This is a genomic window from Methylomonas subterranea (genome assembly GCF_024505185.1).
Classification (GTDB): domain Bacteria; phylum Pseudomonadota; class Gammaproteobacteria; order Methylococcales; family Methylomonadaceae; genus Methylomonas; species Methylomonas subterranea.
The window spans coordinates 1-57,671 of the sequence record NZ_JANIBJ010000023.1 but is presented as its reverse complement, the minus strand read 5'-3'; the positions used below and the strand labels follow the sequence as shown (position 1 = coordinate 57,671).

At 55.6% G+C, this 57,671-nt stretch carries 52 protein-coding genes (1 of these 52 running past the window's edge); 20 read left to right on the top strand and 32 right to left on the bottom strand.

Annotated features, from left to right (window positions below):
* The 5 genes in view from cysK to rpoE are tightly spaced (at most 44 nt apart) and all read right to left on the bottom strand, a layout consistent with a single transcriptional unit that may run on beyond the window.
* On the bottom strand, nucleotides 1–181 hold the 5' portion of the coding sequence (gene cysK, locus NP590_RS13145; protein ID WP_256602936.1) for a cysteine synthase A. Its footprint begins 725 nt before the window's first position; the window shows 181 of its 906 coding nt (coding positions 1–181); it begins with the start codon at nucleotides 179–181; the stop codon falls past the left edge of the window.
* Between the two features lie 13 nt (nucleotides 182–194).
* Entirely contained in the window at nucleotides 195–1,592 is a 1,398-nt protein-coding gene (locus NP590_RS13140) for a DegQ family serine endoprotease (RefSeq protein ID WP_256602935.1), read from the bottom strand.
* A 44-nt stretch (nucleotides 1,593–1,636) separates the two neighbouring features.
* Nucleotides 1,637–2,581 carry a MucB/RseB C-terminal domain-containing protein gene (locus NP590_RS13135; RefSeq protein WP_256602934.1) on the bottom strand — a complete coding sequence of 315 codons (945 nt, stop codon included), beginning with the start codon at nucleotides 2,579–2,581 and terminating at the stop codon, nucleotides 1,637–1,639.
* An 8-nt stretch (nucleotides 2,582–2,589) separates the two neighbouring features.
* The gene (locus NP590_RS13130) at nucleotides 2,590–3,096 is read right to left on the bottom strand and encodes a sigma-E factor negative regulatory protein (RefSeq protein WP_256602932.1); all 507 of its coding nucleotides are present in this window, start codon (nucleotides 3,094–3,096) and stop codon (nucleotides 2,590–2,592) included.
* A 10-nt stretch (nucleotides 3,097–3,106) separates the two neighbouring features.
* Nucleotides 3,107–3,697: an RNA polymerase sigma factor RpoE gene (gene rpoE, locus NP590_RS13125; RefSeq protein WP_256602931.1), complete on the bottom strand. Its 591-nt coding sequence runs from the start codon at nucleotides 3,695–3,697 to the stop codon at nucleotides 3,107–3,109.
* Nucleotides 3,698–3,834: 137 nt separating this feature from the next.
* On the opposite strand from rpoE, the gene nadB reads away from it, so the two are divergent.
* A complete protein-coding gene (nadB, locus tag NP590_RS13120) occupies nucleotides 3,835–5,460 on the top strand; it encodes an L-aspartate oxidase (RefSeq protein WP_256602930.1) in 1,626 nt (541 codons plus the stop codon).
* 10 nt (nucleotides 5,461–5,470) lie between these two features.
* On the opposite strand, the gene NP590_RS13115 is transcribed toward nadB, so the two are convergent.
* The gene (locus tag NP590_RS13115; protein WP_256602929.1) at nucleotides 5,471–6,640 is read right to left on the bottom strand and encodes an ATP-grasp domain-containing protein; all 1,170 of its coding nucleotides are present in this window, start codon (nucleotides 6,638–6,640) and stop codon (nucleotides 5,471–5,473) included.
* On the bottom strand, nucleotides 6,637–8,397 hold the full coding sequence (locus NP590_RS13110) for an ABC transporter ATP-binding protein (protein WP_256602928.1): 1,761 nt from the start codon (nucleotides 8,395–8,397) through the stop codon (nucleotides 6,637–6,639). The genes NP590_RS13115 and NP590_RS13110 overlap by 4 nt, the downstream gene beginning before the upstream one ends.
* 62 nt (nucleotides 8,398–8,459) lie before the next feature.
* Here NP590_RS13110 and NP590_RS13105 point away from each other — a divergent pair, with 62 nt between their 5' ends.
* Complete coding sequence (locus NP590_RS13105; protein ID WP_256602927.1) at nucleotides 8,460–8,957, top strand: lasso peptide biosynthesis B2 protein; 498 nt, start codon at nucleotides 8,460–8,462, stop codon at nucleotides 8,955–8,957.
* Between the two features lie 18 nt (nucleotides 8,958–8,975).
* On the opposite strand, the gene NP590_RS13100 is transcribed toward NP590_RS13105, so the two are convergent.
* The 21 genes from NP590_RS13100 to NP590_RS13000 form a co-directional block, all read right to left on the bottom strand.
* On the bottom strand, nucleotides 8,976–9,266 hold the full coding sequence (locus NP590_RS13100; RefSeq protein WP_256602925.1) for a PqqD family protein: 291 nt from the start codon (nucleotides 9,264–9,266) through the stop codon (nucleotides 8,976–8,978).
* Nucleotides 9,267–9,376: 110 nt separating this feature from the next.
* The gene (locus NP590_RS13095; RefSeq protein ID WP_256602924.1) at nucleotides 9,377–10,324 is read right to left on the bottom strand and encodes a phosphoenolpyruvate carboxykinase (ATP); all 948 of its coding nucleotides are present in this window, start codon (nucleotides 10,322–10,324) and stop codon (nucleotides 9,377–9,379) included.
* Between the two features lie 85 nt (nucleotides 10,325–10,409).
* Nucleotides 10,410–10,565, bottom strand: coding sequence for a hypothetical protein (locus NP590_RS13090; RefSeq protein WP_256602923.1), 156 nt, complete (start codon nucleotides 10,563–10,565; stop codon nucleotides 10,410–10,412).
* Between the two features lie 522 nt (nucleotides 10,566–11,087).
* Complete coding sequence (locus NP590_RS13085) at nucleotides 11,088–11,252, bottom strand: hypothetical protein (RefSeq protein WP_256602922.1); 165 nt, start codon at nucleotides 11,250–11,252, stop codon at nucleotides 11,088–11,090.
* 15 nt (nucleotides 11,253–11,267) lie between these two features.
* Nucleotides 11,268–11,435 (bottom strand): hypothetical protein, encoded by a 168-nt coding sequence (locus tag NP590_RS13080; protein ID WP_256602921.1) that lies wholly within the window; start codon nucleotides 11,433–11,435, stop codon nucleotides 11,268–11,270.
* A 286-nt stretch (nucleotides 11,436–11,721) separates the two neighbouring features.
* A complete protein-coding gene (locus NP590_RS13075; RefSeq protein WP_256602920.1) occupies nucleotides 11,722–12,960 on the bottom strand; it encodes a nucleotidyltransferase domain-containing protein in 1,239 nt (412 codons plus the stop codon).
* A 63-nt stretch (nucleotides 12,961–13,023) separates the two neighbouring features.
* Nucleotides 13,024–15,270, bottom strand: coding sequence for a type II secretion system secretin GspD (gspD, locus tag NP590_RS13070; protein WP_256602918.1), 2,247 nt, complete (start codon nucleotides 15,268–15,270; stop codon nucleotides 13,024–13,026).
* Nucleotides 15,251–15,862: a hypothetical protein gene (locus NP590_RS13065; RefSeq protein WP_256602916.1), complete on the bottom strand. Its 612-nt coding sequence runs from the start codon at nucleotides 15,860–15,862 to the stop codon at nucleotides 15,251–15,253. Before NP590_RS13065 ends, gspD begins: the two co-directional genes overlap by 20 nt.
* Nucleotides 15,855–16,436, bottom strand: a complete 582-nt coding sequence (gene gspM / locus NP590_RS13060; RefSeq protein WP_256602915.1) for a type II secretion system protein GspM — start codon at nucleotides 16,434–16,436, stop codon at nucleotides 15,855–15,857. Before gspM ends, NP590_RS13065 begins: the two co-directional genes overlap by 8 nt.
* Complete coding sequence (locus NP590_RS13055) at nucleotides 16,429–17,628, bottom strand: PilN domain-containing protein (RefSeq protein WP_256602913.1); 1,200 nt, start codon at nucleotides 17,626–17,628, stop codon at nucleotides 16,429–16,431. The genes gspM and NP590_RS13055 overlap by 8 nt, the downstream gene beginning before the upstream one ends.
* Nucleotides 17,600–18,562 (bottom strand): type II secretion system minor pseudopilin, encoded by a 963-nt coding sequence (locus tag NP590_RS13050; protein ID WP_256602912.1) that lies wholly within the window; start codon nucleotides 18,560–18,562, stop codon nucleotides 17,600–17,602. Before NP590_RS13050 ends, NP590_RS13055 begins: the two co-directional genes overlap by 29 nt.
* Nucleotides 18,546–19,220, bottom strand: coding sequence for a prepilin-type N-terminal cleavage/methylation domain-containing protein (locus NP590_RS13045; RefSeq protein WP_256602911.1), 675 nt, complete (start codon nucleotides 19,218–19,220; stop codon nucleotides 18,546–18,548). The genes NP590_RS13050 and NP590_RS13045 overlap by 17 nt, the downstream gene beginning before the upstream one ends.
* The gene (locus tag NP590_RS13040) at nucleotides 19,217–19,645 is read right to left on the bottom strand and encodes a type IV pilus modification PilV family protein (RefSeq protein WP_371927304.1); all 429 of its coding nucleotides are present in this window, start codon (nucleotides 19,643–19,645) and stop codon (nucleotides 19,217–19,219) included. Before NP590_RS13040 ends, NP590_RS13045 begins: the two co-directional genes overlap by 4 nt.
* The gene (locus NP590_RS13035) at nucleotides 19,629–20,108 is read right to left on the bottom strand and encodes a GspH/FimT family protein (protein ID WP_256602907.1); all 480 of its coding nucleotides are present in this window, start codon (nucleotides 20,106–20,108) and stop codon (nucleotides 19,629–19,631) included. The genes NP590_RS13040 and NP590_RS13035 overlap by 17 nt, the downstream gene beginning before the upstream one ends.
* Nucleotides 20,109–20,114: 6 nt before the next feature.
* A complete protein-coding gene (gspG, locus tag NP590_RS13030) occupies nucleotides 20,115–20,540 on the bottom strand; it encodes a type II secretion system major pseudopilin GspG (protein WP_256602904.1) in 426 nt (141 codons plus the stop codon).
* A gap of 13 nt (nucleotides 20,541–20,553) precedes the next feature.
* Complete coding sequence (locus NP590_RS13025; RefSeq protein ID WP_256602903.1) at nucleotides 20,554–21,771, bottom strand: type II secretion system F family protein; 1,218 nt, start codon at nucleotides 21,769–21,771, stop codon at nucleotides 20,554–20,556.
* Between the two features lie 648 nt (nucleotides 21,772–22,419).
* The gene (locus NP590_RS13020; RefSeq protein ID WP_256602902.1) at nucleotides 22,420–23,076 is read right to left on the bottom strand and encodes a thiopurine S-methyltransferase; all 657 of its coding nucleotides are present in this window, start codon (nucleotides 23,074–23,076) and stop codon (nucleotides 22,420–22,422) included.
* Between the two features lie 41 nt (nucleotides 23,077–23,117).
* Nucleotides 23,118–23,324, bottom strand: a complete 207-nt coding sequence (locus NP590_RS13015) for a hypothetical protein (protein WP_256602898.1) — start codon at nucleotides 23,322–23,324, stop codon at nucleotides 23,118–23,120.
* A 218-nt stretch (nucleotides 23,325–23,542) separates the two neighbouring features.
* Nucleotides 23,543–25,234 carry an SPOR domain-containing protein gene (locus tag NP590_RS13010; protein ID WP_256602897.1) on the bottom strand — a complete coding sequence of 564 codons (1,692 nt, stop codon included), beginning with the start codon at nucleotides 25,232–25,234 and terminating at the stop codon, nucleotides 23,543–23,545.
* A 57-nt stretch (nucleotides 25,235–25,291) separates the two neighbouring features.
* The gene (locus NP590_RS13005) at nucleotides 25,292–25,942 is read right to left on the bottom strand and encodes a class I SAM-dependent methyltransferase (RefSeq protein ID WP_371927303.1); all 651 of its coding nucleotides are present in this window, start codon (nucleotides 25,940–25,942) and stop codon (nucleotides 25,292–25,294) included.
* Nucleotides 25,943–26,019: 77 nt separating this feature from the next.
* Nucleotides 26,020–26,322, bottom strand: coding sequence for a DUF1244 domain-containing protein (locus NP590_RS13000; RefSeq protein WP_256602892.1), 303 nt, complete (start codon nucleotides 26,320–26,322; stop codon nucleotides 26,020–26,022).
* A 111-nt stretch (nucleotides 26,323–26,433) separates the two neighbouring features.
* On the opposite strand from NP590_RS13000, the gene NP590_RS12995 reads away from it, so the two are divergent.
* From NP590_RS12995 to NP590_RS12975, 5 genes are read left to right on the top strand one after another with little or no spacing between them, the layout of a single operon-like run.
* Nucleotides 26,434–26,760: a hypothetical protein gene (locus NP590_RS12995; RefSeq protein WP_256602890.1), complete on the top strand. Its 327-nt coding sequence runs from the start codon at nucleotides 26,434–26,436 to the stop codon at nucleotides 26,758–26,760.
* Nucleotides 26,761–26,793: 33 nt separating this feature from the next.
* Complete coding sequence (locus NP590_RS12990; protein ID WP_256602889.1) at nucleotides 26,794–27,336, top strand: septation protein A; 543 nt, start codon at nucleotides 26,794–26,796, stop codon at nucleotides 27,334–27,336.
* Entirely contained in the window at nucleotides 27,336–27,638 is a 303-nt protein-coding gene (locus NP590_RS12985; RefSeq protein ID WP_256602888.1) for a YciI family protein, read from the top strand. The genes NP590_RS12990 and NP590_RS12985 overlap by 1 nt, the downstream gene beginning before the upstream one ends.
* Nucleotides 27,635–27,907 (top strand): BolA family protein, encoded by a 273-nt coding sequence (locus NP590_RS12980; RefSeq protein WP_256602887.1) that lies wholly within the window; start codon nucleotides 27,635–27,637, stop codon nucleotides 27,905–27,907. Before NP590_RS12985 ends, NP590_RS12980 begins: the two co-directional genes overlap by 4 nt.
* A 3-nt stretch (nucleotides 27,908–27,910) precedes the next feature.
* Nucleotides 27,911–28,924 (top strand): peptidylprolyl isomerase, encoded by a 1,014-nt coding sequence (locus tag NP590_RS12975; protein WP_256602886.1) that lies wholly within the window; start codon nucleotides 27,911–27,913, stop codon nucleotides 28,922–28,924.
* A gap of 85 nt (nucleotides 28,925–29,009) precedes the next feature.
* Here the strand turns inward: NP590_RS12975 and NP590_RS12970 are convergent, their stop codons facing one another.
* Complete coding sequence (locus NP590_RS12970) at nucleotides 29,010–29,198, bottom strand: (2Fe-2S)-binding protein (protein ID WP_256602884.1); 189 nt, start codon at nucleotides 29,196–29,198, stop codon at nucleotides 29,010–29,012.
* A 230-nt stretch (nucleotides 29,199–29,428) separates the two neighbouring features.
* Between NP590_RS12970 and NP590_RS12965 the strand changes: the two genes are divergently transcribed.
* From NP590_RS12965 to NP590_RS12940, 6 genes are all read left to right on the top strand, one after another.
* The gene (locus NP590_RS12965) at nucleotides 29,429–29,905 is read left to right on the top strand and encodes a formate dehydrogenase subunit gamma (protein WP_256602952.1); all 477 of its coding nucleotides are present in this window, start codon (nucleotides 29,429–29,431) and stop codon (nucleotides 29,903–29,905) included.
* Nucleotides 29,905–31,452, top strand: coding sequence for a formate dehydrogenase beta subunit (locus NP590_RS12960; RefSeq protein ID WP_256602883.1), 1,548 nt, complete (start codon nucleotides 29,905–29,907; stop codon nucleotides 31,450–31,452). Before NP590_RS12965 ends, NP590_RS12960 begins: the two co-directional genes overlap by 1 nt.
* Nucleotides 31,453–31,473: 21 nt before the next feature.
* On the top strand, nucleotides 31,474–34,326 hold the full coding sequence (fdhF, locus tag NP590_RS12955) for a formate dehydrogenase subunit alpha (protein ID WP_256602882.1): 2,853 nt from the start codon (nucleotides 31,474–31,476) through the stop codon (nucleotides 34,324–34,326).
* Between the two features lie 15 nt (nucleotides 34,327–34,341).
* Entirely contained in the window at nucleotides 34,342–35,178 is an 837-nt protein-coding gene (fdhD, locus tag NP590_RS12950) for a formate dehydrogenase accessory sulfurtransferase FdhD (RefSeq protein ID WP_256602951.1), read from the top strand.
* A gap of 1 nt (nucleotide 35,179) precedes the next feature.
* Nucleotides 35,180–35,392 (top strand): formate dehydrogenase subunit delta, encoded by a 213-nt coding sequence (locus NP590_RS12945; RefSeq protein ID WP_256602881.1) that lies wholly within the window; start codon nucleotides 35,180–35,182, stop codon nucleotides 35,390–35,392.
* Between the two features lie 572 nt (nucleotides 35,393–35,964).
* Entirely contained in the window at nucleotides 35,965–36,816 is an 852-nt protein-coding gene (locus NP590_RS12940) for an SIR2 family protein (protein WP_256602880.1), read from the top strand.
* Between the two features lie 148 nt (nucleotides 36,817–36,964).
* Here the strand turns inward: NP590_RS12940 and NP590_RS12935 are convergent, their stop codons facing one another.
* Entirely contained in the window at nucleotides 36,965–39,049 is a 2,085-nt protein-coding gene (locus NP590_RS12935; RefSeq protein WP_256602879.1) for a two-component system response regulator, read from the bottom strand.
* 294 nt (nucleotides 39,050–39,343) lie between these two features.
* Here NP590_RS12935 and recB point away from each other — a divergent pair, with 294 nt between their 5' ends.
* The 7 genes from recB to NP590_RS12900 all read left to right on the top strand — a co-directional run bounded on the left by recB (nucleotide 39,344) and on the right by NP590_RS12900 (nucleotide 56,676).
* On the top strand, nucleotides 39,344–43,000 hold the full coding sequence (gene recB / locus NP590_RS12930; protein WP_256602876.1) for an exodeoxyribonuclease V subunit beta: 3,657 nt from the start codon (nucleotides 39,344–39,346) through the stop codon (nucleotides 42,998–43,000).
* Complete coding sequence (gene recD / locus NP590_RS12925) at nucleotides 42,997–44,904, top strand: exodeoxyribonuclease V subunit alpha (RefSeq protein ID WP_256602875.1); 1,908 nt, start codon at nucleotides 42,997–42,999, stop codon at nucleotides 44,902–44,904. Before recB ends, recD begins: the two co-directional genes overlap by 4 nt.
* A gap of 577 nt (nucleotides 44,905–45,481) precedes the next feature.
* Entirely contained in the window at nucleotides 45,482–45,883 is a 402-nt protein-coding gene (locus NP590_RS12920) for a hypothetical protein (RefSeq protein ID WP_256602874.1), read from the top strand.
* Between the two features lie 137 nt (nucleotides 45,884–46,020).
* Complete coding sequence (locus tag NP590_RS12915) at nucleotides 46,021–47,700, top strand: putative Ig domain-containing protein (RefSeq protein WP_256602873.1); 1,680 nt, start codon at nucleotides 46,021–46,023, stop codon at nucleotides 47,698–47,700.
* 72 nt (nucleotides 47,701–47,772) lie between these two features.
* The gene (locus tag NP590_RS12910; RefSeq protein WP_256602872.1) at nucleotides 47,773–54,858 is read left to right on the top strand and encodes an RHS repeat-associated core domain-containing protein; all 7,086 of its coding nucleotides are present in this window, start codon (nucleotides 47,773–47,775) and stop codon (nucleotides 54,856–54,858) included.
* A gap of 13 nt (nucleotides 54,859–54,871) precedes the next feature.
* Nucleotides 54,872–55,342, top strand: coding sequence for a DUF2247 family protein (locus tag NP590_RS12905; protein ID WP_256602871.1), 471 nt, complete (start codon nucleotides 54,872–54,874; stop codon nucleotides 55,340–55,342).
* Nucleotides 55,343–56,154: 812 nt separating this feature from the next.
* On the top strand, nucleotides 56,155–56,676 hold the full coding sequence (locus tag NP590_RS12900; protein ID WP_256602870.1) for an REP-associated tyrosine transposase: 522 nt from the start codon (nucleotides 56,155–56,157) through the stop codon (nucleotides 56,674–56,676).
* Nucleotides 56,677–56,908: 232 nt separating this feature from the next.
* On the opposite strand, the gene NP590_RS12895 is transcribed toward NP590_RS12900, so the two are convergent.
* Both NP590_RS12895 and NP590_RS12890 read right to left on the bottom strand, forming a co-directional pair.
* On the bottom strand, nucleotides 56,909–57,202 hold the full coding sequence (locus NP590_RS12895) for a type II toxin-antitoxin system RelE/ParE family toxin (protein WP_256602869.1): 294 nt from the start codon (nucleotides 57,200–57,202) through the stop codon (nucleotides 56,909–56,911).
* Nucleotides 57,199–57,384: a hypothetical protein gene (locus tag NP590_RS12890; RefSeq protein ID WP_256602868.1), complete on the bottom strand. Its 186-nt coding sequence runs from the start codon at nucleotides 57,382–57,384 to the stop codon at nucleotides 57,199–57,201. The genes NP590_RS12895 and NP590_RS12890 overlap by 4 nt, the downstream gene beginning before the upstream one ends.
* Nucleotides 57,385–57,671 lie beyond the last annotated feature (287 nt).

Below are 57,671 nucleotides of genomic sequence, written 5' to 3'. Positions count from 1 at the left end.
ACAGGCCGGATTTTTCAGCCGCCTGAAGCATGGCTTGAGCAATGCGGTCCTTAACAGAACCGCCGGGATTTCTGGATTCCAGCTTAACCAGCACGGTGGCGGAATCGTCGGCCGGGAGTCTTTGCAGTTTGACTAAGGGGGTATTACCAATCAATTGTGTAATGTTGATTGCCTTAGTCATAGCAAGATACCTGTTATTTATCGATCTTAAACGCCAAAAAGACCGGGCTGCCGTTGCGTTGAATCAACATGGCAATCGATTTGTCCACCGGCAGTTTAGCAACGATTTTATTAAAATCGGCAACATCTTTTACCGGCGCATTTTGCACCCGCAAAATCACATCGCCCGGTTGAATGCCGGCATCCAACGCGATGCCCTTGCCGACTTTTTGCACCAGCACACCGTATTTTTCAACCTGTAGTTGCTGACGCTGATCTTCGGTCAAATCCGCCACCGCCAAGCCTAGCCTGTTTACCATGGTTTCCGGCATGGAACCCTGGCTTAACTGTACGGCCTGAGCCGGCAACAAACCGACTTTTACCGACAACTCTTCCTTGTCGCCCTGGCGGATGATCTTAAGCGCGGCTTTTTCATCGACGGGAGTCATGCCGACGATGGGCGGCAATTCGCCGGAGGTTTCTATGATGTGTCCGTCGAACTCCACGATGATGTCGCCAACCTGCAACCCGGCTTTCTCTGCAGGCCCGCCCGGTATGACTTTGGCGACCAAGGCGCCATGCGGTCTGTCCATGCCGAAGGATTCGGCCAACTGGCGCGTCACATCCTGAATTTGTACGCCCAGCCAACCCCGGGATACCTTACCCTTGAGCTTGATCTGTTCGGCGACGTTCATGGCCACATCGATGGGAATAGCAAAGGACAGGCCCATATAACCGCCGGAACGGCTGTAAATTTGCGAGTTGATGCCCACAACCTGGCCCCGCATGCTGAACAAGGGGCCGCCGGAATTGCCGGGATTGATCGCCACATCCGTTTGTATGAAGGGGACATAATTACCGTCCGGCAGGCTACGGCCCTTGGCGCTGACGATACCCGCGGTCACCGATTGTTCAAACCCGAACGGCGTGCCAATGGCAAGTACCCATTCGCCGACCTGTAATTGCTCCGGCGAGCCGATCTGTACCACCGGCAAATCCTTGGCATCCACTTTCAGCAGCGCCACATCGGTGCTTTCATCGGAACCCACCAGTTTCGCCAGCAGTTCGCGGCGGTCTTTCAACTTAACCACGATCTCCGAGGCGTTGTTCACCACGTGATGGTTGGTCAAGATATAACCGTCCTTGGAAATAATGAACCCAGAACCCAGGGAATTGGTTTCCTTGGGTACATAACCGCGGCCGGGGCCTTGAAAGAAATGCCTAAAAAAATCCTCCAGTTCGGGCGGTATATCCTGTGGAATCTGCTGCTGATCGGAATCCATCTGCATATCCGGCGCCTTTTGGGTAGTACTAATGTTGACCACCGCGTCGCCATTGTTTTTGACCATTTCGGTAAAATCCGGCAGTTGCGCGAAAGCCAGCGATGTCAGCAAAAGCCATAACCATACGCTATTTACAAATTTATTGACCATGAATTCTCCATTCATATATTTCATACTTAAAAGTGGATAATGTTTCAACGCAACGATACGCTTTTGGCAACCAGTTCCACGGTTTGCAGCGGGACTTCACCCAACGCGGTGACTTGCAGGTCGTCTATCACCCGGCTGTAGGAATTAACCGGTCCCAGTGTGCGCAAGCCTTCGATACTTTTTTCACCCTTGGCTTCAAAATAGATCGATACGCTGGAAAAACCGTCACTGATCAACAAATGATCCACGGTTTTTTTAGACTGCTGCATGGTATTGCGGATGAAAAAAATTTTTTCAAATCCCGCCGGCCATTTTTTTAACTCAAATGGGGATTTTTCGAAGGCTTCGGCTTGCGAAACATGTTGATGGGAATCGTCCTCCGCTTCGGCCGCCGTAAGAGCCGCATCGGATGGCGCGGCCGAATCTTCCAGATTCAACTCGGTAAACAGGACTTGCTCCAGCGTTTTACCATCCTGGCCGTAAACTTCCACTTTCAGCGGCAAAAGACTGGTGGTATCTATCCACAGTTTACGCGCATAGCGCAAATCGTCCTTGGGTAAAATCGCAATCACCTGCGCGGGGCGCATGGCGATCATTTCCTGGCCGGCCACGGCAAACAGATACTGATCGTGCAAACGTTCGGGCTTCAGCGGCAGGTTGACGATGAAGGATCGATCTATCGGATGATGAGTTTCGACTTTCTGTTGACTTTCCTTGTACAAACAACTGATCTCATTGGAATGGCGGGTCACTTCCCGTAGCGGGGAATTCAGCGAGCTCAAGCGTTCGGTTTCCACGCCGTTCTCGAATGTGTGCCGGTACTTCATGGTGTCGATCTGACCATGTTTCATGAATACCACGGTACCGTGGTAATTCATGTTCTTCATCGCATGGTTGACCTTTTGCAACCATTGCTGACCGTCTAAAGCCTGATCGTCATTTGCAAATGCGCGGGATATTAAAAGCAGGAAAACAAATAAAAATCGCATCGACAAACTTATCTGGATTGGTAACTGGCCAAGCGGGCGTAGGATTTGACTCCGGCATTATTGTTAACGTACCAAACATTGTCGTGAGCTTGTAAATATTCCTTGAACTGGGCATTCATTTGCTCCGCCGGGCTCTGCTCCGCCGCCGCGGTAGTAGTGGCTTGCGCCAGCGTCTGGACCTGATTGTGCATTTTTCCGGCATAAAAACCCACCACGGCCAACAGCAGTGACGCCGCCACCGCCAAGGAGGTCTTTTTAAACTGATCGTCGGATTTTTTCCGCTGCATCAAATAGACCGGTTCCGATTTCAATTGCTGTTTGACCTTATCGGCAAAATCCAAATCAGCGACCGCGGCTTGTTCGCCCTTCAAGGCCTGACTGATCAGGGCATAACGTTGCAGTTTGGCTTGCAGCGCGGGATCGTGCCTAACCGACTTTAACAACTGTACGGATTGCGGCTTGTCGAGTTGATCGTCAACCAGTAATGAGAGTTTTTCAAATTGTTGTGCTTGCATGGTAATACCTTTAACCGAGCAATGGGTTTAGTTTTTCGTCTATGGCCTCTCGGGCCCTGAATATCCGGGAGCGCACGGTGCCGATAGGGCAATCCATGGCTTCGGCAATCTCTTCGTAGCTCATGCCTTCGAACTCCCTCAGAGTAATGGCAATGCGCATTTCCTCCGGCAACTTTTCTATGGCCGACTTGATTACGCTGATAATCTGGTCGTTCATCAATTGATGCTCCGGGGTTTCAATGTCTTTCAACTGCGGCGCGTTCTCGATTTGTTCGGCATCCTGCATATCGACTTCGTAATCGGAATGCCGTCTGGAACGCGACAACAGGTAATTTTTGGCGGTATTGATCGCTATTCGATAAAGCCAGGTGTAAAAAGCGCTATCCCCCCTAAAATCGCCCAAGGCCTTGTATGCTTTGATAAAGGAATCCTGCGCCACATCCTGTGCTTCACTGGGATCTTTAACATACCGGTTTACCAGATGCACTATCCTGTGTTGATACTTGATAACGAGAAGATCGAAGGCCGCTTTATCGCCTTGCTGGACTCTTCGCACCAAGTCCTGATCTAAATCTTCGGAGAGCCTTGTTGATTCGTTCACTGAACTTTTACGGTTGTGGGATGGACAGAATTAAACATCATTAGTTCTGGCAATACAAAAAAAATTACCGCCGCTTTAAAACAAGTTATGATTTTCAGCCAGCGTCATAAAACCTTCACACTCCAAAACAGACCACCTTGACAGCGCATTCCAACCTACATTACGACATATTGATCGCCGGCAGCGGCGGCGCCGGTCTCAGTCTGGCATTGCATCTGGCCGACACTTACCGGATCGCGGTACTGGCCAAATTCGCACTGACCGAGTGCAGTACCTATTATGCCCAAGGCGGCATATCGGCGGTGTTCGACGATGAGTACGATTCCATAGAATCGCACATCGAAGACACCCTGATTGCCGGTGCCGGCCTTTGCGATCCGGAAATCGTGCAACTCACCGTCTCCAAGGGCCGCGAGAGCATAGAATGGCTGCGGGCCCAAGGCGTCAATTTTACCGAGGAAAAAAGCCTGGACGGCAGCCGACAATTGCATTTAAACCGCGAGGGCGGCCATTCCCATCGTCGCATCGTGCATACCGACGACGCCACCGGCAAAGCCGTTTCGCTGTCGCTGATCGAACGCGCCCAACGACACCCCAACATCGACTTGTTGGAACATCACAATGTGGTCGAACTGATAACCGCCGAGAAACTGGAGTTGTCCCCGCAACGCATCTGCGGCGCATACGTGTTGGACAGCAAGGCCGACACCATCAAAACCATTGCCGCCAAGGTGGTGGTACTGGCCACCGGCGGCGCCAACAAAGTCTACCTGTATTCCACCAACCCGCACATTTCCAGCGGCGACGGTATAGCATTGGCTTGGCGGGCCGGCTGCCGGGTAGGCAACATGGAATTCATGCAATTCCACCCCACCTGTCTTTACCATCCGTCGGCGCGCTCGTTTTTGATCAGCGAAGCGGTGCGCGGCGAAGGCGGCCATTTGATCCTGCCTAACGGCGAACGCTTCATGCGCCGCTATGACGAACGCATGGAACTGGCGCCGCGCGACATCGTCGCTCGCGCCATCGACAGCGAAATCAAGAAACACGGCATCGATTGCGTGTATCTGGATATCAGCCATAAACCCAAGGAATTCATCCAAAAACACTTCCCGACCATTTACAGCCAATGCCTGGAAGTGGACATAGACATCAGCAAGCAGCCGATTCCGGTGGTACCCGCCGCCCATTACACCTGCGGCGGCGTGATGACGGACCGGGACGCCAGGACAGACATCCCCGGCCTGTACGCCATCGGCGAAGTGGCCTGTACCGGCTTGCACGGCGCCAACCGCATGGCCAGCAACTCGCTGCTGGAGTGTCTGGTGTTCGCCGAACAGGCCAACCAGGACATCCGCCGCCGATTCGCGCATCTGCCGGAACCGCCATCGTTGCCGGCCTGGGATGAATCTCAGGTCAGCGATTCGGACGAAGAAGTGGTGATAGCCCACAACTGGGACGAACTGCGCCGCTTCATGTGGGACTACGTCGGCATCGTCCGCACCAATAAACGCCTGGAACGGGCAATGAACCGCCTGGTACTGCTGAAAGACGAAATCAGCGACTACTACGGCAAATTCCGTATCAGCAGCGATTTGCTGGAATTACGTAATCTGGTCATCGTTGCCGAATTGATCATCCGTAGCGCCCAGCAACGCAAGGAAAGCCGCGGCCTGCATTTCACCAAGGACTACCCCGCCTTGGACGACAGCCGGCCGCCGCAAAATACCGTGCTGGTGCCGGCACCCAGGTCGGCAAAATGACGCGACGCCTTCAAACCGTGCTTTTGCGGCCGAGTTGCCAAATTCGCTTCATATAGCCCCAAACGGGCGCTGACACATAAGGTTTGACAAACTGCACGCAGAACAGGCGCCATCGCTGTAAAAACATCCAGCGGTACAGCGGGAGCCCCGCATAATTGTCGAAACAGTTTATGCAAGCATATTGATTCGTCAGAATTTCAAGGTTATTCATCCTCGGCAGATAAGCCAAGACATTCCCGTCGGCCGAATCGTCCGCCACTTTGTCCGGATGTTGGTAATATTGCCCATGCAGAAAATAACCGCGAATTTTATCCGCCGGATCGTCGCCGATAAATTTCGGATATTCGACCCAAACATTCGGCCGCATATCCGCCTCGATGTAATAGCGTTTTTGATCGATATCGGAAACGATGCAGGTAATATTGACGAAGCCGTCGGCTCCCAGCGCCGCGCCAAGCCGATTCAGTTCTTCACTCACCCTCGCATCCACTTGGCTTGACCGGTAATAGCGCCTCAACTTGCTGGGACCGAAAGCTCCGCCGACAAAATCCAATTGCTCGGCACAACCGAACTGCACCAGTTTTCCGTTCCGAAAAAATCCGCTCAGATCGAATGACCGGCCGGGGATTTTTCGTTGCAACAGAACCGGATAAACCGGCGAGCTTTCAAGTATTTGGCCGAGTTGCGCCCTGTCGCCGCAATCAAATACTCCAATGCCGCCACCCGAACTATCGGTTTTGACCAGCAATGGAAAACCCATGCGTTCGGCCCGCCCCTTCAACTCATCGGCGGTTTCGGCAACTGCAAAATCAGGCGTGTCGATGGCGTTTTTTTGCAACACTCTCGATAAACCGATCTTGCTGTATAGGTGGGCAAAGTCCTCGGTTTGCAATACTGGCAACAGTTTGACCTTGTCCTCGGGCGACAACCCGGAATTTACAATGGCCTTGAGAGTAAGGTCGTCCGCGACGACGACCAAATCGAAACCGGACTCGGCCTGCTTGGCGGCATTCGCAATCATTTCATCCGGATCGCCGACCACGGTCAACTCCGCAATATATGCCACCCACGCCATGGACTTCACCGTGCTCAGCACATGTACGCGCAAGCCCGCCCTGTGCAACAGGGCGGGCAACGACAACATGTTGAAGAAGGCGGTTCCGATGACCAGCGCTTTCATTCGATATAGTTCTCGGCTGACGGATCGACGGCTTGCCATGTGCCGACCGAACCTTGCTCGACCCTTATGTAACCGTCCACGGCATGGCGAATGTCATAATAATGGTGGGTGACGATGACGACCGTCAACTGTCCCTTCAACGCCCGAATCGCCTCGAAAATCAGCTGTTGATTGTCGCTGTCCAGCGCGCTGGTGGCCTCATCCAGAACCAGCAACTCCGGTTGCCGCAGCAATGCCCGCGCCAATGCCAGACGCTGTTTTTCGCCGCCGGACAACCGTACGCCGCGCTCGCCAACCCAGGTATCCAATCCTTTCGGCAAATTACGGACAAAATCGCCGGCGGCGGCTTGTTCCAGCGCGCGCCAGAATGCCGTATCGGCCATATCGTTAGCGCCCCAATTCAAATTGTCGCGCACGCTGCCATCAAAGATCGCGCAATCCTGCGGCACATAAGCCAACATGCGCCGCCAACCCGCCTGCGAATGCAGTAGCTCGCCGTCCACGGCAATGCTTCCGCAATCCGGCCTTTGCAAACCGCTGAGCAAATCCAGAAATGTGGTTTTACCCGACCCCGACGGGCCGGTAACCACGGTGGTCTTTCGGGCCGGAATAAACAGCGCCGGTACTGAGCAAACTTGCCGGCTTTGCGGATGACTGTAACGGACATTGTTGAAGACGATGCCGTCGCGCAAAGTCCGCGCGGCCTTGTTATCGTCGAGGCTTTCGCGTTGCTCCCGACAGGCATCCAACCAATACAGCCAGTTATCGAAGGCCGGCAGCATATTCCAAATCTGCTGAAAGCCCACATGTACCTTGGCAACCTGAGGCAGCAGGCGGGCGAATACCGCGATCAATACCAACAGGGTTTCCGGCGGACTATGCAACCACACTATGGACACATAGGTCAGAACCGCCAAAGCCAGCGCGCCTACCAAACGATAAACAGATTGCAACCGGCTTCTGATGACGTAAAACGCTTGCAGGTGTCCGCTAAGATCAGCCATGACATTGGAAAACCGCTGCATATAACCCTCAGCCTCGCCATGGATTTTGATCAATTTCAAGCCGCCCATGAATTCCTGAACGTCGTTGGACAAATTTTTATTGGCTCGACTGATCTCTATACCGTTTTGTCGGGAGGCCCGGCTGGAGGAACGTAATCCCCACCACATCAAAACACCCATCAGCATGGCCATGACCGAAATAACCGGCGACATGGCAAAGGCGACCGTAAAATACACCGGAAATATGACCAGTTGACTGATTAACTGCAGGAAAAACAGGCAACCGATACCGACCCGCTGTAAATCGTTGGTGAGGACACTGACGAATTCGCTGCTGTGGTGCAGGGCTAAAAACCGCCAGCGCGATTCGGCCAGCGCGCGGAACAAGGCCATCCGCATATGATCGACAAAACGCAGTTGTAAAATCGGCGAATGCTGTTCGCGGTAAGTCACCAACAACGACTGCAAGCCGATCAGACCGAAGAATGCGCACAACATCGCCAGCAGGCGCTGGTCGGCCGGCAAAGCCCGCAGCCATTCGGCCAAATAAGCCGGCATGGCCCAGGCATCCGGCGCGGGTAAATTGTCGTCCCGAAACTGATGAATCTGTTTCAACAAAGGCAACAATGCCATGAATCCGATGCCTTCGAAAGCGGCGGCGGCAATGTTCAGCAACAGGTTATAGCTCAGGGAAACCGCGTCGAATTGCCACAATGCGCGCAAGAACCGGGTCAGGGATGAATTAATGATCATGCTGCTAAAATGGCTTAAAATACGTGCGCTTTCAATGAACCGCGCTGAAATCCGACTCGCCCATGCACCTGCGCAAACCCAAGCTCTTGCTACGTAAATTCAGGGCACTGCGGCGCCGGCACTGGCGGGAGACGCTTTGGTTGGGCCCGGCCTTCTGCCTGTTGGGCATCATGAGAGCCATTTTGTTGCTCGTGCCGTTTGGAAACATAGCGCGATATCTGGGCCGACACCTTGAAAACGTGGGCGTAATTCCGCTGGCCGGCGCCCAACAAGTCATGCGCGCCGAACATATCGGTAGCGCCATCCGAACCGCCGCCAATTACACGCCGTGGGAATCGAAATGTCTGGCGCAAGCCATGACGGCGCGCGTCATACTGGGTATCAACGGCATTCCATACGCGCTGTTTTTAGGCATAAACAAGCAAAACCCGACCGAAATGAAGGCCCATGCCTGGGTGCGGGTGGACCGGGTGCCGGTTACCGGCGGCGACGGGTTTGCGGAGTTTACCGTGGTAAGTACTTTTGTCGCCGCCGATACCTTTGCCGGCCAAGCGTTTTAAACGGAAAAACCAAAGCGCTTAAACCACCCGCAGCATGCGTTTTTCCTGCATTTGCCGCAACAGGACCAAGACCTCGCCCTCGCAACGCTCCTTGTCGACATCGTAGCGCCGCAGCAAATCCGCGCACAGATCGGCCACCCGAATCGGCTCGACCAGAAGTTGCCAGATGTCGCTGGCAATGGCATTCAAACCGTAGTATTCGCCGCTTTCCAGATCGATCATCACCCACTCGTTGTCGACCTGACTGCCCGTCAGCCGTTCGGAGCGGGCCACGCGGGTTTCCAGGGTCAAAATTTGTTTATCGTCCATTCCTGTTATCTCATCATCTATCAACTTTACGATCATAAAGGCATCGTATCAGCCATCTCATCAAACAGAAGCCGCCAAGCAACTTTATACGACAATATCGGCCATGGCCGTCAAGCCTGGAAGTCGGCTTCCAGGCGTTCCATCAATTGCGCCACGCCGGTCTCGGCACCCTCGCGGGGTCTGCGTATCGCCACCACCCTGACCCGATTGGCCAAGCTAACCAGTTGCTGAAAATGTATCCGGTGCAAGCCCATGCGCTTTAAGGTCAGGTTCTGCCAGGTATGATCCAATAAGGCGTGAAACTTGGCGGCGTTGCGCAAGACCTCGAAAGCTATCTCCGGCCTATCGTGCACCTCCAACTGATAGATGGTGTGCAAGGGCAGGCTGTCGGCAACCTGATACCCGGCGGCGGCCGGAACGATGAATTTATCCAATTGCTCCCGCACGCGCGGCAGCACAGCGGTTGCCACTCCCAAGGCCCGGGCGCTGTCCGCCCACAATTTGAACAAGGGCACGCCGGGAAACACCCGAGGTGCCACATCGCCATCCAGACAAATGGACGCCAAATCGTCGCAAATCATCGGATAACCGCGCTTGACCAAGGCGGCCAGCGAAGTGGATTTACCCACGCCGGAGTGACCGACAAACAATCTGGCGCCTTGCGGCGTGGCGACTCCGCTGCCGTGCAAGGGCAACCTCCCCCGCTGATGCAGGACAAAAGCCGCTACCGCCCCCATCAGGATCAACTTCATCATCTGCATATCGCCGCCGGCTTCCGGATCCACCCTCACCCGCCGGCCCCCGCAAACCTGAAAAGTGGCAACGCCTTCCAACTTGAAAATCACCCCGTCGGCACTAATACGGCTGAATCGTCCCTGATTTTCAGGATCGGCCGCCACGGCGGGCAGTTCGGCCAATTCGACGACCACATCCGCCATGCAGGCGTCGTTTACCGGCGCGAAGTTTGGAAATTCGAATGGAATGTGCCAGCGCAACCCGAAGGCATGATGGGTGGCAAACTTGACCGAGTTTTGGTCCGTAACGGAAATAGCAGGCACGTAAGGGAAAAACGGGATTGGATGAATTGGGATATTTCGGTCGTTTCCGCGTAATCAACGCGGAAACTGCCTTCGATTTAATTAATCACGTGCAAGGACTTGAAGCATCGCAAAGTGCCTCGGTAGCCACGCCGATCTGTATGCTTTTCAGTTCAGGTGTATGCCAACTGCCGAGCGAAATCGGCGTTTGCGGTCCATCGACCTGTTCGGTTTCAATCACTGTATTTTCATCATCCAACAACTTGAATCTCCTGTGTACTTAGGCGCGCAACCCGGTGCCCGGACCACCTCGTAAACCGCCGGACATCAGGTTGGGCAATTGGAACCCGTGCAAACCGGTGCCGGTACCTCGGTAATTTTGCTAATCACCAAACATTGCATCTCCGGCGTCCGCCAAGCCCGATTGCCAGCCTCCGCAAGCTTTTGCTCGGCCGACTCAGTCTTTTCCCGCAATTTTTTTTCGTCGTAGACCATACATTCCCCCCTTTCGGATCAACCATAAAAACATCATTGAACTGAATCAACGTAAGGCTCATGAAACCGGCGCGATGATGGCCTTGCGAATCGCGACTGTGCGTCGCTCCTACCATGACTTTCAGAGTAACGCTCATGAAGGCTAGGCATCGCCCCGGCAGATGAAAGTCAACAGCGTTATGTCGTTAGTATTTTGGGCGGTTGCCGCGTGACTTTCAGAGTAAATACCGCCGATTCGCCCTCTCATTCTATCTAAAAAGGCTCGCCGGCAACATCGGCGAACCATTGCTCAACCTACCGGCAACGGCCCGGAACCGGATACATCGGGGATTTCGGTTGCGGAATTGATTGCCAAAATTTCAATTTCAGGATCGATCCAGGTCAATTTCGGGACATTGTCGGCCGGTGCTTGACTGATTTTTTCGTTATGTGCCATGTTGTCGGAATTTTGCACGCTAAAGACTCCTGATTATTCGATCTGCACATCGCCGCTGATCAACACCTCGTCGGTGTCGCGATTGACCATCAAAACCTTCATTGCCGGAGGCAACCAACTCAATTTCCCGTTAGAGTCGATAAGCTTATCGCCGGCATGACCGCATTCGGCGCGCGAATCGTTCTGGATCTGGATATTCATCGTTAAACCGGAACGAAGTAACCGTAACGCTAAATGGGCGTAGGCCCGGAAGTCGGCCCCACCTCGGTACCGGGATTCACGGCCAGAACCGCGATTCCCGGCGCGTTCCAAACCTGCTTGACCGATTCGAGGTCCGAACCGGCCGTTTGATCCTCGACACCGACTGTTTTTGGCTCGCTTTGCTTATCCACCCTACACTCTCGCTGAATTATTACAAATCGGCTGCGTCGCCGAGTGGCGGATGCTAACACAAACCTTTAATCCCGCCAAATTGCGCGGGAATCGGTTACGACTCCAGCCAGCGCTTGAGCAATGTCGCTCTTTGCATTTCCGCGCGTTGCCGGCGCGCGCCGAATAGCAACATCACTATTTTGCCGGCATGATCGCCTATCATGCGCCGCCAATGCCTGACATATAGGCCGTAAAGGTCGGCATGCGGATATTGTTCCCTCAACAGGGAGACGATCACCTCGCGCGGCGGACACAATCGAGCAGCCAAAAGACGCAGCCTTTGCCGCCAGCCGCCCTGCTCCAACAGGCGCACGATATTGGGAGTCAGGGCGTCGCGATAGTTCTGACCTTGAAAAATCGCCGCCAGCGCCGCCTCGACAACTGCCGCATCCACCCGCGCGGGATGCAATGCCCGCATGACCGGCCCGGGCGGATTGGCACCCAGATATACACGCGCCAGTTCCAGCGTCAGCCAGACGCCGCGCTGCCAACCCAAGGTTTGCGCCGAACTTACAAAATCGTCCCAATCGATGGCGCGCGGCGGATGCTCGATCAGTCGGGCCGCATCCAACAGCGCCCTGGGACCAACATACAAAAAGCCGTGGTGCATGGCGGTATGAAAACAGAGATAAAGCAAATGATCCTCAAGACATAAACTCTGGCAAGGCAAGCCGGCGACCGAAGCGGTTTCGGCCCGCCGCCACAGCCGGGCTTCGTCAATCGGCGTTTCTTCGCCGGGGCGGGTAAACGACCAATGAATGTCGAAACAGGCTTTATCGCCGGCATACAGCGGCAACTCGTTTTGCGCCCGCAGCAGATCGGCCATATCCGCCGCGGCCACGGGCGCGGTCAGATTCAGCTGGCGGGCAACAGCCATAAACTTCGGCATATCCTTGGGATGCAGCATTAAATCGATATCGCCGCTGTTGCGCGCCTTCAGATCGCCATATACGACTTCGGTCAGCCACAAGCCCTTCAACAGCAGCACCGGCAATCCCGCGTCCCGGCAGGCGGCCAACATTTTATGCAGTTGATGCTGCTGCCCCAGGTTATGTACCAGTACCGAACGCACGGCTTCCGCCAGCCGAGTCAGGCAGTCGGCCGGCGGCAATGCACCGGCTCGGGTGTCGGCCAGCAGATGATGCTGTAACTGATGGGCCAAGCGAAAATGAATGGCTTCGTCGACCAAGTTACGCCAGTCTGCCGGCGATAGGGAGGTCAACTGGTCAAGAGTCGGCCTGTTCGGGTCGACATGCAGAATGTCGAGCAACAATTGGCGGAAGCGCGGATTCATGCGCATGTGGTCCCGAGCGCCTGCGCGCGTGACAAACCGCCGACAGCCATCCCCAACCTAGGCCTATTGTTCCAGGGTATCGGGCTGGGTTTCCTCGGGCACCAGGTAAATCGAGGATAGCTTGCGACGGAATTCGTCGGTGATCAGTTGCGCATCCTGGCGACTGTTGACGACGCGTGGTGTCAACAAGACAACCAGCTCGGTTTTGTCCTTGTTACGGGTGGTACTCCCAAACAGAGGGCCTAACAAGGGAATTTCATGCAACAACGGAACGCCAAAACGGTTGTAGTCGCTAGACTCCCTGATCATTCCTCCCAACACTATCGTTTCGCCGCTCTGCACGACGACGCTGGTCTCGATTTCCCGCTTGGCGATAGTTGGGTTAAGCGGGGTAGCTTCAGACGTTTTGACATCATTTGAGCTTTGCAGAATCTCCATTAACACCAAGCCACCCGCATTTACCCGGGGCCTTAAGGATAAATTGATACCGGTGTCCATCATTTGTATGGAACTGGTAACGCCGGGATTGTTTGTAACACCGCTGGTTACCGACCCCGTTTGCACGGGAACAGAGTCGCCGACCTTGATCGAAGCCTCCTGGTTATTCAATACCATCAACGAAGGCGACGAAATGATATTGATATTATCCTTGGTGGCTTCCGCATGTAATATGGCGTTGATATTCTTCGAGGCGAAGGCATAAGAAAAACCGCCGGTTGCCACGCCGGTGGCGATACTGGTGAAATCAACACCCTGATCGACACCGCCACCGGAAATCGCGCTGTGCCCTTTGTTTAGATACCATTCAATGCCATATTGAAGATCATTTTTCAGATCGACTTCTACGATGGTTGCTTCAATTAGCACTTGTAGCGGCAGCACATCCAGCTGTTTCAAAACCCGATAAATTTTTGCGTACTCCTCCGAGTTGGCCAAAATCACTAGAGCGTTGTTACCTTCATCGGGAATGATCTTGACGTTTGCCATGCCGGAATTGTTGTTAACCCCGCCACTGCCGAAAGCATTGCTGGAAATCGAATTAACACCGCTAGTGCTGCCTTGACTTCTATCGCCCAGAGTTCTGTCCATAATGCCGCCGCTAGAACCGCTGCCAGAGCCTAAGCTGGAACTTGAAGCACTACTGGAGCTACCCGTTGATCCGCTGCCTCCCGTAACGCCGGCGGTTCTGTTACTGGCCGAGCTGGAACGGCGCCCCGAGGCTATGGACGCCGAACGCCCGCTGCGCACAGTGCCGGTACCGAAAATATTACTCAGAGTATCCGCCAAGGCTGCCGCGCTGACATGCTGAGCCCGATAGACATTGACGCCTCCGCTGGCTTCCGGATTGGTTCTGTCCAGCCGAAACACCCAGCTCTCGATATCCTGCAGATATCGGGCATTGTGGGTGATGGCCAGCACGGCGTTCATGCGCTCGATTTCGATAAATCTGAAAAAACTGTTTTCTTCGGCTTTTTCAGCAGTGGATTTACGGCCGAAAATCTGCTGCAACTCTTCGATGATCTTGCCGGCATCGACGTGGGCCGGCGTGAACAAGGCAAACGAACGCCCCCGCAACACATCGGTGTCGAAAGTACGCACCACATCCATAATCCGGTTCAATTCGCCGGCCGAACCGGACACCAGCAGAATGTTCCGGTTGGGATCGGCGAACAACTGCGACTTTTCCGGCAACAGCGGTTTCAAGATCTCGGCGATTTCGCCGGCCGCCACATTGTGCACCGGAATCACCCGGGTCTGATAACCGGACGGCAGACTGGAGGTTCCCAGCGATTTAAAGGAACTGCCGTACATGGCTTCATTGGACGGCTTGATCAGATACATGCCGGATTCGATCACCAAGGCCGCGTTATTGACGCTCAACAGCATCTCCAGGGTCGGAATCAAATCGTCCTTGCTCAAGGGTTGGGTGGTCTGCAAGGTCACCTTGCCGGTCACTTGCGGACTCAGGGTGTAGTTTTTGCCCAGGATGTCGCTGAGTATCACCTTGGCGACTTCCCCCAAATCCGCGTCGTCGAAATTCAAGCTGTATTCGCCCTTGCCGCCGGTTTTGGGCGCGGCGGTCAAGCCCTTGCCGGTATTGATGCTGGACTCGGTATTGGGAAACACTTCCACCTTGGCGGTTTTAGCCTGGTTGTCGTCATGTTCCGCCACGGCGAATTGATCGTCGCTGATCGGCGCCGCTTGCGGCAGCGGCATTTTCTGATGCAGTTGCGGACCGATATATTCACAGCCCGTCATCGACAAGGCCAGCGCCAGAACTGTCGGCGCTTTACTGGATTTCACTGTCATTATTGATATTCTCTACGGAATTGTTATTAATCGGCACGGATGGAATTTTGGGTTTTGCCGGAACCGGCGGTCTTTTCGGCATCTGAGGCGGGGGATTTTGCTCCCTCGGCTTCCTGAGCATAATGGATTTTTGCTGGCCGCCCTGTTGCAAAAGCACCCGGTCATCCAGAATCCGCATCAGTTGCCAACCGGTTATCATTTGGGTTTCGTTGAGTTTTAAGAATGTTTTGGCTTCGTTGCGCTTTCTGAACAACGCCATTTTTCGATTATCCTTGCTGTAGATCCCGATCAACAGCCAATCGTCCAACTGGCTGTTGTCGGCGGCCTCGGTTTCCTCCACGACTTGTTCCGGAAGCGGTTTTCGCCCCTCTATAAACAGGGGACGCTCAACGATGGCATTAAAATGCTCGCCGAACGGCTGGGTCTGCTTCAAGGCGGGCATGGCTTCGGCTTGATATTCGCTTGGAACATCCTTATCCAGAATGGCTTGCAGCTCGGCGCGACTGGCTTCGCCGATGCCCCACTCGACCAGTATCAGCAGACTCAGGCAGCCGCAAGCGATGAGTTGCCATTTTACCAAGCGGCTATTCATGAGTTGGACTCCTCAGAAAACTGACGACCTGAAAGCTGATATTCAGCTGATCGCTGGGCTCGATTTTGTTGGTTTTGCGGTTACGCGCGCCCCGCACCGGATTGATGTCCAATTGATCGACGATCAGAACCGGCACGGCGCTTTCTATGCCGCGCAACACCCCAACCAGGGCTTCCATGCTGCCGGTCATGCGCACTTTCACCGCCACCCGGAAAAAGCCGTCGCCCGCCTTGCCCGGCAGGCCTTGGGTGCTGGTCAACTGGCCGCCGGCATCGGCCACGGCGGTTTTGACGATGTTTTGCAATTCGGCGGATGCCAAGGCTTCCGTGGTACTGGTACTAAAATAGCCCTGTTCCGCTACTTGCTGCTTGATCGCTTCCAAGGCATCCGCCACCTGGGCTTCCCGGCCGGCTATGGTTTGTTGACGTTGCAACTGAAACAACAAATCGTTTTTTTGTTCGCGATAACTCAAGCCCGCACTGATCAATGGCAGGAACACCGCAAACACGCTGGCGGACACCACCAACAGCAATAAACCGACAGCCAGCCAGCGCTGCAGACGCGGATCATTCATTGCCGACCTCTCCGCCGCTTTCCAGCGGCTCCTGTTCGCCCGGCTGATTTTCAGGCGCGGGAGTCGCGTCACGGTCGACTGCCTCTTCATTCGGTTCATCCGGCCCGGCGGGTGGCATGCTGACGGTCATGCTGATCTGAAAACGTTCGCGGCCGGTGGTTTTATCCTGCGTCAACGGGGAAACGAAGCTGACAGCGCTGAAAAAATCGGAACTCTCCAGCATACTGATCAAGGCCGAGGCGGCCGGCGATTGGCCCTGAATCTGCATCTGGTTTTCCGAAAAATGCAAATTGGTCAACCAGGTGTCTTCATTGAGCAGGCGACTCAATTCATTTAATACCGCCAACAGCGCCGGCGATTGCTGCTTGATATCGATCAACTTTTGCGTCTCCAGACGCAGGGCGTCGATTTCGCCTTGCTGTTCATCGACCACCCGATTTTGCTTTTGCAGTTGCCGGATACGCGTTTGCAGGCTATCGACCGCCTGCCCTTCCCGCCAAACCGGCAAGGCCATCGCCGCCAACATCAACAGGGCCAGACCGACGCCCGGCAGCCATTGCAGGGATCGGCTCCAGCCGCTCTCTTGATGGCGAAAGCGCTCCGGCAACAAATTATAGGCGTTATGCACATGCGAAAACTCGGCGGCGACCGGCGCATAATCGACTTTATGCGGCTTGGCGCCCAACAGGGTCAGATTGGTCAGGGCTTCGTCCACGCCCAACTTGGGGGCCGCAATCAACAACACCCGCAGCTGGGCGTACTCGGTTGCGCCCAATGGCACCAAGGCAAAATAAACCTGTTCGGCGTTAAACGGCGTATAGCGATCCAATTCAAACCCGACCACTTGCCGCAAATTCTCCTGGGCTGCCATGGGCAGGTAAAGCAGCTTGTGCAAGGCCAGTTCAGTCGGCAGGCGCAACACGAAATCGGCTTTTTCCAGCGCCGGATATTGGGTTTTGAGTTGTTGAAAGCTGTTTGTCTGGTTTAAATCGATATGGCATTGCAAAATGAGGTTTTCCTCATCGTCCACCAGCCTGACTTCGAAACCCTGAGCCGTAGGGGTAAACACCGCGCTGCCGTGACGCTGGCGCAGGCGCTGCCGCAAACCCTTCGGCACTAAAAATGCCAGTTCGCCGCTCCACCAGTTGAAAAATTTCTTTACATCAAAATCTATCGTCGTATCTAAATTCATCTTGAATCGTAATGACGGAATATTCCATGGTTGGGTTAAATAACGACGACGTAATCAGGTTTGCTTTCCAGTCCAAGGTTTCAAAGGCCGTCGCACTATCGCCGCCTTGAGATTGCACCACCGCCTCCAGCCCGGCATGCGCGTCTTGGCCCATTTCAACATCAACACTAATAGTATAGGTTTGATTATCGCCCGCAAAGCCTCCCCCGACATCGGCCGAACCGCCCATGCCGTTTAACGCCATGTCCTGAACGTTGCGATCCTTCAGATCGGCCGCCAATATTCCCAACAATTCCGGCGTGGCCTGGCGGGGATCGACCTCGGCCGCCGATGAATAAACGGTAATGTAGGGTCGAATGGCCTCGAAAATGGCTTCATTCATCCCCAACACCAACTGCAATTCCTCCAGGCTCTGAAACGGGCCATTGCCGGGGCCGTATGACAAGCCGGCCAGTTTATACTGGCGTTTCTCGGCGCCTTGGGTGCGGGTATCGTCATCGGCGTCCCGCCAATCCAAAATTGCATTCAGCAAATGCTGGCGTTGCCAATCGTCCGGCAGCACAGATTTTAAAACCGCCTCCAACTGCGCGTCGTTGGAGGTATTGATATCGACCTTGCCGGCTTCCGAAAAAATACGTATCCGCATCCGACTGTCAGGGCGGATGACTTGGTAAATCGCTCCATTGCCTCGCCAGCGTTGTTCCGGGTCGTCCGAAAGCAGATTGAATTCCGCCAGGCGTATACCGCTTTCCGCCATGGCCGAAGCACTGGCATTGGCCGTTATGGCGTGGCTGATACTGCTTTCGCGGCGCATGCCGATGGCAAAACTACCGGCCATCAAAGTCAGCAAGGTCAAGATCCAGATCACGATAACCAGAGCCAGACCGCGCTGCCGGCCGACCGGCTTCGGCGCGCGCCTACTGTTGGTCGGCATCGGCATTGCTCAGGCCTTCGTCGGCAAGAATCTGGGCATTGGCCGCCCGGCTGATTTTCAAATCGAAAACCATATCCGGCCAATAGCTGCCATCCTGTAAAGCTATGGACACTTTTATCAGGCTGGGCAAACGGTCGGGCACCAACCACTCCTGTTGCCAGCGGGGTTCGTCGAACTCCTCGATTTTGCCGAAATAGGCAAACCGCAAATCGGCAACGCGCTCCAGCAGCACCTCCGGCTTGTCCGGCGCCCGGTCGGCGTCCGTCAAGCGATAAGGCGTCAATGTCACCCTGACCATCGCGCCGGCCGGATCCAGCACTACATTGAAAATCTGCAAACCCTTGCGCGCCGAACTCGCCGGCAAGCCCGCCACGAAGGTCAGGTTTTGCGCAAAGCCCTGAAAAACCTGCGCGCCGTCTGGAATGGCATCCTGGGCCGAATTCATCACCGGCATGGGCCGAATCGACGTTAAATGCCGTTTGAAAAACTGATAAACCACGGCTTTTTGATTCACCGAGGCCATTTTGTTCTCGCCGGCGTTCCAGCTTTCGGCGGCAATCCGCAAGCAGCTGAACAACAAAACCACCATTACGCCCAACAACGTCATGGCAATCAACACTTCAATCAGGGTAAAACCATGACGGCCCGCTAGTCTCACTGCGCGGGCTCCCGCCATATTTTCAAGCCGTCCAATCTTACGCTACGCTGCTTGTCCGCCGCGTCACCCCAACGCACCCTTACGCTGACCACCATCAATTTATGCTCGGGCCGGACAGCCTGGTTTTGCGCCGACTGAAAACGCGCGCGTGCCGCAACCGGTTCCGGCACGGGAGAGATTCCGACCGTCCAGGCGTATTTATCGCCTTCCAGGCCGGACAACTCGCCCTCCCGCAAGGGCGTTTCCACCCCGGTACGCGCCATCAGGGATTCGGCTATCTGTACCGCCAGATTGTATTCCTCGGAAATGACCGCTGTGTTAACGCCGGCCCCGAATATGCGCAACACTATGGTCAGCGCCACCGCCATGATGGCGAATGCCACCAATATCTCCAGCAGGGAAAAGCCCTTAAGCCGCCGCATCATGTATTGCCACCGCGCCGGTAATCCAGTTCACATCGATGCGCCGCAGTTGCGTGCCCCATTCCAGGGTAATGCGGCCGCCGGTTGACGAGCCGTCGCCGAAAAAACGGATACCGGCCCGCCCCCCTTCGGCGAATTCTTCTTCGGCCACGGTAACCGAAATCGCGATTTCGCGATCCAAGCGATAAATTTTGCCGCGATCGCCGATCGAATAACTGTTGTCGTCCAGATTGACGGTAACGGCAATCGGTTGCCGGGATATCAAGGCCTGACCGTGCGCATAACGCAAGGCGGAGGCGATATCCCGCGCGGCGGCCTGAATACGGGTGCTTTGATTACCGGACGAAATGTTGCTACCGACCACCGCAAAACCCAGCACGCTGACCAACAGGACGATGATCAGCTCCAGTAGCGTAAAGCCCCGTTGGGTATTGTTAAAGCCAGCCGGGATGGCGGCAATCGGCACGGCGGTTTATTCCCAACTGTTGATGTCCTGATCCTCGCCCTCGCCGCCTTCTTTTTCGTCCGCGCCATAGCTGAATAAATCGAAACTACCGTGTTGGCCGGGAAAGACATAATGGTAGTCGTTCATCCAAGGGTCCTGCGGCACCTTTTCCTTGCGCAGATAAGGACCGTTCCAGCGTCTGGCGTCGTTGGGCTTTCGAATCAGCGCCTCCAAACCTTGTTGTTGCGTGGGATAACGCCCTTCGTCCAGCTTGTACATATCCAGCGCCGCGGACAAATCCTCTATCTGCACCCTGGCGGCCTTGGTTTTGGACGCCCCCATGTGCTTCATGACCTGCGGGCCGACGATGCCGGCCAGCAAGGCAATAATTCCCAATACCACCAGCAGTTCCAATAAGGTAAAACCGCTTTGGCGGCGAGATGTGTGTTGCATGATTGCGCCTCCTTCAGACTGCAAGATCGTTGACACTTAAAATAGCCAATAAAATGGAGACGATGATACCGGCGATCATCAATCCCAGGGAAATTATCAAGGCCGGCTCCAGCAAGGCCAGCATGCGCTGAATGGTGGTTTTCAGCTGTTTGTCGTAAATCACCGCGATACGCAGCAGCATTTCTTCCAACTTGCCGGTTTCCTCGCCCATTTTAATCATTTGCACCGCCAACTTGGGAAACAGGTTTTGCTTGGCCAAGGCGTCGGCCATGGTACGGCCTTGCTTCAATTGTTCTTCCGCATCCGCCAGCAATGCTTCCAACACGGTGTTGCTAACGGTTTCCCGCACGATACCCAGCGATTTCAGAATGGATACCCCGTTACCCAGCAAGGTGCCGAAAGTACGGCTGAAATTGGCGGTTTCCATGTTGATGACGATCTCGCCGAACAAGGGCGCGCGCAGGAAACGCCGGTCCCAGCTTTTTTTGCTGACCGGATTGCTCAATTGCGACTTCATTATTTGCACCGCACTCAAACCTATCAGCAGTATCAACCACCAGTAGCCCTGTAAAAATTCCGCCAGCCATACCACGATTTGGGTGGGAACCGGCAAGGCCTGGCCGGCGCTTTCGAACATTTCCTTGAACTGCGGCACCACGAAAGTCAGCATCACAAACAGGGACGCCAACGACATCAATAGCAAAATGGCCGGATAGATCAAGGCCGTGCTGACCGTATCCTTCAACTCCTGACTGCGCTCCATGTAATCGCCCAGACGCTGCAACACGCCGCCCAGATTGCCGCCCAGTTCGCCGGCCCTGATCATGTTCAGGTAAAACTTGGAAAACACCCCGCTCTGGCATTCCAGCGCATCGGCCAAGGCCTTGCCGGCCTTGACCTTTTCCAGCACATTGGCCACCAGCTTGTTCAATTTGGGATTGTCTTCGGTCAGCTGCAACAATATCGTCAACGAGCGATCCAGCGGCAAACCGGATTCCAGCAGAGTCGCCAATTCGCCGGTCAGCAGACCGATTTCCTTGTTGGACAAACGCACGGCGGCCGATTTGAGCCTGAAACCCAGGAAGGTTTTATCCTTGGCGAGCTCGATGCGGATGGGAATCAAGCCTTGGCTTTGCAGTTCCAGCAACAGGCCGTGTTCATCCTGGGCATCCCGCACGCCCTCCTCGGTCAGCCCCTGGCTGTTAACTACCTTGTAGGAAAATAATGGCATGCGGAATAAAGTGTTGAGAGAAAAATAAAACCAATGACCATGCTCACGGCAAATGTTGGCTGCATTTTACGTCATTACCGGGGTTAATTGATCATCGATCCGTTTGAAGCCATGGACCGGGAGCGTTGAGTCGGTTCACACTCCGCGGCGACCCAAGGCCTAAGGCACTTAACGATATCCCCAAATGATCACCGGCTTGCTGTTGGGTATAACCGTTTTCAAGTACCAACTTGGCCGCATCATACTTAAATTCCAACCTATATTTGGGGCGTTTGTGTTTGTTGCTCTCGCTCATATTCACCTCTAAAGACAGTATAAACAGTGTCTTTCGAAGTGTCCGGGATGATTAAACCGTTTCATCCATAAACCGGTTCATACAGCTCCTCCAAGCATCACGGTAATTAAATCAGTATGGGCACAAGCCGAAGTTGCGGTTCAATATTTCTAGCGCAAAAAATTAGCGGCCATTCGGTGTACTTCAACCCTGTGACGACCGAAAACCCGATTTCCCGGTGAATTTGGCCGAAAACCGTTATGCAGCAGGCATTTTTTTCATTGAATTAGCAGAAAAAATCTATGCCAGGAAGACAGTGTTGATCAGAGCGAAGCAGTATCGGCGCGGATGGTTTGAGCTGGCAGCAGTAGTCATCAATCTACCGTTAGCTTATAGACCTGTTCTTGCATGCGGCTCAAACCCCGCTGGCGGAAATGCGGTTCGTCATCCAATACGTCTTTGGTGGCTAACAACTCGACCTCGCACCAGCCGCCGTAAAGCTCACCCACTTCGGCGGTCGGCACGCTAAAAGGCGGGCCTTGCATTTCCCATTGGGGATAATCAAACGCGACCAACAAAATCCGAGTACCCGGTTTAAGCAATTGCCGCATGCGCGCCGCATACGCGGCCCGCATCACCGGCGGCAACGCCACCAGGGATGCGCGATCCCAAACCGCCGCGACGTCGCCGACATCGTTGAAGCCAAGCTGAAAAAAATCGCCGCAAAACAGCCTCAGGCCGTCTAATTGGTGAACCGTGAAATTCTCCTTCCGGCATTCATGCGCCGACAGGCCATTTTCGGCGAAAAACGCCTTTACCGCCACGGAACTCAGTTCGACGCCCTTCACACTGTAGCCTTGGGCCATCAGCCACAATATGTCCCGGCTTTTGCCGCACAATGGCACAAACACCGTTTCGCCCTGGACAACCTGCAGCGCCGGCCAATGTCGCTGCAAATGTTCATTAAACGCCTCGGCGTGAAAACCGATTTGATTTTGCCGCCAACGTTCGTGCCAAAAAGCCTGATCCATTTCAAGTCCCGTTATTTTCCAGCGTATGAATCGCTAAAACCTCAAGTAAAATTCCTGACGCATTGCCTTGCAAATGCCCTGATGGATAAACCCAGATTTTGGTATTTATCGAACAGCTGATCCAAATCCATTGGATTCATATACACATACACGCCGCATCCGGTCATGGCAACGAACTCCCGACTCAAGGTTTCTATGAATGCGAAGCGTTCGACATACATTTCATTGATTTCATTTGAATTTTCCATGGCACCCACCACTTAAAAACGGCTTGATCACGCCAAGGAAACAGCATAAGCAAAGCCATAATTTTAATTTTTTTTGAAATCAATCACATAAATCAGTGCCCGACAAAAACTTATCTTTTTATTGTGACAAGCAACACATCGACTGCCACGGATGTCAGTCCGCGCGCCAAATCTGTCACAAGTCATTCCGCATTTACCGCCGCCCTCCTGATCCGCGCTCAATTTTTGGCTTTGCTGACCCAAACAGAATCCAAATTAAGGGTTTTCTTGACCCTTGCGGCATAAGCGGCTGCTTCATATTGACTTTTGAAACCATCGACGCTCAGCCGGTACCAAGTTTCGCCCTTGGAATCCGATTTTACGACAGTAGCCGGCACGCCCTTGCCGGCAAATTCCTCCGCTTTGCGCTTGGCATACCAATCCTGTTTGAACGCCACCAGATTGACTACCCAATTTTCCCGCGCCACTGGAGGCGTTTTGGGTGCGGGCTTGGCCACGGGCGCGCTGCTGACCTTGTTTTTTTCCAACGCCGCAACCTTGCTTTGCAGCAACTCTATCGCCGCCCCCATTTGCATGTCTTGATTGCTTAATTCCGTAAGCTGTTTGCCCAAATCGCCGCTTGGCTTACCGGCGCCGGCCTGAGACTTGGTCAGTTCGGCTATCTGTTCGCTGATGACGCTGTTTGCGCGTGACAATTCGTCCAGCTGATTACGCAACATCTCTTTTTCGGCGGCTTCGGCCGCCGGGTCGGTATTGATCTGAGATTGGATTTTGTGCAAATACTCGACGACTTGACCAAGCTGGGATTTGGCCACATAGCCTTGATAGCCCAAACCGCCGCCCATCACCAACGCAATTACGGCTATCGCGTTTGCCACATAGGCCGACACCGGTTTTTTATTGTTCAGGGCATCAATAGTGCGCTTGGCCTTTTTTTGTTCGGTTTGCAGCTTGTCGACCGCATCCGCCAACGGCGTCAATTCGTCCTTACTGTGCTTAAGCTGTAGCTCGGACCTTAAATGAGCCTGCTGCTTGACCAAATCGTTGATTTGATTGCCCAACCCGGCAATCAAAGCGGCATACTCCACCTCGGCTGCATTGCTTTCCCGTTCCGCCCGCCGCTGGTCGCCAACGCCGGCTGTTTCGTTTTGAACGGACTCGACGCTTTCGGTTTCGCTAACTGGCGAATCCGCTTCCTCGAGTTCAATAGACGACTCGTCGCCGGCAAGGGTATCGTCAATTTCAGGCCGCTGCTCTAGTTCTGCGCTTGAGGCAAGCCCGGATTGAATCGGCCTCGCGGCTTCAGGCACCGATTTCTCATCCTCGGCAAACTCGTCTTCCACGGAGATGTCAAAGTCGGCCAGCAAAAAATCGGCGCGATCATGCCCGGCCTGGACAGTATCCTCGGAGAATTCATCAATTTCGGCCATATCCGCCAATACGTCGCCGCCAGCCGGCATGTCCGCCGTAATTTCCGGCGGATCGACCACCTGTTCGGGAAAGGTTTCAAGGTCCCCGGCAAGCTCCAATACCGCCTGATCGACATTATCCGCCGCTAATACATCGAGTGGCGGCAATGGCTCGGCTTGAATGGTTTTGTTTTGCTTGGGATTGATTTGGATATCCGCAATCAGATCGTCTATGTCATCGCCGAATTCATCGAACTCGGTCGCCAGCTTTTCATCCGGACTGGGCTCGATCGCAATCAGCCCATCGATGTCATCGAAGCGGGATTCCTCGGCTTCCTCGACCGGCTCGAAAGCATCGCCGATCAAAAGCCGGTCTATGGCATCATCATCGATCAAACCTGCTTCATGTTCGGCCGCGCCGTCTAGATTCAGCATGGAGTCCAAATCGTCCGCGAAGCTGTCTTGCGGCTTTTGGTTTTTATCATTTTTGGATTGCGCCATTACTCACCCCACGACCGCATGCATTGCGGATACCAAATCCATATCAAAATCTGCCTTTTATTTATTGGCCGTCAGCAAGGCATTGACCTGATGGCGCAACTTGATCCGGATCCCGTCAAAACCCGCTTCGCTCAGTTGCCGCAAAGCCACCGACTCACGCATGAGGTGATTTTCCGATTCGTCATTGAACAGGTGAATAATCCACTGCTCCAGCAAATCCAGGCGATTGATTTGCGTCAACACCTTGAAATAGCCGGCCACCTCGGCTTGAGTGCCGCGCGTGTGCGCGCCGACATCATCCAAGGCATAACGGTCGCCATTGACGAATAGACCTCCCGACTTCAATACCCGATAAATTTCCGATATCACTTGCCGGCGATAGTCCGCTTCGAAGTTGTGCAGGGTATAAGCCGAAGCCACGACATCGACGCTCTCGTTGTTCAACATTCTCAAGGCACTCAAGGCATCTTGACCGGAAAACTCCAATCGCCCACTGTCCGCCCAGGTTTGCAAACTCTGCTTGGCCTGACTTTGCATGGTGGGCTCGCTGTCCACGCTCAATACCCGTAGGCGTTCATCCGCGCTCAGGATAGACAAGGTGGTTATGCCGGTACCGCCCCCCAATTCAACTACCCATTGAGGCTCCGGCTTCAGCTGGCAGTATTCGCCCACTTCAAGCCCAACCAGTCGGCTCATTTCGGTAGACATTGGACATATCAGCTTCAACAGCTCATATTCCCGACCGATCACGCCGGAAAACATTGCATCAAAAGAATTAGCGGCCATCATGATTGAGATTTGAGTTTTTGCTTGGCTTCATAGACGGCCAACTGTTCAGGGCTGGCATCGGTTTGATATCGATCCTTCCAGGCGCCGTAGGGCATGCCATAGACGATCTCCCTGGCCTGCTCGTAACCGACGTCCATCCCTCGCTCGACAGCCGCCTCCGCATACCATTTGGCCAGACAATTCCGGCAAAAATCCGCCAATATCATTAAATCTATGTTCTGAACCTCGGTATGTTGCTGTAAATGTCCCAACAATCGCCGGAAAGCCGCCGCTTCCAATTCAACCGTTTCATCATGCATGGCACTCCTCCCAAATGCCGTATTTTATCAGTAAAGCGGTTGGCCTCATGTACATTTGCGGACAAAGATTCTACAATTGCCCATTATTTCAGCTGTCCGAACCGTTAACGCGTGAACATCATACACAGTTCATCCCTGGCTGCTTATCCCGTCGGCTTCCACAAACCGGAACAGGATCGTTTTACCCAAAAACCGCTCCAACCCGACGCGTTTAGCCAGCAGGCGACGGATGTTCCAAATAAAGCGCATGCCGCGGCATCCACGCCGGAACAGATAAAAACCGCTCTTGCCGATGCCGGATTAAACCCTCGTAATCCTGATTCCCAAGGCGGCGACGCCAATTCCAATAAAGCCATGCAGGCTTACCAGCAGTCTAGCAAACTGGCCGGTCAGCAACGGCTTGAAAACCTGATATCCCGCGTCGACTATTACGCTTAACCCTTCCCTACCATCGCCCACCTACTGCCTTAAATGAAGCCTTTTTTAGAATTTTTTCCGATCATTTTGTTTTTCATTGCTTATAAGTTTTACGACATTTACGTTGCCACGGCCACGGTGATTGCCGCGACCGTCGTGCAAGTCAGCATATACTGGCTTAAATACCGTAAAGTGGAAACCATGCAATGGATCACCTTGGGTCTGATTCTGGTCATGGGTGGCGCCACGCTTTATCTACAGGACGAACAATTCATCAAATGGAAACTCAGCATTATCGAATGGCTATTTGGCGTAGCCTTCCTGGCCAGCCAGTTCATCGGTTCCAAGCCTTTTATTGAACGCATGATGGGCGCTAATCTGGAATTACCCGCCCCTATCTGGAAGCGTCTGAATCTGAGCTGGGCTCTGTTTTTCATCGGCATCGGCTTCCTGAACCTTTATGTCATGTACCATTTCAACACCGACGACTGGGTCAATTTCAAAACTTTTGGCGTACCCGGCCTAATGCTGGTTTTTATTGTGGTGCAAATGGCCTTTCTCTATAAATACGCACCCGAAACAGAGGCAAAAAAATAATGCTTTACGCCGTCATCAGCGAAGATGTCAACGACAGCCTGGCAAGAAGATTGGCGGCCCGCCCGGCCCATTTACTCCGGCTGCAAGAGTTACAAGACCAAGGCCGCTTGATTCTGGCCGGCCCACACCCCGCAATAGACACGGAGAATCCCGCGGATGCGGGCTTTACCGGTAGCTTGGTGGTAGCCGAATTCGCCAACCTGTCGGAAGCCCGAAAATGGGCCGACGCCGATCCCTATTTAGCAGCAGGCGTTTACGCCCGCGTTACCGTCAAACCCTTCAAACAAGTATTTCCGCAATGACCACAAACACCATAAGACAAAAACTGGAAGAAGCTCTTAAGCCCGATTTAATTGAAATTATCGACCATAGCGCCGCACACGCCGGTCATGCCGGCAATAAGGGCGGCGGTCACTACAATGTCACCATCGTGTCCGAGCAGTTTGAGGGCAAATCCCTGGTTCAGCGCCACCAATTGATATACCAAATCATGGGCGACATGATGAAAGACGAGATCCACGCCCTCGGTATTAATGCATTAACCCCAACAGAAAACAGCAAAGGAAATTAAGCAATGAAACTGAAACTGATCCCACTGATACTGGCCAGTGCAACCCTGTTACCCGGCTGCTTTGAAGAGAAAACCAATGATGCCGTCGCCACTGCGCCCACCGTCAGCAAGGAAGACGCGGTAGCTTCAGTCAACGGCGTATATATCAGCAAAAAGACCTTGGAAACCTTGGAGAAGGAAATTGCCGAGCGTAGCCAGGGCCAAACTTTCCCCAGGGAACAATTGCTGGAAGAACTTATTCAGCGCGAATTATTGATTCAGCAAGCCCTGCAAAAACAGCTGGACAAGTCACCGGAAGTCATCGAGCGCATGGCAACCGTCAGGAACTCACTGTTGTCGCAAGCAGCCTTGCAGGATTACCTGAAAGCCAATCCGGTAACGGACGAGGAAATCAAGGCTGAATACGATTCCAAAATGGCCAATATGGGCGAAGAATACAAAGCCAGCCACATTTTGGTCAAAACCGAAGACGAAGCCAAAAAAATTATCGCGGAGTTGGAAAAAGGCGGCGACTTTAAAGCGCTGGCCAAAAAACACTCCATAGACCCGGCGGGTTCGGATGGTGGCGACTTGGGCTGGTTTACCGCTGATCGCATGGTACCCCCTTTCTCCGAAGCGGTGGTCGCCATGGAAAACGGCAAATTCAGCAAGGAACCGGTACAAACCCAATTCGGCTGGCACGTTATTCTGAGAGAAGAGGCCAGAGCATTGACACCGCCGCCGCTGGACGCGGTAAAAGAACAAATCCGTCCCATGCTGCAACGCCAAAAAGCGCAAGCCATGATAGAAAATCTGCGCAACGGCGCCAAGGTTGAAGTTCTGCTGGCGCCGGAACCGAAACCAGCCGAACCGCAAGTCGGCGAGGAAGCCGCGGCCCCGGCGGCGCCGAAGTCTGAAAGCCTCGACGCTCAAACCACTAACGATGGCGCACCCACCCCGGCGGAAACCGATTCAACCACCACCGAGGCAACACCCGCTGGCGAATCTGCGCAAGAACAACCCAAAGCCGCCGAATAACGGGGCAAAAAAAAAGCAGGATGGAAGCCCATCCTGCTTTTTGCATGGCAAGAGTATCCAGGATACTCTTACATAGCTATCCGCATCATGCCGGTTGCATAACATGCTGGCGGCATGCCTTTTCATCCAGCAAGCTTTTGATGCTTTGGCTGCATTTTCCGCAAACCCCACCCGCACCGGTACACTGCATTAATTGCCTGCGCGTACACGCGCCTTGATCGATTGCCTGAGCTACTTGGCTGTCGGTAACAGCTTTACAAACACAAACGTACATGGTGACCTCGCTAATCAATACACGATACTAATGATAACAATTATCATTTAAAAGTAAAGCGCCTGATTAACAAATTGTTCACAATTTTGAAACCGAATAGTTAAACCTTTAAAAAACCACGCAAACATTAGGAAATACGCGGGATGGCGGGATTGGCATTCATTGCAAAAGCGCATTTGTTCGTGCTTAAATAGCCCGCTAAAAATTTCATCATTATTTCAGAGCCCATGATGCAAGACTACCAAAGCCAAAAACCTATCGTGCTTGACATACTGGATACCCATAAAACCATGCCGGGCAATCTGCTTCCCATTCTTCACGGCATTCAGGATACCTTGGGCTATATTCCCGTCTCCGCCGTAGAAGACATAGCCAAAGCCCTCTATCTTTCCAAGGCGGAAGTACACGGCGTCATCAGCTTTTATCATTATTTCCGCACCACTCCACCGGGTAAACATACGATACGCATCTGCCGGGCCGAATCCTGTCAGGCCATGAACAGCAAGGCACTGGAAAATCACGCCAAACAAAGCCTGGGTATCGGTTTCCACGAAACCACATCGGATGAACAATTTTCCCTCGAGCCTGTCTACTGCCTCGGCAATTGCGCCTGCTCGCCGTCCATGACCATCGACAGTGAAGTCTACGGCCGCGTTACTCCGGAAAAATTCGATCAACTTGTAGCTGCATGCAAAGGTACCAAATAATGACCCGTTTATTCGTCTCCCGCGACTCCACCGCGCTATCCCTGGGCGCGGAACAGGTGGTAAAAGCCATACAGCAGCATGCCGGTCAACAAGCACTCGACGTTCAAATAGTCCGCAATGGTTCGCGCGGCCTATTTTGGTTGGAACCCCTGATTGAAGTCGAAACGGCTCGGGGCCGAATCGCTTATGGCCCCGTTCAGGCCGGCGATGTGGAAGAACTGCTGAAAAACGGCCTGTTGGAAGGCAAATCGCATCCGCTTTGCTTGGGCGACATCGAACAACTACCCTATTTCAAAAACCAAAATCGGCTGACCTTTGCCCGCGTGGGCCTGACCGACCCGGTCGACCTGGATGACTACCTAGCGCATGACGGTTACAGGGGGCTGAAAAACGCCGTGAACATGGCGCAAGCGGACATCGTCAAGCAAGTAACCGACTCAGGGCTGCGCGGACGCGGAGGCGCGGCGTTTCCAACCGGTATCAAATGGAACACCGTACTGAACGCGCCGGCGGAGCAAAAATACATTGTCTGCAACGCCGACGAAGGCGATTCCGGCACCTTCTCCGACCGCATGATCATGGAAGGCGACCCCTTCGTACTGATCGAAGGCATGACCATCGCCGGGCTGGCCGTCGGCGCCACTCAGGGCTACATCTACCTGCGCATCGAATATCCGCATGCCAAGATCACCCTGAATCAAGCCATAGCAGCCGCTTACCAAAACGGCTACCTGGGCGAAAACATCCAGGGCAGCGGCAAAACCTTCCACCTGGAAGTACGCAGCGGTGCCGGCGCCTACATCTGCGGCGAGGAAACCTCGCTATTGGAAAGCCTGGAAGGCAAGCGCGGACTGGTACGCTTCAAGCCGCCACTGCCCGCCATCGTCGGCCTGTTCGGCAAACCAACCATTGTCAACAACGTGATCTCGCTGGCTTCAATTCCCGTAATTCTGGACAAGGGCGGCGAATACTACCGCGATTACGGCATGGGCCGTTCGCGCGGCACCCTGCCCCTGCAATTGGCCGGCAATATCAAACATCCGGGTTTGTTTGAAGTCGCTTTCGGCATGACCTTGCGGGAGCTGCTTTACGATTACGGCGGCGGCTCCGCCAGCGGTCGCCCCATCCGGGCTGTACAGGTTGGCGGCCCCTTGGGCGCTTATCTACACGAAGGCCAGTTCGACACTCCATTGGATTACGAAGCCTTTGCCGCCATTTCAGCCGTGCTCGGTCATGGCGGCATCGTCGTGCATGACGACAACGTGAATATGGCGGATATGGCCCGCTATGCAATGGAGTTTTGCGTGGAAGAATCCTGCGGCAAATGCACACCCTGCCGCATCGGCTCAACGCGCGGCGTTGAAGTGATAGACCGCATCGTCAATGATGTACAAAAGGATAAAAATACCGAACTGCTTCGGGACTTGTGCGACACCATGGTCTGCGGCTCTTTGTGTGCGATGGGCGGCATGACACCGTATCCGGTGTTAAGCGCGCTGAATCATTTCCCAGAAGACTTTGGCCAACCAAAATCCGCCAGAGCCTGATCGATTACCAGGAGTTAGCTTATGTCAGCCAATAACGAAATAGATTACGGTACCCCCGCAAGCGCGGCGGAAAATCAGATCACTCTGCAGATCGACGGCCACTCGGTCACTGTCAATGCCGGCACATCCGTGATGCGCGCCGCCGCCGAAGCCGGAATCAGCATTCCCAAGCTGTGCGCCACCGATAGCCTGGAGCCGTTCGGCTCCTGCCGCATGTGTCTGGTGCAAATCGAGGGTGCCCGAGGCTATCCCGCCTCCTGCACCACGCCGGTCGCGGAAGGCATGAAAGTTTGCACGCAAAACGACAAACTGGCCACCATCCGTCGCGGCATCGCCGAACTCTACATTTCAGACCATCCGTTGGACTGCCTGACCTGCGCGGCCAACGGCGATTGCGAATTGCAGGATACCGTCGGCCAGGTAGGTTTGCGCGAAGTGCGTTACGGCTTCGACGGCGAAAACCACCTCGGCGCCGAAAAAGACACCAGCAACCCCTACTTCACTTTCGACCCGTCCAAATGCATCGTCTGTTCGCGTTGCGTCAGAGCCTGCGAGGAAACTCAAGGCACTTTCGCGCTGACCATAGGCGGACGTGGTTTTGAATCGCACGTGTCACCGGGTCAGGACCAAGCCTTTATGGAGTCCGAATGCGTGTCCTGCGGTGCCTGCGTACAGGCCTGTCCGACCGCGACGCTGATGGAAAAATCAGTCATCGACCACGGGGTGCCAGAGCACAGCACCATTACCACCTGCGCCTATTGCGGCGTCGGCTGCTCGTTTAAAGCCGAAATGAAGGGCGAACAACTGGTACGCATGGTGCCGGACAAAAACGGTCAGGCCAACCACGGACACTCCTGCGTCAAGGGCCGCTTCGCCTTCGGATATGCCACCCACAAGGATCGCATCACCACCCCGATGGTCCGTGACAAAATCAGCGATGCCTGGCGCGAAGTCAGTTGGGAAGAAGCCATTTCGTTTGCCGCCGAGCGTCTGAAACAAATCCAGGCCAAATACGGCAAGGATGCCGTTGGCGGCATCACGTCGTCCCGTTGCACCAACGAAGAAACCTATCTGGTGCAAAAACTAATACGCGCCGGTTTCGGCAACAACAACGTCGACACCTGCGCCCGGGTTTGCCACTCCCCCACCGGTTACGGATTGAAGAACACCTTCGGCGAATCCTCCGGCACTCAAACCTTTGACTCGGTGATGAAAGCCGACGTGATCATGGTGATAGGCGCCAACCCAACCGACGGTCATCCCGTGTTCGGCTCCCTGATGAAGCGTAGGTTGCGCCAAGGCGCCAAACTGATCGTCGTCGACCCGCGCAGCATAGACTTGGTACGCAACAGCCCGCACGTCAAGGCCGACTATCATTTAAAACTGCGTCCCGGCACCAACGTTGCCGTCGTTACGGCCCTGGCTCACGTGATCGTCACCGAAGGCTTGGCCGACGAAGCGTTTGCACTCGAGCGTTGCGATGTCGAATCTTTCAGCAAATGGAAAACCTTCGTCTCCCTGCCGCAAAATTCGCCGGAAGCCGTCGCCGACATCACCGGCGTTGACGCCGAAACCCTGCGCGCGGCGGCCCGCCTGTATGCCACCGCCCCCAACGGTGCCATTTATTACGGCCTGGGCGTAACCGAGCACAGCCAGGGTTCCACCACCGTCATCGGCATCGCCAACTTGGCCATGGCCACCGGCAACGTTGGTCGCGACGGCGTCGGCGTGAACCCTCTGCGCGGGCAAAACAATGTGCAAGGCTCCTGCGACATGGGTTCTTTCCCGCACGAATTCGTCGGCTACCGCCACGTATCCGACGGCGAAACCCGCGCCCAATTCGAAGCCGCTTGGGGCGTTACGCTAGCCTCCGAACCCGGCCTGCGCATTCCCAACATGTTTGCCGCCGCCATAGACGGCACCTTTAAAGGCCTGTACGTGCAAGGCGAAGACATTGCTCAATCCGACCCGGACACCCAGCACGTACATCACGCGCTGCGCGAACTGGAATGCTTGATCGTGCAGGATATATTCTTGAATGAAACCGCCAAATTCGCCCATGTGTTCCTGCCCGGTTCATCCTTCCTGGAGAAAAACGGTACTTTCACCAATGCCGAGCGGCGCATTTCGCCGGTGCGCAAAGTCATGACGCCGCTGGCCGGCAAGGAAGACTGGGAAGTCACCCAGGATTTGGCCAACGCGCTGGGTTATCCGATGCATTACAGCCATCCAGCGGAAATCATGGCGGAAATCGCCAGTCTGACTCCCCAGTTCGCTGGTGTCACTTACGAAAAAATCGACGCCATGGGCAGTATTCAATGGCCTTGCAACGAAGACGCACCGAACGGCACCCCCATCATGCATACCGATCAATTCGTGCGCGGCAAGGGTCGTTTCATGCTGACCGAGTACATTCCCACCCAGGAACGCACCAACAGCAAATACCCGTTGATCCTGACCACCGGCCGTATCCTGTCGCAATACAATGTCGGCGCGCAAACACGTCGCACCGAAAACGTGGCTTGGCACGACGAGGACCGGCTGGAGATCCATCCACACGACGCCGAGGTGCTGGGCATTGCCGACGGCGACTGGGTAGGGGTAAAAAGCCGCACCGGCGAAACCGTCATGCATGCGGTCATTACCGACAGAATGCAGCCGGGCGTGGTCTACACCACTTTCCACTTCCCGCATTCCGGCGCCAACGTCATCACCACCGACAACTCGGACTGGGCCACCAACTGTCCGGAATACAAAGTCACCGCCGTGCATGTGGCCAAGGTAGCGCAACCGTCGGAATGGCAACAGCAATACCGCAGCTTCTCCGACAATCAGCAGTCTCTGTTGGACAATCGCATCACCGCCGTGGAATAGCGCTTCCCCGTGTCTATGGATGCCATCAGCGAGTTGGGCTGGGCCAGTTATCGAAAGGGGCAATACGATGTCTGGCGCGGCCCAAGCCACCAATACAAGGAAGACTCGGTAGCCGAGGAAGTGCCGGTAGTGTTGGTCTACAACACCGTTCCGCACGTAGTCATGCTGACCACGCCGTTGAATCTGGAAGACTTTGCGCTGGGATTCAGCCTGACCGAAGGCATCATTCGACACCCGTCGGAAATGCTGACGGTGCGGGTGGTGCAGCGTTCCAAGGGCATAGAAGTGCGCATGACGATCCCGGAACCGCGTTTCGACAGCATGCACGACAAGGGCCGTAATATGACGGGCCGCACGGGTTGCGGCCTATGCGGCGCCACCTCGCTGGAACAGGCAATTCGCCGCCCCAGACCGGTGGGCCAAGGCTTGCCCTTGGCGGCGGAAACCCTGGTCACGGCCTTGCGCGACATGCCCGGCAAACAAACCCTCAATCTAAAGACCGGTGCCGTGCATGCCGCGGCTTGGCTGGACCCCGTCCTCGGCATTACCGCCGTCCGCGAAGATGTCGGCCGGCATAACGCCCTGGACAAATTAATCGGCGCCTTGGCCAAAGCCGGCTGTAATTTCGATCAGGGCTGGTGCCTGGTGACCAGCCGCGCCAGCTTCGAAATGGTGCAAAAAGCCGCCAGCGTCGGCATCACCTTGCTGGCCGCCATTTCGGCTCCCACCGGCTTGGCCATACAATTGGCCGACGAATGCGGATTAACCCTGGTCGGCTTCGCCCGTAACGAAAATCACGTTATTTATACTCACCCCCACCGTTTACAACATACCCAAGCATCGGTCGCATAACATGGAAAAAAGCAATTTAATCAAAATGGCCAACGACATCGGCTCTTTTTTCAAATCGGAACCCGACAGAGCCCTGGCCATTCAAGGCGTGGAACAACACATCAGAAATTTCTGGGAACCCCGCATGCGCAAGGAAATCATCGAATACCTGGAAAAAGGCGGCACCGAGCTGATGGACATCGTGGCGGAAGCCGTTAAAAAATTGGTGAAGTAGCGCGGCGACGCCGACATTTATTAACCCACGGCTTATCCGAAGCGATGCAGCCGTGGAGAACATAGAAATACCCCCAAACCGGGTGCTTGCCAGCCTTATCAACTCAAAACAGCCCGCTACAGCGTGGTTGGTTCGCAAACACCTTGCAGCACTCAAGGCTCTGGTAGAAGCGACGCGCAATCGCTATTCTAAGCCATCATTGCGACTGGGCGTCGCTCCTACTACCAAACGCACCTCATTGGCCGGAACGATGCCGTGCCATCATGATCGTTAGCTTGGCTTTTTCAGCCGACAAAATTCCCCCGCAGCAGCCATCCGAACTCTTTACCCGCCAGCCAAGCCTTTTGCATTCGCCGCGCCTTGGTATCGATTGGCCGCATGTCTACGCAAAGCGGCCTGATTGTGATAAACCTTACAAACGTTCGTGAATTAAATCCCGCCTTCCGCCCGCTCATCATAGCCTTCACGCCTTGTTTTCCGCCGTACGGCCATCCAAATGCCAACAAGCGACGGAACTGGATTGATTATTGCTAAAGCTGAATAAGCATTCGTTATTCATCAGGAGTCCATCCATGTCCAATTCCGTATTTTCCGAGATCCTCAGCGGTCTGTATGACAATCAAGTCGTGCCTTATCTGGGGCCTGGAGTATTGTTCGATGCCGTCAGCAAAGTCAACGGCGCACCGATGCCGGCCGATAGCGATAGCCTGATTTTGGCCATGAACGGCGGCAAACCGATGGCACCCAAACTGATGTACGAATTTCCGCGCGCGGCGATGAATCAGGAACTCAAACGCGGCCGAAACTTCCTAGGCCAGTTCCTGGATAAAACCTATAGAGACACCAAATACAGCCGCGCCGCGATTCACGATTGGCTGGCGGAGTGGAAACCCAATTATGTGGTGGACATCAACCGCGACACCCAACTGCAAGACACTTATGCAGACGAGGAACACACCCTGATTGTCGGCCTGGCGCGGGTAGTCGGCAACGATTATCGCTTCAAAATTTATCAATACGACGGGCAAAGTTATTTCAATATCGAACAAAGTCAGGTCGATAAAAAGCTGCCCATCCTGTTCAAACCCATGGGTACACCGGTACCGGAATCCAACTATGTGGCTTCGGACGCCGACTACGTCGATTACATCACCGAATTGATGGGCGGATTTGCGATTCCGGATTTTCTGAAGGAATACCGAAAAGGCAAAAAATATCTGCTGATAGGGCTCCCGTTAAACCGCGACTCCGAACGCATGGTGATGAGCGACATCACTTACGACGCCGACTCGCATAGAGGTTGGTTTTTGCGCAAAAACCCCACCGACAAGGAAAAACGCTTTGCCGCCAAACTGGGCTTTGAGTTGGTCGACGCCGATTGCAGGGATTTGCTGGATCAACTGCAAACCCGACAAGCCGCCTGAGGACAATGAGGTTGCCAACGCCCTGGCAATTGAAATCTGTCAGGGAAAAGGCCTAATTTAGGGTAAAACATAGGCTCATGAAAAAACTTATGCAACCAAACGGAATACGCAAAATGATTTGGCCACACACCGTCATCGACAGATTTGTTTAACGCTGATAATTCCTGATCCAGCCGTGCACTTTGTCGGCCGGCATGGGGCGAGCGATGCCGTAACCTTGGGCTTTTGCGCAGCCCAGTTCCAGCAAGGCCTGTTTATGGCGCTCGGTTTCAACGCCTTCGGCGATAACTTCCAGTTTAAAGGCCCGCGCCAAGCTGATCACGCCTTCGACGATGGCGTGATCACTGGGGTCTTCTATCATATCGCGCACGAAACTCTGGTCTATCTTGATGGTTTGTATGGGTAAATGGCGCAGATGCGACAAGGACGAGTAGCCGGTGCCGAAATCGTCCAGCGCGATGCTGATACCCAATTTATCCCGGCAGTTCTGTATCACTTGGCTCACGGTAGCCAGATCGTCCAGTACGCCGCTTTCCAGCACTTCGATCTGAAACTGTCGCGGGTCCACCCGATCATAACGCCTCAAGGCATCGCTCAAATCGGCAAAAAATCCGGCCGACTTGATATGTTTGGGGGAAATATTGACGCCGACCTGTAACTTTAACCCTGCCTCGTTCCACAGCTCGAGTTGTTGCAGGGCATGCCCGATTACCCAGGTATCCAGCGCCAGTTCGAGTTCCGTCCCCGCAAGCTGATGCAAAAATGCCGCCGGCGACAACATGCCGTTGGTCGGATGATTCCAACGTATCAAGGCTTCCATGCCGAACACCCGATCGCTTTGCATATCCACCTTGGGTTGGTAATACAAGCAAAATTCGTCGCGCTCCATGGCCTGTTTGATTGCGGCAAGCTGGCGTTGAAACACTTGCAGGGCTTTTTCCCGCGAGGTATCGAATAATTGGTAACAATTGCGTCCGCCGAGCTTGGCTTGATACATGGCCTGGTCGGCATGGCGCAACAAGGTATCGGGATCGGCATCGTCCCTGGGGTAAAAGGTCACTCCGCAACTGGCGGCGATGCTCAGCGTCTGACCGTTCAAAAAATAGGGCTCCGCGATGCTGGCGAGCATTCTGCTCACGATGGCTTCGCACTGCGCTTGAGACTCCAGATCGGCAAACAGCAAGGCGAATTCGTCGCCGCCCTGTCTCGAAACATTATCCTGCGGCCTCATCACCTCGCGTATGCGCGCGGCCACTTCTATCAACAATCCGTCACCCATGTCCCTGCCGAAGCGGTCGTTGATTTGTTTAAAGCCGTCCAAGTCCAGATAACAAACCGCCAGCAGGGTTTTATGCTTATTGCAGTTGGCTATGGCCAGATTAAAGCGTTCGGCAAAAAGATTGCGGTTGGGTAAATGGGTCAGAATGTCGTAATTGGCCACCAGCCTAAGCGCGTGCTGTTTCAGCAGCAGATTGTTGATGCGGACGAACAATTCTTCTTCGACGACCGGCTTGATGATGTAATCGGTAATTCCGAGATTGAACAACTGCAGGCGGCGGGTGCGATCGTCGAAAGCGGTGATGGCAACCACCGGAGTATCGCCCTTGCTGCCCAATTGACGGCGTATCAGATTAACGAAATTCAAACCGCTCATCATGCCGTCCAACACGATATCGGTCAGTACCAGATCGTAATCTTCGGCGAGAAAATAGGCCCAGGCCTCATCCGCCGAAGCAAATGCATCCACTTTCAGATTACGGGCTTGCAACAAGGCACACACCATTTCGCGTTGCGAGCGGCTGTCTTCCACATAAAGAATCCTGCCGGTCGATTTTTGCCCCTGAAACGGAAACCGCCTGATATACGCCAGCAACTGGTTGATATCGCGCTTTTGGAAAATATCGGTCACCCCGGACGGCAAGGCTTTTTTCAACAGATCCTGCGAATCGACCGAAGTCAGCAACACAAACGGCTTGTAGACGTTTTTGGTAATATCGCGCACCGCTTTGCATAACTCTATGCCTTCCATGTCCTTCAAATAAAAACTTGAACAGACAAAGTCCATATACTGCTCGCGAATCAATTCCAAGGCTTGCCGGCCGTTATCGCAGATGGCCAGCTGGTAATCGGTTTCCGAAAACGCGGACCTGAACATCCCCTGGTAGGCCTTGCTGTCTTCCACCAGTAAAATTTTACGTTGCGCGGAGGGTAGGGATTCGAATCGGCGTGGCATGATTTATCGGATAAATAATTTTTTCATATGGTAAACAAATAAGCCTGATACCCGGAAAAACATTACAAAAACCTTACACCGGCGCACAAAAAAATTGCCGTTTAACGGCTTAATGATGCACGGTTCCCATGCGCCGCGAAAAATCTCCGTCCGCCAATCAGCGGTTTTTTACGGATGGGCTAAGCAGGAAAACGGAGGATTTAAAAAACCCGGCGCCATCCGGATCAATGAAAGTTTCGCCGGCGCGCCCGCCGACCTACAATATACCGTTATTTTCCAATCCGACCAGCCCGCATGAGCCTTGCCAGCAACATAGACAGCCTGACATTTCCCTTGTCCGGCACCCGCCTGATCGAAGCCAGCGCCGGCACCGGCAAGACCTATACCATAGCTGCCCTGTATGTGCGCCTGATACTCGGCCACGGCTGGCTGGGCGCGGAATTATTGCCGCCGGATATTCTGGTGGTGACCTTTACCGAAGCGGCCACCCAGGAACTGCGCGAACGGATCCGCGCCCGCCTGACCCAGGCGGCGGGATTTTTCCGCGAAAAGACCGGCGGCGACGAATTCTTGCGGCGACTGCGGGACGATTATGCCGCCGAACAATGGCCGACCTGCGCCTACCGGCTGGAGCTGGCGGCCAACTGGATGGACGAGGCAGCTGTTTATACCATACACGGCTGGTGCAACCGCATGCTGCAACAGCATGCCTTCGACAGCGGCGGTTTGTTCAAGCAGGAGGTCGATACCGACGACCGGGAGCTGCTGAACCAAGTCGTCCGGGACTATTGGCGGCAATTTTTTTATCCCCTTTCCACCACCGCTTGCCGGGCGGTTTACCGGCTGGCCAGTTCGCCGGAGCAACTGGCCGGCGTCTTGAGACCGTTGTTGTTCGAAACCGAGGCCCTGGGACTGGAAGCCCCGGAAAACGCGCTTGCCCAAGCATTTCAAGCCTGGGAAGACTGGGCAATTCAAGCCGAGCAACTGGAACAAGCCGCCCGCTCCCTCTGGCGGGACGACCTGCCAGCCCTGCAAAACTTGTTGAACGAAGCATCGGCAAACGGATTGCTCAACGGCAACCTCTACCGCAAGGCCGGCTTCGCCGACAAACTGCGCCAACTGGCCGCCTGGGCAAACGGCGAGCCGCTCGCCGCCGAGGCCTTGATGAAATTCGGCCAACAATCGCTGCAAGCCGGCCTGACCAAGGCCCATCAAGACCAAGCCCCACTGTTCGAAACCGCGCCGTTCAGGGCCATCGATGATTTGGCCGCGCATGCCGCAAACGAAACCGACATGGCCGACATCATCACCCGCCATGCCATCCATTGGCTACGGGCCCGTTACGACGCCGAAAAACAACGCATGGCGCGCATGACCTTCGACGACATGTTACAGCGTTTGGATCTGGCCTTGCGCGGCGGCAACGGCGAGCGGCTGGCGGCGGCCATAGTCAAGCAATATCCGCTGGCCTTGATCGACGAATTTCAGGACACCGATCCGGTGCAATACCGCATATTCGCCCGTCTCTACCCCGCCGAAGCCGATAGCGGCCCGGGCTGCTTCATGATAGGCGACCCGAAGCAGGCGATCTATTCGTTTCGAGGCGGCGACATTTTTACCTATTTAAAAGCGCATCAAGCCACGCTGGGCCGCCATTACACCCTAAGCACCAATTTCCGCTCCACGCAAGCCATGGTCGACGCCGTCAACCGGATATTCATACATGCCGAAAACCAACAAGCAGCCGGCGCATTTTGCTTCAAGCGACAGGATGGCAATCCGCTGCCCTTCATACCGGTTGCGGCGCAAGGCCGCGAGGAAGTCTGGCTGGTCGACAACCAAGCCGCGCCCGCCCTGAGCTTTTGGCAAATCGCCGACGAACAAGCCATCGGCATGCCGGCCTATCGCCGGCAAATGGCGGCCGCCACCGCCAGCGAAATCGTCAGGCTTCTACACGGCGCCGGCGCCGGTCGGACCGGTTTCACGGGCCCCGACGGCGACCTGCGACCCTTGCAACCGGCCGACATTGCCATTCTGGTACGTAGCGGTCACGAAGCCCGGCTCATGCGTCAAGCGCTGGCGGAACGCCAACTGCGCAGCGTCTATCTGTCCGAGCGCGAGTCGATATACGCCAGCGCAGAAGCCGTCGATATACTGATCTGGCTGCAAGCCCTGGCCGAGCCGCGCAACGAACGCAAGGTGCGGGCCGCCATTGGCACCGCCACGCTAGGTTGGAGCTACCAAAGTCTGCGGCAACTAGCGCTGGACGAACTGGCCTGGGAGCAACATCTGGAGCGCTTCATGGGCTACCGCGAACGCTGGCTGCAAGACGGCATTCTGCCCACCCTGCGACAACTGATGAGCGACTACGCACTGCCCGCCCGCCTGCAATGTCTGGTGGACGGCGAACGCCGCCTGACCAATCTGTTGCATCTGGCCGAGCTGTTGCAACAGGCTGGCAGCCGTCTGGAAGGCGAACAGGCCCTGATCCGGCATCTGGCCGAAACCATCGCCGCCGACCAGACCGGCGAGGAAAGCGTCATCCGGCTGGAAAGCGACGCCAACCTGATCAAAATCGTCACCATCCATAAGTCCAAGGGTCTGGAGTACCCCTTGGTATTTCTGCCGTTTATCTGCGGCTTTCGCGAAGTCGGCGGCCGCGACCACTATTACCGTTATCACGATAGCGAATTCGCTCTGCACGTGGATTTGCAAAAAAGCGAAGACAGCAAGGCCGGCGCCGACAGGGAACGCCTGCAGGAAGACCTGCGCCTGTTGTATGTAGCCATCACCCGCGCCCGCTACGCCTGTTGGCTAGGTATGGCGGCGATCAAAAGCGGCCCGGGCAAAGCCAGCCACTTGCACAAGAGCGCCATCGGCTATGTGCTGGGTTGGCGGGCCGGTATGGCGGCAAGCGAATTAAACGTCCGACTGACCGAACTGCGTGGCGCTTGCCCCGCCATAGACATACTCGAAGCGCCGGCCGCCGCCGCGGACATTTATCGGCCCGCGGACTCGGCAACGGCCGTCGATGGCCCGCGCCAGTCGACCGCCGTTATCGGCGACGACTGGTGGATTGCCAGCTATTCGGCCCTGCAAACCGAGGGCGGCTCCGCGCCGTCCATTGAGGCGGACACCTTCCGCGACGACAAACGCATAGACGAACTCGATCCCACTCCCGCGCTTACCGCGCCGGCCGCCCAAGGCATTCATGCCCTGCCGCGCGGCGCCGGTCCCGGTGTGTTGGTGCACGAATTGATGGAGCAATGCGCTCAGCTGGGATTTTCCTGCCTGCAAGCGCGCCCCGAACTGGCAGCTCAAATGATAAACAGTATTTTCAAGCAGCCGGACTGGGACAATAAGCGGGAAACTTTGCGGCAAGCCTTACAACAATGGCTGACCTTACCCTTAACCGGAGCGGACGGCATCGGCCTGTCCGGGCTGGACCGCGCCGCTTATCAAGCAGAAATGGAGTTTTTGCTGGGTGCCGACAATGTCGATGCGCTGGCCGTCGACAGTCTGGTTTGTCGACATACCTTTGGCGGACAAACCCGGCCGCGCCTACAGGCCAAGCAAATCAACGGGCTGTTGAAAGGCTTTATCGATCTGGTATTCGTGCACGAGGACCGATATTACGTGCTGGATTACAAATTCAACGCCCTGGGCAACGATGCCGGCGCTTACAGCCAGGACAAACTGGAGCAAGCCATGCTGAACAAACGTTACGACCTGCAAGCGGTCCTTTATCTGCTGGCACTGCATCGTTTGCTGAAAAGCCGGCTGGGAACGGCTTACGCTTACGACCGGCATATCGGCGGCGGCGTGTATCTGTTTTTGCGCGGGGCGGACAGCGCCGGCGCGGGTCGCTTGTCGTTCAAACCACCGGCAATGCTGATAGAAGCCCTGGATCGGCTGTTTTGCGGTGCGGCCACTACCGGTATTGCGGCATGAGACAACTGAAAGTCCTGCAACGCATCGACCATTGGGTAGCCTTGGGTTGGCTGAGCCGGCTCGACCGCGCGTTTGCCGGTTTTTTACTCGACCTGGACCCAAGCGCCAGTGACGGCGTGGTGTGGGCCGGCGCGCTGGTCAGCCATCAACTGGGACGCGGCGAGGTCTATCTGGACCTGGAAAAGCTCGGCGCCAACCCCGGCCCTACCCTGGCGATTCCCGCCGATGAAGCCCGCCAGGCCGCGGATGAAACCTGCATACGGGAGCTGGCGCAGCTGAATGCCTACAGTTTGGCCGATTGGCTACGAACCCTGGCGCATTCCAGTCTGATAGCCCCCGCCGCGGGCAGCACCCCGCTGGTGTTGCACGGCGCCCGCCTATATCTGCGCCGTTATTGGCAATATCAGCAAATTCTGGACAGCGAAATCGGCTCGCGCTTACAGCCGGTCAGAGACAGCCTGCCGGCCTCCCTGCTCGCCGAAATCGACGACTTGTTCGACAGCGACGCCGCGCAAACCGACTGGCAGAAAGTCGCCTGCGTGCTGGCCTTGCGGGCTCGCTTTGCCATCATCACCGGCGGCCCAGGCACCGGTAAAACCACCACGCTGACCAAATTGCTGAGTTTGTTGATACAACTGGCCGCCGACGAACGGCAACGCAAGTTAAGCATTTTGCTGGCCGCCCCCACCGGCAAGGCAGCGGCCAGAGTCAGCGAATCGATAAGCAAGGCTCTGGAACATCTGGCGCTGGCGGACCACATCCGCCGGCAGATCCCGAAAAAAGCCGCCACCCTGCACCGGCTGCTGGGCAGCCGCCCGGACAGCCGCCGCTTTCAACATCACCGGCACAACCCGCTGGCGGCGGACATCGTCATTGTCGACGAAGCTTCCATGATCGATCTGGAAATGATGGCGGCCCTGCTGGACGCGCTGCCGGCCGAGGCGCAACTGATATTGCTGGGCGACAAAGACCAATTGGCTTCGGTGGAAGCCGGGTCGGTGATGGGCGATTTATGCCGGGGGGCCGAACGGGCCGCTTACGACGCCGCCGCGCTGGCTTGGTTGAGCCGATACGCCGGCGTTAGCCTGCCGGCAGCCGAAGCCGGCTCGGCCATCAACCAGCAGACCGCGATGCTGCGCCGCAGCCACCGTTTCGGTGCCGACAGCGGCATCGGCCAACTGGCCGGCGCCGTAAACGCCGGCGATGCCGGCCGCGCGCAAGCGATTTTGCGGGACAAGCCGGCTTATCCCGACTTGCACGGCCTGCTGCTGTCCGATACAGCCGATGCGCGCCTGAAACAGCTGATCAGCGCCGAAACCGGCGACGCGCCGGGCTACGGCCATTATCGGCGCATGGTCGAACAGCCGCCGCGCGATGCGGCCGATTACGATCGCTGGGCCTTGGATGTATTACGGGCCTTCGACCGCTTCCGAGTGTTGTGCGCGGTCCGCCGAGGCGACTGGGGCGTCGAAGGACTGAATCAACGTATCGAGCAATGGCTGTTTCCCGGCAAAAAATCCGCCCTCTGGTACCCGGGCCGGCCGGTAATGATCAGCCGCAACGATTATAACCTGGGCCTGATGAACGGCGACATCGGTATTACCTTGAGCGATGCCGCCGGCAAACCGCGGGTGGTATTTCCGGACAGCGAAGTCGGCGGCGAGGCCTTACGCTGGATATCGCCGATGCGCTTGCCGGATGCGGAAACCGCCTTTGCGATGACGGTACACAAATCCCAGGGATCGGAATTCCACCACGTAGCCCTGTTGCTGCCCGCAACCTCGGGTCCCGTGCTCACCCGCGAACTGGTCTATACCGGCATCACCCGGGCCAAGGCGCAATTTACCTTGCTGGAAAGCCGCCCGGACGTATTTATGCAAGCCATACTGAACAGCATCCAGTAAACCCGCCGCGCTTTAAAAAGCACGGGACAAAGGCGGTATCGGGCGGCTTTGTCCCTGGTTTCCTCCTTTTGGCCGCGCGGAAGAAAGCAACTCGGCAATCGGTCCGAGCCCCGGTCGAGTGACATAGAAAGTGAAATGTGTGTCAAATTAGTGAAAAACCACTGACACAGATATTGAATAAATCCGCGTGAATTTGGTGCCTACTGAATTCTCGGACAGGTTCCCGACAAGACAAGACCACCTTGCGCTATTCGGCTTCCGACTTAAAGGGCTTACCCAACCATTTACACATTGACTAAGCCGTTAAAAAATGAATTACCCGTGCCAAAGTAAACAAGCCGCCGAAGTCCCGATTTATTTGCTTGAAGTCCGTGCTGCTAAAACTTCCTCGGAACAGTTGAACAAAAAGTCAATTCCCCGAAAAGGGACGATTTTTCTGGGGCACGCTACGCCAACCCATTAGCAATAACGGGTGGACATGGGCGAATGATTAAAAGACTGAACAGCGGCGCAATACCGCTTCGCTTCTTGGTGCCCCAACAACCTCACCTAAATTACGGCCTTTGGAGATAAAGCCATGCTAACAAAAAACGCTCTGCGCGCGGGAAAAACGCTATTGAAATTAAGTGTCCGCAATCTGTTGACCGGCGCGCTGTTGTTACCTGCAACGGGATGGACGGCCGACTGGACGCCTACTTATGGCGCAGTCACTTTTACCCGATCAACCGTGGCCGGTTTTTTTGTTTACATGGAGCCGACGGCCGCCACTAACATCAATACTTGTGCGGGGCATAACGCGGCGGAGCCCATATTCCATATGGTTTATCCAAGTAACGTCCCATCAGAAGCACAGAAGGTCATGATTTCCCAAATATCGTTGGCGGTGGCGCTCGGAAAACCCGTCAAGATTTATTCAGCCGCATGCAACACAACTAGCAAGCTCAATACTATCAACGAGATTTTGCTCGACGCAAACTAGCAGCCGACCGAAATTGCCGCTCTTCATCCGGCGAAGCCCCGCGCTGACGCGCATGTGCTCCAACCGTCAAGCGATAAGGAACGACGTAAAAAGGCGAGGGAACCTTGAAAACTTAAATACGCGAAAGACTGATTCCTATGATCGTCGGCCTGACCGCACTGGTTTCCGGTGCATCGAATATCGCTTTAGCCGACCAGGATACCGGCCGCGCGAAAGCCGTCGGTTGGCTGTTCCAACACCAGAACGGCGACGGCAGTTGGGGGCAAGGGTGGGCGAGTGCGGCGGCCACGGCGGAAGCTCTGGCGGCGCTGAAAAACGCCGGCGCCGACAAAGGCATTCATTACACCCGAGCGCAGGCGTGGCTGTCGAATTGTCAGACAGATAGCGTCGATTCCCTGGCCCGTAAAATTATCGCATTGGAAGATGCCGGCGTCGATACGGTAGAGCTGAGTCTGACCAGAACTCTGTTGGGACAAGGTAATGTTACCGGGGTTTGGGGGGCTTACGCCGGATACGGCGGCGGGTTTCCCGATTCCGGCTTGGCGATGGAAGCCTTACGCACGGCCGGCGTCACGGCCCCCGTCGCGGCCTATATCAACCTCACCACGGCGGGACAAGGGGTTGGGAATCAAGGTTGGTCCTACTGGGGCGGTGCACGGGGAGCCAACCAAACGCCCGCCATCTTGCCGACTGCAAGCAACATCACGGCGCTGAGCCATTTACATCAAGACGGGCGTAGCGGCGCCGCCACGCTAGTCTTGCGCGCCGCCACCTGGCTACTGGCCAGAAAGCAGAGCGACGGCAGCTTTACCGATCACGCCGCCGATACCGGCTCGGAACGGAACACCGCCAGCGCCTATCTCGCGTTGCAAGCGGCAGCGAATGCCGCACTTGCGCCGATCGGCACCGACACAGCATTGACGCAGGCCGCCACCTTTCTGCGGAGCAAGCAAGCGGCCGACGGCAGTTGGAGTGGCGACGCCTACGCCACGGCGCTCGCCTTGCGCACCTTCCCGGCCACAGTCATGGCCGACGCCGACCAAGATGGAATTCCCGACGCAGTCGAACCTTTTGTGGGCACAGACCCGAACCAAGCCGACGGCTGGAAATTGCTACCGCAAAACGGTTTGAGCGCAACGCCCAATCCAACCGGGCTGAGCGGCAATCCGATCGCGACCGAAGCGTTGGCTAATGTTCCTTTTTCGTATCCGTTAGCCGCAACCGGCGGCACGCCCGGTTACGCTTGGTCATTAGTTGGCGGGCAGTTGCCGCCCGGCATCGCGGTGAGCACAACTGAACCCTGGTCGCTTTCCGGCTCGCCCTCCGCGGCCGGTTCCTATCCTTTCGTATTGAACCTTAAAGACAGCCAGGGTGTTTCCGTAACCGTACCCGGATACCTGCGCGTCATCGCCGTAAACGACACGACAACCGATACGGACGGAGACGGCGTGCCAAGCTATTTCGAACTGCGCGACAAGTTGAATCCGCTCGCCGCCGACACCGATCATGACGGCATTCCCGACCGCCTCGAATGGAATAATTATCCCGATGATTGGGATACGGATCGGGATGGAATGCCCGACGCTTGGGAAAAGACTCACGCTTTTAATCGTAACGATCCCGGCGATGCGGGGCTGGATCCCGACGGTGACCAACTTTCGAATCTCGACGAATTCCGCCACCACAGCGATCCCAATGTCTTTGATACCGATCACGACAACCTGGGCGACGGCGCGGAAGTTCAGATCGGGCGTAATCCCAGTATCAACGAAGCGGTGGTGTTCGGCGTCGTCAACACACTACTAACCGGAAGATAAACCCTAATCAGGCCGAATTGCCGCGCCTTGTTAAAGGGCTGCGCACGGATGCGTTCTTGGAGATCGTAACTCATGCAAAACAATACGTCGCAAGCGACATCGCTCCTTTCAATCGCCGCCATCTTGGTGGTCGTCACGTTGGGGGCCTTGACATGGCATTATGTCGACAAACAAGCTGCCCTTTCCGAAGCTCCGTTAGCGAAAACCGAATCGGTAGTGAGCCCGCACGCCAAGCCGGCCCCACCGCGCGCCGACGCGGCCATGCTCGATTTCGACACCGTGGCCGAGACCATGGCAGCCACATACATCGGCGACGGACGCCCCAGCGAAGCCGACAGCTGGTCCGAGGGTATCGCCAATGGTCACCACGCCACTCAACAGCTGCTCGACGAACCTTCCGCTACCAGCAATCTATCGCCGCGCACCGAGCGGTTGCGGCAAAAACGCGATGGCTTCCGCGATTACCGTTACCAAATCGACGACTGGCTCGCCAACCAAGGTCTGGACGATTCGGCGCTGGCTGAACAAGTGCGCGACCGCTTCGACCGCCTCGACACCGCGTTCGGCCAAGTTCTCGACGCCAAAACCGACGGCGACCGCCAACGGGCCGAGGCGAACCTGCAAAATCTTTTGCAGCAGCTTCAGCCGCCGCGGGTATCGGTGCCAACCAAGCCTCAACCCACGTTTACCCTGCAGGAAGCAACAACGCTCACCCCCGACGACACGCCGAACGCGCCGCTGGCCGCGGAGCCCGAGGCCACCGCGTGCGGCTACCAAACGGCGGACCTTGACGACGCAATGCCGGAAATCAAGCTAAACGATCCTCAAATTTTGGCCCTCGCCGAAAGACTGCACTACTCGCCGACCGAGATTTACCAATACGTCAAAAACCAAATCGAATTCCAACCGTATTTTGGCTCCTTGAAAGGCGCCGCAACCGCCCTGGTTAGCGGCTCCGGCAACGCCACCGATCAGGCTTCGTTGTTGATTGCCTTGCTGCGCGCCTCCAAAATTCCCGCCCGCTACGTCTACGGCGAAGTGCGCTTCCCGAGTAACGATCCGCGGCTGTTGGATTGGCTAGGCGTCAAAGCAGACGAGGGTGCCCGCGCTCGTCTGCTCAATGGGCAAATACCGGTGACTAAATACATTGACAATAACGGTAATGTCACCGCCAATGCGTTTACTCACGTCTGGGTTGAAGCCTGCGTGCCCTACGGCAATTACCGGGGCTCGCGCAATGACGACAGCGGTTTCCATTGGATTCCGCTGGACGCGAGCTTTAAGGAAACGAGCCATGCCGACGGAACGACCGTTGCCGATGTTGCGAATTTCAGCTTCGACTACAACGCTTATTTGAGCAAACGCACCACCGTCATGCCGCAGGAAGCATTGCGGGATCAAATGGAAGCGCTGCTGGGGAAAACGCTGGCGCATGGCGGCGGCTACCGCAGCACCATTGTGCAGAAAAATATCGATGTATTGCCGAGCACCTTGCCATACGAAGTGGTGAACTTCAAGGATTGGGAAAGCGGTCAAGCCGAAACCGCGGCGCTGCCGGACAGCCACCGCTATTTCGCCGAGATCACGGCAAAGAATTCCGCCGGCAGCATCACCCTGGCTCCTAGCCTGAAGCTGCCAATGGCCGAACTCGCCGCCGGTCGCCTGACACTGTCCTTTACCCAAACCAACACGGCGAACACGGCCGCCGGCAAGGTCGCGACTTGGCAATCCGGTACGTCGATGGTAGTGCCTTGCGCCAGCGGCTCGACCTATCTGCAAACCCAGGTTCGGCCGGTTTTCAAACAGGAAGGGACGGATATCACGCCGATTGGAACCTATAATTCGGTGGGTTTTTGCTCCCGCAACAATCGGCTGGCGCTTCGTCTTTCGCTCAATAACAAGACCGTCAATCAGGTCGAATACTACAACATCGGCGCGCACAACTACCATGCGCTTCAGCTCTATGCCTTTCAGGCTTCCAACGCGATGCTGGAAACACGCTCCGCCAAGCTGCTTGCCGCCGTGGGCTCCAATGCCAATCCCAACGCGCAAATCGACGCCACCCTGGGCGAATACCTGCACATTGCCGGCCTGAAATACATGGGCTACATCACTGAGGCTGGCAAAACCGTTGGTAAGCTCTACGGCGAGACCGGCGACAGCGGCCATCACATTGGACTCACATCCACCGCCATGAAAGTGGAATATGTGTTCGATCTGCCCTTTGCAGTGTCGCGCAAAGGGCTGCTGGTCGATGTGCCGGGCGGCAGCTTCCGTTCCCGCAACGTCGCCACCGGTAGCTCAAATTACGACAGTTACCTGTTAGCGGGCTATTCCGGCTCCGCCTACGAATCGTATATCTGGCAGGAACAGGCCCACGTCGATGCCGTCAGCACCGTGCGCGGTCTGCAGTACGCCAGAGATACAGGATTGCCCGTTGTGGTATTGAGCAAAAGCGCGGACGTCGATACGCTACTGAATGTCGGTTGCGCGACGTCGCCGTACAACCTGAATTATTCGGCCACGGTTAAACAAAATCTAAAAGATTTGTTCATAAACCAGGGATATTTCCAGGTTACCCTGCCGCGTTGCCTGATCAATTACGACGGTTGGGCCGGAGCCGTATGGATTGCGGAAAAAGCCAGTCTCGACGGCCAGCGGAACCTACTGTCAGCCGAGACCAGCTATACGATTTCAGGCCAGTACCTAACGGCTCAGGGTGGTTATTCCCTCTCCACGCCAATCTCCAATACCTATTCGTCCTGGTTGAATACCGGCTATCAAGGGGTGTTTAAGCCTGCAACCACAAATTTTCTAACCGTGGGCTCGGTAACCAACTCCAACCTCAAACTCAACTTAGTCAACTCCTACGGGGGCATCAACACCGGCAATGTCGCCACCAACAGCAGTTTCGGCGGCGACCCGGTCAATCTGGTGTCCGGCAACCTCTACCATCCCGAGCGGGATTTTACGATCAAGGGCCGGGGCGGGCTCGATCTGGTCTTCGAGCGCACCTACAATTCCAATGTTCGCAAGGATGGCCCGCTCGGCTACGGTTGGACGCACAGCTTCAACCACCAGCTTCAGTTTTTCGACGAAGACGCGAACGGCAAGGTCGATACCGCAATCTGGATCGACGGTACTGGCGCGGCTAATAAGTTGACCGTCGCGGGAACCGCTGCCGGAGTGCCGGTGAATACCAACCTTACGCCGCAAGCCGGTCTGCGCGTCAGCGCTAAACGGGAGGCCAACGGCGAATACAGCTTGAAGGAAAAATCCGGCCTGACCTTCTTCTTTCAAAACGTCGCCGGCACCGCGCGCCAGACCGCCAACCTGACGCGGGTGCTTGACCGCAACGGCAACACGTTGACGTTCGTCTACAGCGCCGGCAACCTGTTCACCGCCACCGACGGCATTGGCCGGTCACTACACTTCTGGTACGACAACGGTGGCAGCCACATCACCCGCATCACCGACTGGGCCGGCCGCACCTACCGATATACTTACGATAGCCGCGGCGACCTGGTCAAATACGAAAGCTCGGAAATGGTAGCCGGCAGCCGTGCCGGATCGACCAGCTATGCCTATTATCAAGCCGCGGACGGCACCAACCTCGACCATGCCCTGAAAGCCTACACCCGGCCGAACGGCAACGCCATGCAGTTCGAGTATTACGCCAACGGCAAGACCTTCCGCCACACCGACAGCCAGGGCCATAGCTACACCTTCCGCTACAACAAATTCCGCAGGGAAACCACCACCGTGGACGAGCGCGGCGTCAGCCAGACTCACCTGTTCAACGAATACGGCCAGCCGCTGCAACAATGGCAGGGCGACGGTTCGCGGCTGGTCTACGAATACCAGGATACCGCCAACCCGCTCAGCGAAACCCGGCGGCGCGACGCGCTCGGCCACGCGGTGCAATACAGCTACGACGCGATCGGCAACGTTACCGTCATGACCCAGCCAGACGGCAGCACCGTCACCTACCAGGATTACAACGCTTTCAATTTGCCGACCAAGATCAAGGACGTCAACGGTAACGTCACGCTGTACCGCTACGACGCCAACGGCAACCGCACCGAGACCATCGCCCTGAAGCCGGGTGTACATACTACGACCCCCACGGCCTCGCAAATCGCGGCCTGGACTATCCAAAGTTACGATGCCAACGGCAACCTGACCCGCGCGACGCGGGTAAAGGACTTTGCCACCAAAACCGGCCCTTACATCGAATACCACTACGACGCCCAGGGCCTGAACCCCGTTTCGGTCAAGCGCTGCGGCCTGCAGCAACTGGGCGGCGCCCTGGCCCAGCAATGCAGCAGCGCCAACCAAGTCTTCGACAATCTGGGCCGGCCGACGACCGCCGTCGATACGCGCTTCTACCCGGCCGAAACCCGCTACAACGCCGACGACCAAATCACCCGCGCCACCGACGCCATCGGCCAATGGCGCGACTTCGCCTACGACAACAACGGCAACGCCATCGGCGCCAGCCTGGCCGGCTTCGACGCCCAAGGCAACTACCGCCTGCTGCAACAACAAGTCGCCGAATACGACAGCCTCGATCGTCCGGTGGTCCAGCGCGACAGCGCCGGCCACGCCACCCGCACCGCCTACGACGAAACCGGTAACGCCGTCAAGATCACCAACCCCGACGGCTACAGCATTCGCTTCGAACGCGATGCCGTCGGTCGGCCGACCCGCGCCTTCGACGCCCAGGGCAACGCCGTCACCACCGAATACGACCTGGCCGGCCGCCCGGTGAAAACCACCGACCCCAACGGCCTTGTCAGCCAATACGCCTACTACGACAAAACCGGCAACGGCCGCCTGAGACGCCTGACCAGCCCCGACGGCCGCTACACCGACTATTTCTACGACGCCAACGGCAACGTCATTCGCAGCGTCGACAACGGCGGCCGCGAAACCCTGACCCAATACGACGCCTTGAACCGCCCGGTCAAAACCGTCGGCCCGGTTCACGACGCCTTGGGTCTGACCGGCATCCGCCAAGTCACCGAAACCCAATACACCGCGTTGGGCGATCTGCAAACCGTCCGCGCCGGCTACCGCGCCGCCGACGGCACCGAAACCCTCAGCACCCAGGCCAGCTACGTCTACGACGACTTCGGCCGCGTCATCGAGCAAAGCGACGCCCTGGGCCACGTCACCCGCTGGGTCTACGACGGCCACGGCCTGCCCGTGCGCCGCGAATCCGCCAACGGCCACATCGTCGAATGGACTTACGACCACGCCCGCGGCGGCCTGTTGACCCGGCAAACCGCCCGGCTGAAAGACACCGACCCCGCGCCCCACGTCACCGACTATAGCTACGATGCACTCGGCCAGCTTACTCATGTCGACGCCCCGGAAGTCAGTTACGACTACACCTACGATAACGCACAGCGTCTGGCAACGGCCACAGACAACCGTGGCAACAAGACCCTGACCTACCGCCACAGCCCCGGCGGCCTGCTCGACAGCCTGGAAGACAACGAAGGCTGGCGCCAGGACTTCCTCTACGATGCCGTGGGCCGTTTGAGTGCCATCCAGGCGCCGGGCGGCGCGCAGGCCAATTTCATCTTCGACGCCGGCGGCCGGTTGCGGGAAACCACCATGCCCAACGGCTACCGCAGCCTGTACCGTTACAGCGCCGGCGGCGACCTGGAAGAACTGGTCAACCGCGCGGCCGGCGGCGCCGAGGTCAGTCGCCACAGCTACGGCTACGACACCCTGGGCCGGCGTAACCGCCACCTGGAAGTCATCGCCGGCACCAGCACCGACTACCGCTACCAGTACGACACCCTGGACCGCTTGCGGGAAGTGCGCAGCCAAAACGACACCGCGTCGACCCTGCTCGAAGCCTACCAATACGACGCCTACGGCAACCGCCGCCAGCGCACCGCTCAGGACGGCAGCGTCCGCCGCTACCTGTACGACGCCACCCAGCAGCTGACTCAGGTCCGCAGCGGCAGCGACACCGGCGGCATTCTGACCGGCTACAGCTACGACGAAGTCGGCAATCAAATCCTTCAACTCAGCGCCGACTTTCTCATCCTGGACTACGACGCCCTGGATCGCCTAGCCTTGGTTCGAACCATCGGCACCAGCATCGCCACGGAACACTACCGCTACGACCACCAAGATCGGCGCATCGAAACCCTCACCGGCGGCACGCCGAAGCGTTTTGTCTACGCCGGACAGACTCTGTTGAGCGAATACGGCGCCGACTGGAACAGCGCCCAGGCTCATTACGCCTACGCCGGCCTCGACCGGCCGCTGATCCGCACCACGCCCGGCGACACGGCCTATTACCACGCCGACGGCTTGGGCTCCATCGTCGCCACCAGCAATGCCGCAGGTGCTATCACCGCCAGCGCCCGCTACGACGCCTTCGGCCAGACTATCGGCAAAACCGGCACGATACCCCGCTACGGCTACGCCGGCCGCGAACCGGATAAAAGCGGTTTGATATACTACCGGGCACGCACCTACGACCCCGGCTTGGGCCGCTTCGCCCAGCGCGACCCGGCGGGTTTTGCGGATGGGATTAATCCTTATGCTTATGTGGGGAATAATCCGATCAGCTTTAGCGATCCGTTGGGGTTGATGAAGGCGGTGCCGAGTATGGTGGCTGTGCCGTCGTATCCGGGGAGTGGGTCGGTGATGGCGAGGCTAGGCAACATAGGCTCGGAATTCATGACAACGGCGCGCGAAACGTTGAGGGTTCCGGGTGTAGCCGTAAGTATGGCTCCGGCAGCAGTAGTTGGTGATAGTGTCGCTGCTGTACTTGCGGGAGGGATTAAGGCATATAATTCTGCGTCGAATTATGCGGCAAAGGGCGTAGGCGAGATTGAAAATGCTGTTCTTGGCCGGATGCGTACCGGAAGTGCCACCAAGACAGATTCCTTGCATTCATTCCCGAATATGGTGGACAACTTCGTTGGAGATGCCACGAAATTCAGCATACCAACCAAAGGACCGGGTGGCCTAGTTATTCGACAGTCCGAGCTTTATCAAGTCGAAGGCGGTCTGAATAGTAAGCAGGGTGTTTTTGAATGGATTGTCGATCAAGGTCAAGTAACGCACCGACGATTTATTCCGAATGGACAGGTTACGGGGTTCCCGAACCAAATTCCACCGAAGCCCTAAAGGAATTTAATTTATGTCTGCTTTTGAAATGATGAAACGAGCCAATCTCCTGGAGTGGCATACGTTGCTTGTCGGTCTTGAGCATGGGTGGTGCGAAAAGTCGCACCTCATCAAATACGCTGAAGAGTGTTTGCGTCAGGTCTATGGTGAGATTGACGGCGATTTAATCAGTATCGTTATAGGAGAGTCCATTCCTGACGATGAACTAATTTCTGTTTGCCTTCGTTTTATTGAGGCATATGGGAAACCGCTGTCACAGGAAAAAAAAGACGAGGCTCTTGAGAAGTGGCGATTTGCACATCTCTCTTCACTGTTAGAGAGCCAGGATTCAGATGAGGAAAAAATTAATGCTCTTCAAGAGCTGTATAGTCAGTTCGGCTTCCCTGAGGATATGGCATCTTGCAGCATTTACAACTGCGATGGGATTGATCCATTAGATGCGGCGCAAAATGTTGTACAAAAGCTGGCGCAAAAAATCACTTGATTTAAATACGGCCGTACGGCGGATCAATCTTGTGACGAGGTGTAGGGTGGATTCGCCGATAGGCAATCCACCATCGATTGCCTTCCAACGGCGATAGCCTGTCCTGTTGTGATGGTCTTTGGATCGTTGGCGGGATGTTTGGCGGATTGTCGCTCCGAATCTGCCCTACGCCATCCCCATTAAATGCACGGTGGCGATTTTCTTTGGTTGATTTTTTGGGAGAAGTTGTGCCGAATTATCGACGGAATTTTGTGCCCGGTGGTTGTTATTTCTTTACTCTGAAAGTCACGTGTCAACCGCCCAAAAACTAACGACATAACGCCGTTGACTTTCATATGCCGGGGTGATTGCCAGGCCTTCATGAGCGTTACTCTGAAAACCCGATAACGTGCGCTAAATCCTGTTGACCGATAACGCGATAAGGTGCGCTGAATCCTGACAACCTATAGGATGCTGCCGACGCAAGGAGGCGCATCGGTCGCGTATGATGGCTTTAGACACACCAGGCGGAACCGCCCACAGGTTCCGCCAATTTGTTTTAAACCCAAAGCCGCCGAGATCAACCCTCGGCGGTGCTGGCTTACCTCTACGACGCCGCCCATGGCCGTACGGCGGATAACCCGTGACGTAAGGTGGATTCGCCGATAGGCAATCCACCATCGATTGCCTTCCAACGGCGATAGCCGCTCCTGTTGCGCTGGGCTTTGGGGCATTGCCGGGGTGTTTGGCGGATTGTCGCTGCGCTCCGAATCCGCCCTACGCCATCCCCATGGCATTGTACGATGTGTCTTCATTGGTTTTGGGGTGGGGCTGTGCCGAATTATCGACGGAATTTTGTGCCCGGTGGTTGTTATTTCTTTACGGTGAACTTGTTGGATCGCCAACGAACCCTGTTGACCGATCATATCGATTTGCTGCGCGACTCGGTGCGCAGGGTCAAACGCTTGTATCCGTTTTATATCGACACCTGGGTGGTGTTGCCGGATCATATGCACATGGTATTGACCTTGCCGCCCAATACCGACGATTTTCCCGTGCGTTTGCGCTTGATCAAGTTGTTGTTCGCCAAAGGGTTGCCGCGCACGGAACGTTTATCGGCCACGCGCCGCAAACGCCATGAGCGCGGTGTATGGCAAAGACGTTTTTGGGAGCATACGGTCATCGACGAATTGGACTATGTCCGGCATATTGATTACGTGCACGTTAATCCGCTGAAACATGGCTACGTCGAGCGGGTTAAAGACTGGCCGTACTCCACCTTCCATCGTTATGTTTTGAATGAAACTTTACCGCTGGATTGGTGTGGCGACATCAACCACGACACGGTGCGCTAAATCCTGGAGACCGATAGGATGCCGCCGTTAGGCGCATCGATCGCGACCGTTGTGCCTCGCCGCTGGCTCGGCACAACCTATATGGGGCGGACTTTATCGCGTTGTTCCGAGGGTCAATTCTCATCCCGCTTCGCCGGTGTATCATTTTCGTTACCCCATCCAACGCGATAACGTGCGCTAAATTTGATGGCCGATAGGATGCCGCCGACGTAAGGAGGCGCATCGGTCGCGTTTACCGCGGCAAATCCTCCGGCTTGAAATGCCGCCGTCTATGAATGACGCCGTGGATGTAGATCGTGTCGCTGATCAATTCATACAGGATGCGATAGGAATACAAACCGATTTCCCGTACATTCTCTTCGCCGATTTCCGGTACCATCCGGCCCAATTTGGGTAATTCCCGCAGCACTTCGATTTTCTCGGTGATGTCCTGTACCACGCGGGCGGCGTAGTGTTTGGAATCGTGGGCAATATACTGGTGGATCAGGCGCAAGTCTTCGCGCGCCAGTTTTGACCAGACGATCACCACTGCTCGATCTCGTGTTTCAGTTCCTCGTGGTTGATGATCTCACCTTTTTCGATAGCCTCTCGGCTCTTGCGCAGTTTGTCAATCACGTAGAGGCGGTACATGATTTCGTCGATGTCGGCATCATCGGGCAGGTGCCTCAGGGACTCCAAGGCCTCCTGTTTAAGCGATTGCGTTTGCATGATCGGTCTCCTCAGTGAGTGGTAGGGCTGGCTCGCGAAACAGGTGAGCGGCTGAATGCGGCTCTTGAAAGTGAAAAATCCAATCAACTCCGAATAACGAAATCCATTCGGAGGAAAGAAGGCGATAAATTCGTCCGATTACGTTTTGCTAATCGGACATAGCGCTAATAACAATGTCATAGAGTTTACGAATAATCCATTGCCGAATGCAAATGCGCCATTACCCAAGAGAGTCCAAGGAAGAGGTGTATAAGCAAGAACCATTCGGCAAATGATGTCTTCACTAA

Coding starts and splice junctions, on each gene's coding strand:
- NP590_RS12975 (WP_256602886.1), top strand. CDS start 27,911: ATGAAACTGAAACTGATCCCACTGATACTGGCCAGTGCAACCCTGTTA.
- NP590_RS12940 (WP_256602880.1), top strand. CDS start 35,965: ATGTCCAATTCCGTATTTTCCGAGATCCTCAGCGGTCTGTATGACAAT.
- NP590_RS13005 (WP_371927303.1), bottom strand. CDS start 25,942: ATGTCTACCGAAATGAGCCGACTGGTTGGGCTTGAAGTGGGCGAATAC.
- NP590_RS12985 (WP_256602888.1), top strand. CDS start 27,336: ATGCTTTACGCCGTCATCAGCGAAGATGTCAACGACAGCCTGGCAAGA.
- gspD (WP_256602918.1), bottom strand. CDS start 15,270: ATGACAGTGAAATCCAGTAAAGCGCCGACAGTTCTGGCGCTGGCCTTG.
- recB (WP_256602876.1), top strand. CDS start 39,344: ATGAGCCTTGCCAGCAACATAGACAGCCTGACATTTCCCTTGTCCGGC.
- NP590_RS12965 (WP_256602952.1), top strand. CDS start 29,429: ATGCAAGACTACCAAAGCCAAAAACCTATCGTGCTTGACATACTGGAT.
- NP590_RS13075 (WP_256602920.1), bottom strand. CDS start 12,960: ATGAATCCGCGCTTCCGCCAATTGTTGCTCGACATTCTGCATGTCGAC.
- NP590_RS13080 (WP_256602921.1), bottom strand. CDS start 11,435: ATGAATATCCAGATCCAGAACGATTCGCGCGCCGAATGCGGTCATGCC.
- NP590_RS13140 (WP_256602935.1), bottom strand. CDS start 1,592: ATGGTCAATAAATTTGTAAATAGCGTATGGTTATGGCTTTTGCTGACA.
- gspG (WP_256602904.1), bottom strand. CDS start 20,540: ATGCAACACACATCTCGCCGCCAAAGCGGTTTTACCTTATTGGAACTG.
- NP590_RS13025 (WP_256602903.1), bottom strand. CDS start 21,771: ATGCCATTATTTTCCTACAAGGTAGTTAACAGCCAGGGGCTGACCGAG.
- NP590_RS13000 (WP_256602892.1), bottom strand. CDS start 26,322: ATGCATGATGAAACGGTTGAATTGGAAGCGGCGGCTTTCCGGCGATTG.
- NP590_RS13040 (WP_371927304.1), bottom strand. CDS start 19,645: ATGATGCGGCGGCTTAAGGGCTTTTCCCTGCTGGAGATATTGGTGGCA.
- NP590_RS12915 (WP_256602873.1), top strand. CDS start 46,021: ATGATCGTCGGCCTGACCGCACTGGTTTCCGGTGCATCGAATATCGCT.
- NP590_RS13100 (WP_256602925.1), bottom strand. CDS start 9,266: ATGGACGATAAACAAATTTTGACCCTGGAAACCCGCGTGGCCCGCTCC.
- NP590_RS12960 (WP_256602883.1), top strand. CDS start 29,905: ATGACCCGTTTATTCGTCTCCCGCGACTCCACCGCGCTATCCCTGGGC.
- NP590_RS13135 (WP_256602934.1), bottom strand. CDS start 2,581: ATGCGATTTTTATTTGTTTTCCTGCTTTTAATATCCCGCGCATTTGCA.
- gspM (WP_256602915.1), bottom strand. CDS start 16,436: ATGAATGATCCGCGTCTGCAGCGCTGGCTGGCTGTCGGTTTATTGCTG.
- NP590_RS12970 (WP_256602884.1), bottom strand. CDS start 29,198: ATGTACGTTTGTGTTTGTAAAGCTGTTACCGACAGCCAAGTAGCTCAG.
- NP590_RS12910 (WP_256602872.1), top strand. CDS start 47,773: ATGCAAAACAATACGTCGCAAGCGACATCGCTCCTTTCAATCGCCGCC.
- NP590_RS12935 (WP_256602879.1), bottom strand. CDS start 39,049: ATGCCACGCCGATTCGAATCCCTACCCTCCGCGCAACGTAAAATTTTA.
- NP590_RS12980 (WP_256602887.1), top strand. CDS start 27,635: ATGACCACAAACACCATAAGACAAAAACTGGAAGAAGCTCTTAAGCCC.
- fdhD (WP_256602951.1), top strand. CDS start 34,342: ATGGATGCCATCAGCGAGTTGGGCTGGGCCAGTTATCGAAAGGGGCAA.
- NP590_RS13055 (WP_256602913.1), bottom strand. CDS start 17,628: ATGAATTTAGATACGACGATAGATTTTGATGTAAAGAAATTTTTCAAC.
- NP590_RS13130 (WP_256602932.1), bottom strand. CDS start 3,096: ATGCAAGCACAACAATTTGAAAAACTCTCATTACTGGTTGACGATCAA.
- recD (WP_256602875.1), top strand. CDS start 42,997: ATGAGACAACTGAAAGTCCTGCAACGCATCGACCATTGGGTAGCCTTG.
- NP590_RS13015 (WP_256602898.1), bottom strand. CDS start 23,324: ATGGAAAATTCAAATGAAATCAATGAAATGTATGTCGAACGCTTCGCA.
- NP590_RS13050 (WP_256602912.1), bottom strand. CDS start 18,562: ATGCCGACCAACAGTAGGCGCGCGCCGAAGCCGGTCGGCCGGCAGCGC.
- NP590_RS13110 (WP_256602928.1), bottom strand. CDS start 8,397: ATGATCATTAATTCATCCCTGACCCGGTTCTTGCGCGCATTGTGGCAA.
- NP590_RS12920 (WP_256602874.1), top strand. CDS start 45,482: ATGCTAACAAAAAACGCTCTGCGCGCGGGAAAAACGCTATTGAAATTA.
- NP590_RS13010 (WP_256602897.1), bottom strand. CDS start 25,234: ATGGCGCAATCCAAAAATGATAAAAACCAAAAGCCGCAAGACAGCTTC.
- NP590_RS12990 (WP_256602889.1), top strand. CDS start 26,794: ATGAAGCCTTTTTTAGAATTTTTTCCGATCATTTTGTTTTTCATTGCT.
- NP590_RS13020 (WP_256602902.1), bottom strand. CDS start 23,076: ATGGATCAGGCTTTTTGGCACGAACGTTGGCGGCAAAATCAAATCGGT.
- fdhF (WP_256602882.1), top strand. CDS start 31,474: ATGTCAGCCAATAACGAAATAGATTACGGTACCCCCGCAAGCGCGGCG.
- NP590_RS13065 (WP_256602916.1), bottom strand. CDS start 15,862: ATGAATAGCCGCTTGGTAAAATGGCAACTCATCGCTTGCGGCTGCCTG.
- NP590_RS12945 (WP_256602881.1), top strand. CDS start 35,180: ATGGAAAAAAGCAATTTAATCAAAATGGCCAACGACATCGGCTCTTTT.
- NP590_RS12905 (WP_256602871.1), top strand. CDS start 54,872: ATGTCTGCTTTTGAAATGATGAAACGAGCCAATCTCCTGGAGTGGCAT.
- NP590_RS12890 (WP_256602868.1), bottom strand. CDS start 57,384: ATGCAAACGCAATCGCTTAAACAGGAGGCCTTGGAGTCCCTGAGGCAC.
- NP590_RS13105 (WP_256602927.1), top strand. CDS start 8,460: ATGCACCTGCGCAAACCCAAGCTCTTGCTACGTAAATTCAGGGCACTG.
- NP590_RS13115 (WP_256602929.1), bottom strand. CDS start 6,640: ATGAAAGCGCTGGTCATCGGAACCGCCTTCTTCAACATGTTGTCGTTG.